We start from the raw sequence: 55,260 nt of genomic DNA on the forward strand, positions 1-55,260 counted from the left end.
CGCATCTCCGGCGAGTACTTCCTGTTCATCGAGTTCCATCCTTGCTTGAAGAACGGAACGAAAGTCAGGCCGATTCACCTCACCCGGCCCGGAGGCTAGGTGAGGGGGATCGTTCATTTGCGCAGCGCTTACGCAGCAGATAGGGCTAATCGACGCGCCGCAGCGATCGGATGGCGGCGATAAGGATGCCAAATAGGACCACCTGACAACCCGGCCATGCCGAGGCGATCGCGCCCGTAATCGTTGGGGCAATGATCGCAAGCAGTGCGCCGGCGACGATGATCAGGATGACAACCACTCGCCAAAGGGTGTCGGTCTTGGTTTGGGTTGGAATACTCATATGCTCTCTTGCTTGGTGGTCCTGCGGTCAGAATCCAGAAGTCTAACCGTTGCCGCCGGTGCACGACGTTGTGCCATCGGGGCGAATGAGGAACGTCGCGTGGATATTGGCTCCAATCGTCGCTCCATCGAGATCGGCCATCTTGAAGAGTCCCTTCCGGTACGAGCTGTGGTTCGTTCCGACGAACTTGTCAGTCGACGTCACCATGCTTTCGTACCACCAGCCCACGCCGCCGGAACCTGTCGCCGAGATGCTCCGGAGCATGATCTTCTTCGACCCGTCGGGGGAATTCAGCGCGGCCCATCCCTTTGTGATGCTGATCGACTGCAGCTTCGCACCGTAAAGATTCTTGTTCGTGTAAGTGCAGGTCTTTGTCCATGCGGCCGCGCGTGTAGAGATACCACCGCTTTCAACGCCAGCAGTCGAGGCCACCGGGATCTGCGCCATCGCGTCCTCATCCCCCCACGCGCGAATGGCGACCGAAGCGTCGATGCCATGCTCAGCGGCTGCCGCAACGAACGACTCTTGCGTATACCCGGCGATCGTTCCATCGGCCTCCGACGCAGATGCGGGCAGCGCTGCCCCCGTCATCAGCGCGATACTCGCGACAAGGCCGATGCCGGTTGCAGCGCACTTCCTGACATTGAACTTAGGAATACTCATTCCTGATAACCCTCCGACATGCAATGGCCCGCCACCGTGGCGGGCATCCACCCGGTGCGAAGCTGCACCAGTGCACCCAACGTAACCATGAAGAAAGAGCTTGTCTGTCCCCCAAATGGTCTACATATATCCACCACTCTGATGTGATACGACCTCGAACCTGCCATGGCTCGCACCGCCCGGAGGCGCGGCGGCGGCGAGATCGTGCGTGTTTGTTCCGCCATATGAATGCATCCGCTCGCGCCAGCCCGCCGCCGCGCTAGACGAGTCCGTGATCGCAATTACGTCCCCCAAAGATCGCGTCGAGGTTCTACACAGAACGCCCCCTCAGCCGACCGCGAGGTCGGCTGAGGGGGCGTTCTGTGTGGGTGCGATCAGCGGGACTCGTTTACGGTGATCGTGTTCGAGTCGAAGCGTGCCTGAGCTTTCTCGGTGATACCGGTCGGTTTCCAGAGTCCGTATTGCAGGCCTACTGCGATCAGGAATGTCGGGATCGCGAGCAGCAGACCTTGGCCGATGTCGTACGGGACGCCGTTGGCGATGTGCTGGCCGAGTTCGGTGAGCAGCGACGTGATGAGAGCGGCCAGTGCGAGCAGCAGCGCCTTGACGCCGCTGTGCGTGACTCGCTTCGTGATGAGCCCGACGAGAAGCGGCAGGACCGTGCTGACGAGCAGCTGGATGACCAGCAGAGGATCGAGAGTCAACGTGATCATGGTTTCTCCTTGGTGATGCGTTGCTCGAGCGTGTTGAAGCGCTCGCGGTTGGCGCGGCGGTCGTCGCGGATCTCTTCGCGGATGCCACGGATCACCCTGGGACGGTCGTCCGCGGTAGCCGTGACCTGTGCATCACCTGCTACTCGGAGCTCAGGCCCACCGCCGGCATGCGGTCGGGCGCGAAGCATGTCCCGGCGAGCATCACCCTTGCGATCGTTCCCGATCCGGCGCACGGACAGGCCGCCGACTGCCGGCCGTCGTACTGCCGCACCCCGTACATGTGCGCACGCCAGTACCGGTGCGCCTGCCACCAGGTACCACGATGAGCGCGCAGTGGCGGGATCCGTCACACCCAGGGAGCACGTCACCTGCGCGGACTGCCATGCGGCTCGGCGCGCCGACTCTGCCTGATCGAAGTGTGCCCAAAGTGTGCCCACGGCCCACTTATCCACAGGCCTCCGGGGCGTAAAGAAACCCCCGCGCTCCCCTACTCTCGTAAGGGAACGCGGGGGTTATCGACAGCGACAGCGGTTCGGTGGAGCTGGGGGGAATCGAACCCCCGTCCAACGCTGAGTCTCCACGCCTTCTCCGGGCGCAGTCTGTGCAGACGTTCTACTCGGCTCCGACCTTTGTCACAGACACCTAAGTCGACGAGCCCAGCCTGGGAAGAGTCCCGCGTGACGTCCAGACGCCATCACGCAGCAAGATTCCTAGATGACGCCAGGATCCGTATCGGAATCACATACGGCCTGACGGACTATCGGGCTCGCTTATGCAGCGAGGGCGAAGTCGTTGCGCTTTGTTTCGGCAACTATTGTTTTGCGGGGATCGTTAACGAGATAACCCTGCATCCTCGGCCCGCTTCTCGTGGATTCACAGGCGCTGTCGAAACCGATCAGCCCCGTGGGCCTTCTTGCGAAGGAGCCGCTGTCGCACTGTGGATTTATCAGCTCGGATACCGAGGCACCCGAGCATTACAGCTTACAACGTATCGGACCCCCGCGCCATTCCGGCACCGCTCGCGTAGAGTCGCCGTCATGAGCGATGTCATCATCACCGTCCGCGGAGAGAGCGAGGAGTCGATCGCTCCAGAGCTCGCCACCATCCGCGTCTCCGTTCGCGCCGATGGCCCCGATCGCGCAGTCGTCGTCGACCAGGCCCTCCGCCTCGCCGAGCCGGTGCGCACAGGGCTCGTCGAACGATCGGATGCTGAGACCATCGCCGACTGGACGAGCACACGTCTGTCGGTCCGCGCCGAGCGTCCGTGGAGCGGCGATGGCAAGCGCCTCGCACCGATCCACTACGCGAGCGTCGAGTTCACGGCGACGTTCACCGACGCATCCGAACTCTCCGTTTGGGTGTCCGACATCTCGGCGTGGGACGGCGTCGAGGTCGGAGACGTCGGCTGGCACCTCACACCCGAGACGCGCGGTCGCGTCGAGCGCGAGGTCGCTGCAGCCGCTGTCGGCGCCGCAGTGACACGCGCCGAGGCGTACGCGTCGGCGCTCGGGCGGGCGACGGTCGTCCCCCTCGAGATCGCGGATGTCGGTCTCATCTCCAGCGGTCCGCGCCCCCCACAGATGCCGGCATACAAGGCACGCGATGCCGCGTTCATGACTGCGCAATCCGGCCCCTCGATGGAGTACGAACCCGACCAGATCGTCGTCTCGGCGACCGTCGAGGCGCGCTTCACGGCGAGCTGACGCAGGGACGTACCCGCCCGAGAGCCGGACATCCGCCCCAGAACAGGATGCCGTGGCACACGCATCCTGTTCCAGAGCGTTCTTCCTGATCTCGGGCGTCGCTCAGGTCCCGGTCTCGAACGGCGCGAGGTCGGCGGCAAGCCGCTCAGAGACACGAGCGTGCACGGCCGTGCCGTGCTCGCCATGTTCGGAGGACAGCAGCATCCCGGTCTCGTGGATCGCCGCGACCAGATCGCCGCGATCGTACGGGATCAGCGCACGGATCTCGATCGCGGGCTTGGGCAGCGCCTCCTCGACGGCGACGCGCAACTCGGCGATGCCCTCACCGGATCGCGACGACACGAAGTGCGCCTTGGGCTCGAGGCCGCGCAGCACGAGACGTTCGTCGTCGTCGATCAGATCGGCCTTGTTGAACACGATGATCTCGGGCATGTCTCGCACGCCGACATCGCCGAGGACGTCGCGCACGGTCTGCAGCTGCCCGGCGGGGTCGGGGTGCGATCCGTCGACGACGTGCAGCACGACGTCGGCCTCGCCGACCTCTTCCAGCGTCGAGCGGAACGCTTCGACGAGCTGATGCGGAAGATTGCGGACGAAACCGACAGTGTCGGTCAGCGTGAACACGCGACCATCGGCAGTCTCGGTGCGGCGCACCGTGGCATCCAGCGTCGCGAAGAGCGCGTTCTCGACGAGTACTCCCGCGTTCGTGAGCGCGTTCAGCAGGCTCGACTTGCCCGCGTTGGTGTAGCCGGCGATAGCCACGGACGGGATCGTGTTGCGCTTGCGCTCGGCGCGCTTGGCCTCTCGCGCCGGCTTGAAGTCGCGGATCTGACGGCGCAGCAGCGCCATCTTCGTGCGGATCCGCCGACGGTCGAGTTCGATCTTCGTCTCACCCGGGCCACGAGATCCCATGCCGGCTCCACCGGCGCCGACCTGGCCACCGGCCTGACGGCTCATCGAGTCGCCCCAGCCGCGCAGGCGCGGAAGCAGGTACTCAAGCTGTGCGAGCTCGACCTGCGCCTTGCCCTCTCGGCTCTTGGCGTGCTGGCTGAAGATGTCGAGGATGACGGTCGTGCGGTCGATGACCTTGACCTTGACGACGTCCTCGAGCGCGCGTCGCTGGCTCGGCGCCAGCTCGGTGTCGGCGATCACGGTGTCGGCGCCGACAGCGGCGACGATGTCCTTGAGCTCCTGAGCCTTGCCGCGACCGAGATACGTCGCGGGGTCGGGGTGCGGGCGTCGCTGCAGCAGGCCGTCGAGGACCACAGCGCCAGCCGTCTCGGCAAGCGCAGACAGCTCGCGCAGCGAGTTCTCGGCCTCGTCCTGAGCGCCCTGCGGATACACCCCCACGAGCACGACGTTCTCGAGTCGCAGCTGGCGGTATTCGACCTCGGTGACGTCCTCGAGCTCGGTGGAGAGTCCGACGACACGACGCAGCGCGTGACGATCCTCGAGGTCCCACTGGGCGCCGTCTGCGTCCGTGTGCGTCGCGGTCGCGGCATCCTGAATCGCCTGTGCAGCGCCGAACACGTGCGCTTCGATGCGCTGTTCGGCGTTCGCCAGAACGCGATCCACTGTCTCGTCCGTGCGCTTGTCGTTGGTGGTTTCCGTCATCCGTCCCTGTTCTCTGTTTCTCACGTGGAGCGCCTTAACCTTAACCCCCGCTGTCCGGTACGCTCGCCTCTATGGGGTCCGACCATTACTTCACTGCGGCCCCGGCAAGCCCCGAGAATCTGCGCACCATCGATGTGACGTTGGCCGGTCGGCCCGTCACGGTGACGACAGCTGGGGGTGTGTTCAGCCCCGAGCGGCTGGATGCCGGTACTGCAGTTCTCTTCGCCAACATGCCTCCCGTTCCACCGGGGGGCGACTTTCTCGACCTCGGGGCCGGCTGGGGGCCGATCAGCCTGACCATGGCGATGCTCGCACCGCACGCGACCGTGTGGGCGGTCGATGTCAACGAGCGTGCTCTTGATCTTGTCCGACGCAACGCCGCCGCGCTGGGCCTCGACAATATCAACGCCGTGCGCCCGGAGGATGTTCCCGCAGACATCAGCTTCCGGACCATCCGTTCGAACCCGCCGATCCGCGTCGGCAAGGACATGCTCCACGGGATGCTCGAGCAGTGGATCCCCCGGCTGGACGAGCGCAGCGACGCCTGGCTGGTCGTCCAACGCAATCTCGGCGCCGATTCTCTGCAGCGTTGGCTCGCCGCGACGTTCCACCCGGGGTACAGCGTCTTCCGCGCCGGCACCGGCAAGGGATATCGCGTGCTCAAGGTGCGCAAGCACGGCACGCCGCCGACGGAGCCGATCGACCTCGCCTGAGCCTCGGGCCGGTGGTCCGACTGCTCTATCGCCGCGGTAGACCGAGCAGGTCCGGCAGCGAAGCCATGTCCTCGAAGACCGTCGTGTTCTCACCTTCGAGCCACTCGCGCGGCGTGATGCCGCCGGCGTAGCCGAACGCCCGCATGCCCGCCGTGCGGGCTGCGGCCACGCCGAACCTGCTGTCCTCGATCACGGCACACGCCTGCGGTGCGACGCCCATGCGCGCGGCGGCGTGCAGGAAGAGATCGGGGGCCGGCTTGCCGTTGACGACATCCACTGCACTGAAGATGCGCCCAGAGAATCTCGGGAGCAGCCCGGTCAATCCGAGGGTGCGGTCAAGCTTCTCGTAGGAGCCGCTGGACGCGACGCACATCGGCAGTGCCGCGGCGATGCGGTCCAGCGCTGCGACGATGCCGGGCACCGGCTCGAGCTCGCGTGCGAAAGCATCGTCGTACAGGTGCTGATAGACGGCATCCCAGTCGTCCGGAAGCGGGCGACCGAGGTGCGCCTCGACCTCGGCTCGGAAATGCGCGTCGGAGCGCCCGACGAAGCGATGCACGATCTCGCGCTCGCTCAGGTCCCATCCGAGATCTGCGAGGACGTGCCGGTCGACGCGGACGGCCAGTCTCTCGCTGTCGACGAGCACCCCGTCGCAGTCGAAGATGACCAGTTCGATCGGGCTCCTGCCCGACGCGTTCTCAGACGAGATCGATCTCACCGCGGAACACGAGCTGCGCCGGGCCGGACAGGGCGACGTGCTCGCCATCCTCGGCGGGGAACATCCGGACGCCGAGGGTTCCTCCTGGAACCTCGACGCGCCAGTTGTCCGGCGCTCGGTCGCCGGCCCAGTGGCGGACGGCGAGAGCAGTCGCGGCGACGCCGGTGCCGCAGCTCAGCGTCTCGCCGACGCCGCGCTCGAAGACCCGCATCGACACGTGTCCGATGCCGTCGCGGACGAGCGGCTCCCCAGGGACGACGAACTCGATGTTCGCTCCGGCCGGCAGTTGCGGATCGAGCAGCGGCGCGTACTCGAGTTCGAGGCTGGAGAGCTCCTGATCCGAGGCGAGCGCCACGACGACGTGCGGGTTGCCGACGTCGATCCCGGTGCTGGGCCGCGCGACATCCAGGCCGCGGGCTCGCACCAGCGGATCGACACCGGTGAGCCTCCAGCGTCCGAGATCCACCTGGTACCCGGTCTCGCTCCGCGTCACGTCGCGGACGCCGGCCCGAGTGCCGATCGGCAGGGTCGACCCCGGCTCGATGAATGCCAGCCCTGCCCGCACGAGGTAGTGGGCGAAGACGCGGATGCCGTTGCCGCACATCTCTGCGATCGATCCGTCCGCGTTGCGGTAGTCCATGAACCATTCGGCCGCTGGTTCCTCCGTCAGCGAGGCAGCGCCTTCGGCGATCGACCGGGAACGCACGACGCGCAGCACGCCATCCGCGCCGATTCCGAAGTGGCGATCGCAGATCGCGGCCACCTGGTCAGGGCTCAGCTCGAGCTCTCCGTCCGGGTCCGCGATGATGACGAAGTCGTTGCCCGTGCCGTGACCCTTGGTGAATGCGACCATGGGTCCAGTCTATTGACCGGTGCTCAGGAGTCCGCGGTCACGACGAGAAGCCGAACGTCGAATCCACCGGGAGCTCTCCGGTTCGCAGACCCCGCAGCACGAAGGACTCGTAGTCGGGAATCGGACCCGGGAGAGCATCCAGTGGCCACCATCGCACCTCGAGAGCCTTGTGCGGCTCCTGGATCACCGGCTCGTGCTCCCAGACCGTCGCCGTCCAGAACCACTCGACGCGCTGTTCGCGCGGATGATCGCTGCCATCCGTGCGGTGCATGATCGTCGCGAGAGTGAGATCCTCCGGACGCAGGATCACACCCAGTTCCTCGTCCGCCTCGCGGACGGCCGCCTGTCTGGCGGTCTCGGCTGGCTCGACGTGCCCAGCCGCCCCGGCCACCCAGTGTCCGTCCATATAGCCGGTGTTCTGGCGCAACTGCAGCAGAACCTCGTTCCCCCTGCGCAGGAACACGTACGAAGCCGGGATCAGCGCGAAGGTGTGTGCCACCGCTCCAGCCTATTGCGGCGCCCGAACCCGATAGCGACCGCAGAGGAAGTCGCGATTGCGCGCTGTCTCGAGGAGTTCCAGATCCAGTGCGCGCGGAAGCACCGGAGACCCGGCACCCAGCGTGACCGGCGCGTACTGCAGCCACACCTCGTCGAGCAGACCGGCATCGGCGAACTGTCCGGCGAGGTCTCCCCCGCCGACGATCCAGAGATCCTTGCCGCCCGCGGCCTCGACCATCTCGGCATGCACCTCGCGCACGTCCGTCTGGGTGAGGCGCACGTCACCGTTCTCCGGCAGCGACAGCGTCCGATGCGTGAACACCCACGTCGGCTGCTCGTAGCCCCAGACGCCCTTCTCGTGATCCATCACCCACTCGTACGTCGATGCGCCCATCGCCAGCGCACCGATCGTCGTGATGAACGCGGGGTACGCCATCGGACCGGATTCATCGAAATCCTGCTTCAAGAGCCAATCGAGCGAATGCTCAGGGGTGGCGATGAAGCCGTCCAGACTGGTCGCGGTGAAGTAGTGGGTGGTCATGCGTTCAGCATGTCACCGGCATCCGACATCGGCGGGACCCACTCGATTCCGGGGTAGCGCTTGAACCACGACACCTGCCGCCGGGCGTAGCGACGCGTAAGCGCCTGCGTCTCCGCGATCGCCTCGGCCTGCGACTTCTCACCCGACAGCTGCGCCAGGGCCTGAGCGTAGCCGATCGCTCGTCGTGCCGTCACGCCGTCCTCGAGTCCGTGCTCGCGCAGCGCGGCGACTTCGTCGAGCATCCCCTGCTCCCACATCCGATCGACACGACGGTCAAGCCGCTGCACGAGCTCGGCGCGCTCCATGTGCACGCCGAGAAGGCGCGTGTCCGGCCGCCACAGCACCGGCGCGTCCGGCAGGGCGGCCCCGTGCGTCGCCGCCCCCTGCTCAAGCACCTCGAGCGCCCGGACGATCCGCCGCCCGTTCTTCGGGTCGACGCGCTCCGCCGTCACGGGGTCGGCCGCCTGCAGTCGCGCATACAGTGCGCCCGCGCCGAGCGTCTCGAGCTCGGCCTCGAGTGCTGCGCGCACCGCGGCATTCCTCGGAGGAAAACGGAAATCGAAGATGACGCTCGAGACGTACAGACCCGATCCGCCGACGAGGATCGCGTCGCCGCCTCGGGCGTGGATCTCCTCGATCATTCCCCTGGCCAGCGGCTGGTACCAGGCGACGGCGGCCTCTTCGGTCACCTCGCGCGCATCGAACAGATGGTGCGGGATGCCACGGCGCTCGTCGAGCGACAGCTTGGCCGTGCCGATGTCCATGCCGCGGTACAGCTGCATGGCGTCCGCATTCACGATCTCCGCCGGGTTGCCACGCGCGCGGAGCGTCTCGGCGAGGCGGAGCGCGAGATCGCTCTTGCCTGTGCCGGTCGCACCGACGACCGCCCAGAGGCGCGCGCTCACGCGAACATCCCCCCGCAACACGCTGGGACCCCGTCGTCTCGGCGAGACCCGATCGTGTTCGCGCGAACAGGACGGGGTTTCGCAGACAGCACGGGGTCTCGATGGACGGGCTGCGCGGGCATCAGACCCCGACGCGCACGGTCGGCAGACCGAGTGACACCGCACCGGCACCGCCCGTCGACCCGCCGGGAGCCGGCACGGCGCAGGACTCGGCCTGCGCGCGGTCCCACGCATCCCCGCCGCGGGTGCGACGGATGCGCAGCGGCGCACCGGTCGGGTCGTCGGCGAGCAGATGGAACGGCGCACCGTGCGTGATGGTGACCGTGACGACGTCGCCCGGGCGCGGCTTCTCCGACCCTTCGGGCACCTCGAAGTGCACCAGACGGTTGTCCTCGGCTCGACCGGTCAGACGGTGCGTCTCGGCATCCTTCTTCCCCTCGCCGACGGACACCAGCACCTCGACCTCACGACCGACCTGGTTCTGATTCTCCTCGAGCGAGATGCGCTCCTGCAGAGCGAGCAGCCGGTTGTAGCGCTCCTGGACGACCTCTTTCGGCACCTGATCCGCCATGGTCGCCGCCGGCGTGCCCTCGCGGATCGAGTACTGGAACGTGAACGCGTTCGCGAAGCGCGCCTGCTCCACGACGCGCATGGTGTCCTCGAAGTCCTCATCCGTCTCGCCGGGGAACCCGACGATGATGTCGGTCGAGATCGCCGCGTTCGGGATGCGCTCGCGCACCCGGTCCAGGATGCCGAGGAACTTCTCGCTCCGGTAGGAACGGCGCATCGCCTTGAGGATGCGGTCACTGCCGGACTGCAGCGGCATGTGCAGCTGCGGCATGACGGCTGCCGTCTCCGCCATCGCGTCGATGACATCGTCGGTGAACGCGGCCGGATGCGGGCTCGTGAAGCGGATGCGCTCGAGCCCGTCGATCTCCCCCGCCGCCCGCAGCAGCTTGCCGAACGCCTGGCGGTCGCCGAACTCCACTCCGTAGGAGTTCACGTTCTGGCCGAGCAGCGTGACCTCGATCGCGCCGTCGTCCACGAGCAGTCGGATCTCGTTCAGGATGTCGCCTGGACGACGGTCCTTCTCCTTGCCGCGCAGGCTCGGCACGATGCAGAACGTGCACGTGTTGTTGCAGCCGACCGAGATCGACACCCAGCCGCTGTGCGCCGAGTCCCGCTTGGTGGGCAGCGTCGACGGGAAGATCTCGAGCGACTCCAGGATCTCCAGCTCGGCGTCGCCGTTGTGGCGTGCTCGCTCGAGGAGCCCGGGCAGCGACCCCATGTTGTGGGTGCCGAAGACGACGTCCACCCACGGAGCCTTCTGCTGCACGGCATCCTTGTCCATCTGCGCGAGGCAGCCGCCGACGGCGATCTGCATGCCGTCGTGCTTGTCCTTGATCGACTTCAGGTGCCCGAGCGTGCCGTAGAGCTTGCCCGCGGCGTTGTCGCGGACCGCGCACGTGTTGATGATCACGACGTCGGCCTCTTCACCAGACGCGGCCTTGACGTAGCCCGCGCTCTCGAGCGACCCGGACAGACGCTCGGAGTCGTGCACGTTCATCTGGCACCCGAATGTGCGCACCTCGTACGAGCGCTGCCGGCCGTCGGCATCGACGGCGGCGGATGAGGGCGCGATGATCGTCGGTTCGCTGCGCGGAGTAGTCATGATCCCTCCATTCTACGATCTGCCGCCGATCCCAGCGGATTCATCGCTGGCGCCTGCATCTCGCATCATCGTGCTCCATAACGTCTCCATCGATGCACCCGCCCCGCCCGTGAGGAGACCCCGCACAGATGAACGCCCGAACGTTCCTCCCCCGATTGTCCAGACGCACGATCGTCATCATCGCCGCCGCCACGGTCGTGCTGTCCGCCGCCGCCGTCTGGCTCTTCGTCTTCCTGCTGCCCGCGCAGAGCAGTGCCGCCGAGACGGTGACGCAGACCTCCCAGGCGACGCCGGTGACCATGGAGAAGACGGTCACGACGACCGGCACCGTCACCCCGACCGTCCAGGAGCGCGTCTCCTTCGCCGTCTCAGGCACCGTGACGTCCATCGTCGTCGCTGAGGGAGACACGGTCGCGGGCGGTGACGCGCTCGCGACCGTCGACACGCTCGAGCTGCAGGCCGACCTGTACGACGCCGAGGCCGCTCTCGCCGAGGCGAAGGCCTCCCTGGCGGATGCCGAGGACGCCGACACCGGATCGGATTCCACCGCATCGCGAGTGACCGCGGCATCCGCTGCCGTCGACGTCGCCCAGGCGGACGTCGACACCGCGACCGAGGCGCTGAACGACGCCACACTGATCGCGCCGGCCGCTGGTCCGATCCCGAACGTGGGCATCACGGTCGGCCCGCGAACGGCGCCGACGGGCCGGACGGGACCGACGAGGCGGACGGATCGTCCGGATCCGAGGGATCGTCCGGATCAGACGGCGCTGATGGCGCCGACGAATCGGACGGGGCCGACGGATCCGACGGCGCGAACGGGTCCGACGGCGGGAGCAGGGTCGTCGAGCGCCCAGACGAAGGGCGAGACGTCGACCACCATCACCGCGGAGCGCATCCTCGCCGATCGCGCCGCCATCGACGTCGCGGAAGCCGACCTCGCGATCGCCCAGCAGAACCTGACCTTCTCGACCCTGTCGAGCCCGATCGACGGAACCGTCGTCTCGGTAGGAGTAGGCGCGGCCGATTCGGTCGAGGCGGCATCCGACAGCGCCGTCATCACCGTGCAGGGCGAGGGCGGGTATGTCGTCCAATCGACGGTGTCGCTGGCGAAGATCGGCAAGGTCGACGCAGGCCAGATCGCGGAGGTCACGCTTCCCGCGTTCTCGGCAACGTAAGCAGCGACGGTGAGCGCGATCGGATTCGTCAACGTCTCCGAGACGTCGACGCCGTCGTACACCGTGACGCTGGCGTTGGGTGCCGGAGACGCAGAGCCCCGTATCGGAGCGACGGCCGATGCGAGCGTAAAACTCACGACCGCTGCAGACGTGCTCACCGTTCCGACGTCGGCGGTGACTCTCACGGGAACCGCCGCCACCGTCTCGGTGCTGCGCGATGGAACCCCCACGGCCGTCGATGTGACGACAGGCGCGGTCGGCAGCGAACGCACGGAGATCACGGACGGACTCGTGGAGGGCGACACGGTCGTTCTCGCAGATCTGAACGCGGCCATCTCCTCCGATGAGGAATCCGCGTCGACGGGACTCACCGGCCTCGGCGGGTCGACATCGGAGTTCCCCTCACGCAGCAACGTCACCGGCGGCGGTGGCGCGCCTGCCCCTCCGGGAAGCTGAGATGTCCGATGCAGGGGTCGGCCGGCGGATTCGCCGCACCGGCCCCTGCGCTCAGTCCGAATCGACGAATCGCACGCCGGACGTCGATCCGCCGAAGCTCGCCTCCGCCAACGCCGTCTTGGCGGCGGTCATCGCGACGGCGCCGTTGTATCCTCGCCGCGCCAACTGGCCGACCAGTCGTCGAAGGGCAGTGTCGGGATCGAGTCGCGCGAGAGACCTGGCCTTGGTCCGCGCGAACTCGAGAGCGCGGTCGGCGTCGTCGTCCGGCAGCTCCTCGAGTGCTCGATCGATGACGTCGCGCGGAAGCCCGCGCTGAGCGAGAGCGCGGCCGAGTGCGACGCGCCCCTGGCCTTTCCGCTCCACGCCGGAGGTCACGAGATGACCAGCCAGGATCGCGTCGTCGAGGTAGCCGAGTCGGCAGAACTCGTCGATCACATCGTCGATGTGCGCTGCCGTCACGTGCTGCCCCTGCAGCTCGTAGCCCTTCAGCACCGCACGCGCCTCGGAGATCGAGAGCGAGCGCGCGCGGAGCTTGCGCACCAGCACTTCCTCCGCCTTCTCGCGGATGGCGTCGGCATCCGGCGCTTCACCCTCGGGCTCAGCCATCTCGTGCGGGCGCAGAGCGCGGAGCTTCGGCGGCGTACGAGCAGCCGAGCCGTGCGCGGGATGACGCGCACTCGGTGTGCCGGCATCCGCGTTGTCTCGGGAGCCCCAGGTCGTGTGCCAGACGCCGGCATCGGCGTCGCGGTCGCCGACCGCAGCGATGTTGCCGGATGGCGCGTCAGTCCCAGCCCCAGCCGCACTCTCAGGGCGTTCGGTCGACGCCCCGCCATCTGCCGTCGAGTGCCGACCGAAGAGCGGGATCACGGGGGCGAGGCTCTCCTCGCCCCCGTTCTCACCGGTCATCAGGCCGGGCGACGCTGCGCGAGCTCGTCCGCTGCCTCAGGAGCGGCCGCGGCACCGCCGATGCCCAGCTTCTGCTTGATCTGCGTCTCGATCGTGCGCGCGATATCGGGGTTGTTAATGAGGAACGTACGTGCGTTCTCCTTGCCCTGGCCAAGCTGATCGCCGTCGTAGGTGTACCAGGAGCCCGACTTCTTCACGATGGAGTGCTCCACACCGAAGTCGATCAGGCTGCCCTCGCGCGAGATGCCGATGCCGTACAGGATGTCGAACTCCGCCTGCTTGAACGGCGGAGCCATCTTGTTCTTGACGACCTTGACGCGCGTGCGGTTTCCCACTGCCTCGGTGCCGTCCTTCAGCGTCTCGATGCGACGAATGTCCAGTCGCACCGATGCGTAGAATTTCAGTGCCTTGCCGCCAGCGGTCGTCTCGGGTGAGCCGAAGAAGACGCCGATCTTCTCGCGCAGCTGGTTGATGAAGATCATCGTCGTGTTGGTCTGGTTGAGACCACCCGTGAGCTTGCGGAGCGCCTGCGACATCAGACGCGCCTGCAGTCCGACGTGCGAGTCGCCCATCTCGCCCTCGATCTCGGCACGCGGTACGAGGGCTGCGACCGAGTCGATCACGACGAGGTCGATCGCGCCGGAGCGGACGAGCATGTCTGCGATCTCGAGCGCCTGCTCACCCGTGTCCGGCTGGGACACCAGCAGCGCGTCGATGTCGACGCCGAGCTTCTTGGCGTAGTCGGGGTCGAGCGCGTGCTCGGCATCGACGAACGCGGCGATGCCGCCCGCGCGCTGGACGTTCGCGATCGCGTGCAGCGTCAGTGTCGTCTTACCCGAAGACTCGGGGCCGTAGATCTCGATGATGCGGCCGCGCGGCAGCCCACCGACGCCGAGTGCGACATCCAGGGCGATGGATCCGGTGGGGATGACTTCGACCGGAGCTCGCTCGTCGCTGCCCAGTCGCATGACCGAGCCCTTCCCGAACTGACGGTCGATCTGGGCGAGGGCCGATTCGAGGGCCTTCTCGCGGTCTGCGGGTGATGGCATGGTGTGCTCCTTCTGCTCGCGCTGTTGCCGCCTGTAGGCTGTCGCGGCCTCCCCTGGCTGGGTCGACTCTCCGACAAGGCGTATGGCTTTCGCCATGTCCTCACGGTATGCGGGGCCTCCGACATCGCGTCGCAGGGTTCCGCAGACTGTGGAGAAGACGGGGTCGATCACCACTTGTGCAGAACGATACGCGCATATCGAACACATCTTCGACGACACGCCGATTCTGGAGTCGAAGATCGATACGTCAGGCGCAACCGATCCGTGTCGTCAGCGGCTGCGCGGCTCGAGTCGGCCTGCACCGTGGCGGCGTTCGATCGGCACATCCATCTCAGTACACAGAGCGAGCCAGATGTCGCGCGGCGGCACACCGTCGGCAAGAGCTTCGGATGCCGTCCGCGCACCGATCGACCCGAGCACCAGGTCGTTCATCAGCGAAGCGGAACGTGCGCCGAACTCCACCTCTACGGCGCGGAGGAACTCACTTCGTCGCATCGAGAACGCAGTCGCGCCGGCTCAGTGCAGCGAGAGCTCGGACTCCACCGAGGCGACGAGGTCGTCCGGAACGACATCCGGGAACACCTGCAGACCCTCGAGGACCGAGATGCGGTCGCCGACCTCGCGCATGATCGTGGAGATGGGGACGTCGAGCGCTTCTGCCACCGAGGCGAGGATCTCGCTCGAGGCCTCCTTCTGACCGCGCTCCACCTCGCTGAGGTAGCCGAGGGCGACCGAGGCCTTGCTGGCCACCTGACGGAGCGTGCGCCCCTTCTGAAGGCGGAAGTCCCTCAGCACATCGCCGATCTCCTGGCGTACAAGAATCATCGGAACCTCCTCTCGTTCCCCGTCGTCGAATTCGACGTCGAGCGGATCGCCAGTCTAACCCGACCGGCTGTAGAAAAATCTAGCGTTTCAATCTGTGGTTCGGTTGTGAGCACGACATCCTGAGCATTCAGCACATCAAGGACAACCGCGCCGCGGCGTGCACTATTCCTGCAGCATCCGAAGCGCTGCAGAGATCGCGGCATCCACCGACTGCCGACGGATCTCTTCGCGATCGCCGCCGAACCGGAACGAGACGCTCCGCACACCATCCGGCGTCGCCACGCCGACGTGCACCGTGCCGACGGGCTGTCCGTCGGGTGACGCCGGACCAGCGATGCCCGTCGTCGCGATGCCGACATCCGCATGCCGGCCGTCGACGGCGACGGCGGTGCGCACGCCGTCCGCCATCTGCTCGGCGACGCGCGGATGAACCGGCCCGTGGGCGTCGAGCAGCGCCTGATCCACTCCGAGCATCGTGTGCTTCACCGGCGTCGCGTAGGCGACCACGGCCCCGTCGAGCACGACCGACGCACCGGGAACCGCCACGACCGCCGAGCTCACCGCTCCCCCGGTCAGCGATTCGGCGATGCCGAGCGTCCACCCGCGTTCGGTGAGAAGCGTCACGAGTTCGGCAGCACCGCTCACGAGCGTCCTCCGGCACGGGCGCCCCGAACCTGAGCGATCACGTAGTCGACGCCGCTGAGCACGGTCAGCAGCAGCGTCGCGTACATGAGCACCGCACCGATGCCCGTCCACCAGTCCATGCCGATGAAGACGTGCAGCGGGAGGAGCCACCAGCCGAGGGCCACGCCCTGGAAGGCGGTCTTCACCTTGCCCATCCATGCGGCGGCGACGATGTGCTGCTTCGCCACGACGAAGCGATGCACCGTGATGCCCCATTCGCGGATCAGGATGACGATGACGACCCACCACGGCCACTCGCCGAGGATGGCCAATCCGACGAAGCCGGCTCCGGTGAGGAGCTTGTCCGCGATGGGGTCCCATAGCTTGCCGAAATCACTGACGATGTCGTATCGGCGGGCGAGGTATCCGTCGACCCAATCGGTCGAGATCGCGAAGACGAAGAGCACGCCAGCGACCCACCGCAGGGCGAGGTCCTCTGAACCGTATGCACCGCCGAGCAACAGCAGGACGAAGAAGATGACAGCGAGCGGGATGCGGGCGATCGTGATGGCGTTCGGCAGCTGACGAGGAATGGTCATCAGTCGCGACCCGTCAGACCCCAGGCGTCTTCATCGCCTTCGGCCTCGACGACGGGCAGATCACGGAACTGCTCCTCGACCGGATCGTGCTCGCCGACCTGTGCGGTCGCGGCCGACGGTGTCGCTGCGGGTGCAGCGGGCGGATCGTCGCCGCGGATGTGTGCGAGCACTTCGGGAAGCTGCTCGGCCGTCACCAGGACGTCGCGCGCCTTCGACCCCTCGGAGGGACCGACGATCTCGCGCGACTCCAGCAGGTCCATGAGGCGTCCCGCCTTGGCGAAGCCGACACGGAGCTTGCGCTGCAGCATCGAGGTGGAGCCGAACTGCGAAGATACGACGAGCTCGGCGGCCGCGAGCAACAGCTCGAGGTCGTCTCCGATGTCCTCGTCGATCTCCTTCTTCTTGCCCTCGACGGCCTCGGCCACGTCGGGTCGGTACTCGGGCCTCGCCTGCGCGGTCACGTGCTTGACGACCGCGTCGATCTCGCTCTCGTTCACCCACGCGCCCTGCAGACGGAACGGCTTGGACGACCCCATCGGCGAGAACAGCGCGTCGCCCTGGCCGATGAGCTTGTCGGCACCGGGCGAGTCGAGGATGACGCGGCTGTCCGTGACGCTGGTGACGGCGAACGCGAGACGCGACGGCACGTTGGCCTTGATCAGGCCGGTGACCACATCGACGCTCGGTCGCTGCGTCGCCAGGACGAGGTGGATGCCGGATGCACGGGCGAGCTGGGTGATGCGCACGATCGAGTCCTCGACGTCGCGCGGCGCCACCATCATGAGGTCGGCGAGCTCGTCGACCACCACGAGCAGGTACGGGTACGGCTTGAGGACCCTCTCGCTGCCGACCGGCACCTCGACCTCACCGGCACGGACGGCACGGTTAAAGTCGTCGATGTGGCGGAAGCCGAACGATGCGAGATCGTCGTACCGCATGTCCATCTCCTTCACGACCCACTGCAGCGCCTCGGCGGCCTTCTTGGGGTTCGTGATGATGGGCGTGATCAGGTGCGGAACACCGGCATAGCTGGTCAGCTCGACCCGCTTGGGGTCGATGAGCACCATCCGCACATCTGCGGGCTTCGCGCGCATGAGCAGACTCGTGATCATCGAGTTCACGAAGCTGGACTTGCCCGAGCCCGTGGAACCGGCGACCAGGAGGTGGGGCATCTTGGCCAGGTTGGCCACGACGATGTTGCCGCCGACGTCCTTGCCGACGCCGATCGTCATCGGGTGCGTGCTCTTCTGCGCTGCGGGCGAACGGAGCACGTCACCGAGCGCCACCATTTCCTTGTCGGCGTTGGGGATCTCGATGCCGATCGCGCTCTTGCCGGGAATCGGCGACAGGATGCGCACGTCGTTGGAGGCGACCGCGTACGCGATGTTGTTCGCGAGCTGTGTGATCTTCTCGACCTTGACGCCGTGTCCGACCTCGACCTCGTACTGGGTCACCGTCGGCCCGCGCGAGAAGCCGGTCACCTTGGCATCGACCTTGAACTGGGTCAGCACGCTCGTGATCTGCTCGATGACGCGGTCGGTGGCCTCGGAGCGGATGACGGGCGGCGGCCCTTCAGCGAGAACCGTGGGAGGCGGCAGGTGGTACGGCGCCACCGGCGCCTGACGCCCGCGGTCGCCGGAGCCCTCGGTGCCGAAGCCGTCGAGGCCCGGCAGCTCCGGCTGCTCACCGGTGTCGCCCGTGTCGTCCATGAGCGCGGTCGTCCGCTGCTCGGACAGCATCGAAGTCAGCGCCTCGACGTCCGTGAGCACCTCGGTCGCGGCATCCTGCGGATCGGCGACCACGACGGCCTGATCGTATGCGGGCGTCGCGCGGGTCGGAGCCCTCTGCGTCTGGAGCAGCTCGGTGAGGTCCTGCGATCCGGCCGAGTGGTCCGGGTCCTCTTCGCGCCCGGTCTTGTTCCGGCGCCACCACGGCAGCACATCCGGATCGTCGGTCTTGTCCGCGTCGTCGACCGTCGGCTGCCCTGCGGCCGGCTTCTCCGGTCGTTCGGCGTCGAACATCCAGGCGTAGAGGTCGCCGAGGCGCTGACCGATGCGGTTCGGCGGCGTCTTGGTGAGGATCAGGATGCTCAGCACCGCGAGCACGCTCAGCACGATGTAGGCGCCGATCGGCGTGAGGTAGGACAGCGGTTCGCCGATCATCCAACCTGCCAGGCCACCGGCCTCGCTCAGAGCGGGCATTCCCTCTCGCGGCTGAGGCCGGACGAGGTTTCCAGCGGCGTTCAGATGCCCGGCCGCCACATGGCAGAAGCCGGCGAGGGACAGCACGAAGAGCCCGAATCCGATTCCGATGCGCCCGTTGTCATGCACGGACGACGGGTGCCGGAACAGCCAACCGGCCAGGACGAGCAGCAGCACGGGCATCACGAACGCGACACGACCGACCAGCGCGCCCACGGAGTAGGCGCTGATGGTCGCGGCGACGTCGTTGCCGATGAAGAACCACTCGTTCACCGCGCCTGCGATCGCAAGCAGTACGAGGAACAGCGGGAAGCCGTCCCGGCGGTCGTCCTTCTCGAGCGTCTCCGGCCCGAAGGCGCGGAACAGACCGCCGACGCCGTGCGCGAGTCCGGTCCAGGCGCGGACCACCACCGGCGGCTTGTCGGCGTCGTCGATGTACTTCTTCGGGGCGGGAGCGGCCTTCGCTGACGACCGCGATCCCGTCTGCTGCTTCGAGCGCGCTGACGCGCTCTCGGTCGCGCGCGCGGACTTCGTGGTGCTTCTGGCCATGTGGTCTACGGTATTGCGGGCGTCCGACGTTTGCCCGCAGTGACGCGGCTTTCCGCGGGATTCCGCCCGATTCCACTCACCCCAGGCGGTGCACCATCGTCTGCCTGAGCAGCCCGTTCTCGGTCACGACGAAACCCTCGCCGCGGTAAAGGGATGCCGCGAAGTTGTCGCGTTCGACGCTGAGGCTGAGTCGGCGGTGCCCCTGCGCCGCCGCATGCGCGATGAGCGCGCGCAGGAGCGTCCGCCCGACGCCGCGTCCCCGCCAGATCGGCCGGACTCCGATGATGAGCTCGGGAACGCCAGTGCCGACGTAACCGAGTCCCGGATCGCTGCGCGGGAGCATCCGATACCACGCGGCACCGATCGGAGAACCGGAGTCCTCGAGCGCGACGAATCCGGCATCCGCAGGACGCATCCAGCCCGCGATGTACCTGCGGTGCTCGGCGGATGCGACCACCTCGTGCCGCGGCCGCGCACCGCCTGATCGCCAGTTCGCCGCCTCGACGACCATGTCGGCGAGGAAGGCGGCATCCGCTTGAACAGCGGGGCGGAGCTGATGCGGGTCCGACATGACAGGAGCGTACTGAGCTCCTGTTACACCGTGATGACGCTCAGCAGTGAATGCGGATCCCGAGAGCCGGTCAGGCCTCGATGACGAGCGGGACGATCATGGGGCGACGGCGCAGCTTCTGGTTGACCCAGCGGCCGATCGTGCGACGCACGACCTGCGACAGCGCGTGCGTGTCGCGGACCCCGTTGCCGGATGCCTCCTTCAGCGCGGCGACGATCTTGGGGACCACGTCGTCGAACACAGCGTCGTCCTCGGCGATGCCGCGCGCGTGGATCTCGGGTCCGGTGATGATGCGGCCGGTCGCGGCATCCACCACGACGATGACCGAGACGAAGCCCTCCTCGCCGAGAATCCGGCGATCCTTCAGGTCGGCATCCGTGATCTCGCCGACCGTCGAGCCGTCCACGTAGACGAAGCCGAGGTCGAGCTGGCCGGCGACGCGCGCGTGCCCGTCTTTGAGGTCGATGACCGTGCCGTTCGACGCGATGATCGTGTTGTCCTCGGGGATGCCGGTGTCCTGGGCGAGCTTGGCGTTCGCGATCAGGTGCCGGTATTCGCCGTGCACGGGCAGCACGTTCTTGGGCTTGAGGATGTTGTAGCAGTAGATGAGCTCACCCGCTGCGGCGTGGCCGGACACGTGCACCTTGGCGTTCGCCTTGTGCACGACGTTCGCACCCAGGCGGGTGAGCCCGTCGATCACGCGGTAGACGGCGTTCTCGTTGCCGGGGATGAGGCTGGAGGCGAGGATCACGGTGTCGCCTTCGCCCACCTCGATGGCGTGGTCCAGGTTGGCCATGCGGCTGAGCACGGCCATCGGCTCGCCCTGCGAACCGGTCGACATGAACACGATCTGGTCATCGGGCAGATCGCGCGCCTTCTTGTAGTCGATCAGAACGCCATCCGGCACGCTCAAGTAGCCGAGCTGCTCGGCGATGGTCATGTTGCGCACCATGCTGCGTCCGAGGAAGGCGACACGGCGTCCGTTGGCGTGAGCCGCGTCGATGACCTGCTGCACGCGGTGCACGTGACTCGAGAAGCTCGCGACGATCACGCGCCGCGGCGCCTTGGCGATGACCTGATCGAGCACCGGGCCGATCGAGCGCTCCGTCGGGGTGAAGCCGGGGACGTCGGCGTTCGTGGAGTCCACCAGGAAGAGGTCGACGCCCTCTTCACCCAGGCGCGCGAAGGCGCGCAGGTCCGTGATACGGCCGTCCAGCGGCAGCTGGTCCATCTTGAAGTCACCGGTCGCGAGCACGAGGCCTGCCGTGGTGCGGATCGCGACGGCCAAGGCGTCGGGGATGGAGTGATTGACCGCGACGAACTCGAGGTCGAACGGACCGACTTGCTCCTGCTGGCCCTCCTTCACCGTGAGGGTGAAAGCCTTGATCCTGTGTTCCTTGAGCTTCGCCTCGACGAGCGCGAGGGTCAGGCCGGAACCGATCAGCGGGATGTCGTTCTTGAGGCGCAGCAGGTAGGGCACCGCGCCGATGTGATCCTCGTGGCCGTGCGTCAGGACCACGCCGACGATATCGTCGAGTCGGTCGCGGATCGGCTCGAAGTCCGGCAGGATCAGGTCGACGCCTGGCTGATGCTCCTCGGGGAAGAGCACGCCGCAGTCGACGATGAGGATCTTGCCGTCGATCTCGAACATGGTCATGTTGCGACCGATCTCGCCGAGACCGCCGAGCGGTGTGACGCGCAGGGTCCCTTCCTCGAGAGGTGCTGCGTCGGCGATCGGGATGGACATGCTGTCTCCTCTGTCGGGCGCGTCGCGCGCCCGGTCGTGCGTCAGGCGCACTCCGCGCCCGTGATGTCTCAGCGCGTCGTGCCGTGCACCTTCGGCAGCGCACCGCCGGCGGCCGCGTTGCGGTCGGGGCGGAAGTTGGAGAAGTCGGCGCCGGGCACGCCGGCGACGAGGGCGAGCTCGTCCTCGATGAGCGCGGCCTCCCACTCCTCCGGACCCACCAGGGGCAGTCGCACGCGCGGGCTGGAGATGCGTCCCAGACCGTGCAGGATGTACTTCGCAGACACCGTGCCTGGCACGTGGGTCATGACGGCGCGCACGAGCGGCTCGAGGCGCTTGTGCTCGGCGGTAGCCGCCGCCAGGTCGCCGCGGTTCACCGCGTCGACGATCGTGCGGTAGGGCGTCGCCGTGATGTTGGCGGTCACGCCGATGAGCCCGGTCGCGCCGATCGCGAGATGCGGCAGCGCGTTGGCGTCATCGCCGGAGAAGTACATCAGGTCGGTCTGGTTGAGCACGCGGCTCACTTCGCTGAAGTCGCCCTTGGCGTCCTTCACCGCGAGGATGTTCGGGTGCTTCGCCAGACGCAGGATCGTCTCGTATTTGATCGGCACGCCGGTGCGTCCAGGGATGTCGTACAGGATGACCGGGAGATCGGTGGCGTCGGCGACGAGGCGGAAGTGCGTCAGGATGCCGGCCTGGGTCGGCTTGTTGTAGTACGGCGTGACGATCATGATGCCGTCGGCGCCGGCCTTCTCGCTCGCCTTGTACAGCTCGATCGCGTGCGCGGTCTCGTTCGAACCGCCCCCGGTGATGATGCTGGCGCGACCGGAGGACACCGACTTGCCCACCTCGACGAGCTTGAGCTTCTCGGCATCCGTCAGGGTCGAGGTCTCGCCGGTCGTGCCCGTCACGACGACGCCGTCAGCACCAGCGGTGATGACGTCATCGATGTGCTTCTCGACGGCGGGCCAGTCGACTTCACCGTCGGCCGTCATCGGAGTGACGAGCGCGACGAGAACCTGTCCGAAAGGATTGCCCGAGTGCGTCATGCTCCCAGCGTATCGGTTCGGCACCGGCTCCTGTGCGGGGATACACTCGCCCGCATGACCTGGCAGACCGAGGATTCCCGCGTCGTGTACGAGAACCCGTGGATCTCGGTCCGAGAGGATGCGGTGGTCGGCCCAGGCGGCCGCGGGATCTACGGCGTCGTGACCATGCGCCACCCCGCCGTCTTCATCGTCGCGGTCGACGACGAGGAGCGCATCTGTCTCGTCGGCCTCGACCGGTACACAGTCGGTCGATCCCTCGAGATCCCGGCTGGCGGCACCGACGGCGAGGATCCGCTGGTCGCCGCGCAGCGGGAGCTCCGCGAGGAGACCGGGATGCAGGCCGCGCAGTGGGTGCCGCTGGGCACCGTGAACGCGCTCAACGGCGTCACGGTCGCACCGGAGCACGTCTTCCTCGCGCGCGGACTCACGCCAGCGGATGGCGGCGATGCCCGCTCCGAAGAGGGCATCGACGAGGTGTCCTGGGTGCCGTTCGACGAGGTGCTGCGGATGATCGCCGACGGCAGGATCACCGACGGCGAGACGGTCGCAGCGATCGCGTACGCGGGGATCCGACTGGGCCGATTCCGCTGAGTGCCGCGTGCAGCGCTGCCCCGTCTCCTCAGACGCGACCGCGTCGAGCGACGCGCGAGGTCAGCGACGCGGGGAGCACCTTCGTCAGCGCCACGATGGCCTTGTAACGCAGCGACGGGACGGACACGGCGCGTCCTCGTGCGGCATCCCTCAGACCCTCGCGCACCACGTCGGCGGCGTCCAGCCACATCGCGCGCGGGACGCCCTCCTCCCCCGGTGCGAGCCCCATGCGCTCGTGGAACGTCGTGTGCGTGAACCCCGGGCACAGAGCGGTGACGGTGACGCCGTCTCGCGCGTACTCCGCGTTCGCCCATCGGCTGAAGCCGATCAGCCAGGACTTGCAGGCCGAGTACGTCGACCGCGAGACGAAACCGGCGACCGAGGCGACATTGATGATGCGCCCGCCGCGACCCCGCATCACGCCGAGAGCGGCGTGCATGAGGCGCATCGCGACCTCGACGTGCAGGCGCAGGTGCCGCACCTCGTCGTCGATGTCGTTGTCCGCGAAGTGCAGCGGCAAGCCGAAGCCGGCGTTGTTGACGAGCAGGTCGACCGGGTGCGCGCGGTCGCCGAGTCGAGCGACGACACGAGCGAGGTCGACATCGTCGAGCAGGTCGGCCGCGAGCACCTCGACGGCCACCCCATCGCGCGCGCGCAGTTCGTCGGCGAGAGCATCCAGTGCTCCGCCGGAGCGGGCCACGAGAATCAGGTCGGCGCCTCGGTCGGCCAGCTGTCTGGCGAACTCGGCCCCGAGGCCGGCGCTCGCGCCCGTGATGAGTGCGGTGGGCATCAGCGCTCGTAGCGCAGGAAGCGGTAGCGGATGCCCGTGCGCGAGGTCTGCCAATCGCCCTCGGAGACGAGGCGCCAGCCCGTCTTGTCCGGTGCATGCGCATCGCCGTCGACGTCGAGATCGACCTCGGTGACCTCGAGGCGGTCTGCCTCGCCGATGGCCTGGGCGTAGATCTCCCCGCCCCCGATGACCCACACGCTGTCATGGCCGCGGACGGCATCCGCGAGATTCTTGGCGCGATGCGCGCCGTCGTCCGCCCAGTCCTGCTGGCGGGTGATCACGATGTTCTCCCGCCCCTCGAGCGGCCGGAACCGTTCAGGGAGCGAGTCCCAGGTCTTGCGTCCCATGATCACGGGCGCGCCGACGGTGATGTCCTTGAAGTGCGCCATGTCCTCCGGGATGCGCCACGGCATGCCACCCTCGGCGCCGATCACTCCCCCGCGCGCTTCGGCCCAGATCAGGCCGACCCAGGTCATACCGCGACCGCCGCACGGATCGGCGGGTGGTGCTGGTAGTCCTCGATCACGAAGTCCTCGTACGCATACTCGAAGACCGACTCCGGCTTCCGTGTGAAGCGCAGCTTCGGGTACGGGAACGCCTCGCGGGTGAGCTGCTCGCGGACCTGCTCGACGTGATTGTCGTAGATGTGGCAGTCGCCACCTGTCCACACGAAGTCGCCCGGCACCAGCCCGACCTGATGCGCGATCATCTGGGTCAGCAGCGCGTAGGACGCGATGTTGAACGGGACGCCGAGGAACAGGTCCGCACTGCGCTGATAGAGCTGGCACGACAGTCGGCCGTCGGCCACGTAGAACTGGAACAGCGCGTGGCACGGCGCGAGCGCCATGTCGGGGATGTCCGCCGGGTTCCACGCAGAGACGATCAGCCGGCGCGAATCCGGCGACTGCCTGATCTGCTCGATCACGTCGGCGAGCTGATCGATGTGACCGCCGTCCGGTGTCGGCCACGAACGCCACTGCACGCCGTAGACCGGGCCGAGATCGCCCGAGGCATCCGCCCACTCGTCCCAGATGGTGACGCCGTTGTCCTGCAGCCAGCGCACGTTGGAGTCGCCACGGAGGAACCAGAGCAGCTCGTAGGCGATCGACTTGAAGTGCACGCGCTTGGTCGTGATCAGCGGGAAGCCCTCCGACAGGTCGAAGCGCAGCTGCCTGCCGAACACGCTGACCGTACCCGTGCCGGTGCGGTCATCCTTGTGCGTGCCGGTCTCCAGCACCTCACGGAGCAGATCTTCATACGGCGTCGGGACGGCTTCGCTCATGCTCCACACGATACCGCCACACCACCGACACCGGCTCGTCCGTCACGCTTCGCAACAACGGCCCCTGGCCCGGCCGTCCGGCCGTACTCTCGATCCATGTCGCCTGCACTCGCCCTCGTGATCGCGGGAGCGCTGGTCGTGCTCACCGTCGTGACCGGCGTCGCGCTGCGGCTGCTCGACGGCCGACGCCGCGGCGGCGGAGATCGGCGATTCGATCCGGCGGACACGGACGGCGGATGGGGCTCCCGCGCGACGCTCGTCCAGTTCACCACCGAGATGTGCGCGCGCTGCCCGCAGGTGCGGCGGATGCTGGGCGGTCTCGCCTCCCGCGATGACGGGATCGTGCATGTCGAGGTCGACCTGACGCATCGTCCCGACCTGTCCAGCCGCTATCGGGTCCTCCAGACACCGACGACCTTCGTCGTCGACCGTTCGGGTGCCGTCCGCGCCCGATTCAACGGCGTGCCCCACCCGCATGCCCTCGCCGAAGCCCTCGCCGCCGTCTGAGACGCGCAGATCGGAGCAGCCATGTCGCCCACTTCTCCGCCCGCCGGCATCGACCAGCGCGGACCCCGATTCGCCGCGGGCATCACCGCCGTATTGCTGCTCATCGCCGTGGTCCTCAGCCTCGTCGACACATCGCTGCTGAGTTCCGGGCTCGTCCTCGTCGTCGTGATCGCGCTGCTGTTCCTCTGGGGCGTCGCGTGGCCGCGCACCGCGCCGTGGGGAATCGTCTTCCGTCGCTTCGTCCGATCACGGCTCGCCGCGCCCGCCGAACTCGAGGATCCGCGTCCGCCGCGATTCGCACAGGGCGTCGGCCTGTTCGTGACCGGGGTCGGGATCGTGCTGCACCTGCTCGGAGTTCCGCTCGCACTGCCGATCGCGGCGGCGGCGGCGTTCATGGCCGCGTTCCTGAACGCCGCGTTCGGCTTCTGCCTCGGCTGCCAGCTCTATCTTCTGCTGCAGCGTGCGGGAATCGTCGGACGCGAGGCGCCTGCGGCCTGATCGACCGGTTCCGCGTGCACGGCAGGGTCGATAGGCTGACGACACAGCCCGTCTGACCCTTCGGAGGAACATCATGCCCGTCACCAGTGAAGCCGCAACCACCTGGACCGGTTCCCTCGCGGAGGGATCGGGCACCGTGTCGTTCTCCTCGTCGCACCTCGGGACGTTCCCGATCGACTGGAAGGCGCGCAGCGAGGGCTCGGAGACGACCACGACTCCGGAAGAGCTCATCGCCGCCGCTCACGCGTCGTGCTTCAGCATGGCGCTCTCGCACGCACTGTCCGAGAACGGCACCCCGCCGGAGCGCGTCAACACCACGGCATCGGTCACCTTCAAGCCGGGCACCGGCATCACCGGCAGCCACCTGAACGTCAACGCGTCCGTCCCTGGACTATCGGCCGAGGCGTTCCAGGAGATCGCTCAGGGCGCGAAGACCGGATGCCCGGTGTCGCAGGCGCTCGCCGGTATCGACATCACGCTCGAGGCCACACTCGCCTGAGCATCCCGAGGGAGCGGCAGGGCCTACCTGCTCTGCTTCTCCACCCGGATCGCCTCCCGGATGCCGGCGCGGGCGTCCTTGCGGCGCCCCGCCGCATCCAGCACGACACCGAGACGGTACTGCGCGCGCCAGTCGTCCGGCGCGTCATCGGCGGCCGTGCGATAGCGCGCGACGATGCCGTCGGCATCCTCCTTGGCGAGCTTCCCGCTGGGAGTGAGTTCGGTCTCCGCCGCAGGCATGCCGCCCTCGGCGTCGAGCCGGCGTCCCAGCCGATCGGCCGAGATTCCGAACTGGATCTCGCGCACCAGCGCCCAGACGCCGATGAGCGGGAGGACGATCAGCGCGAGGCCCATCGCGATCGCGATCGGCTCGCCCGTGCTGATGTAGAGGTACGCCTGCTGGCCGGCGACGATGAAGTACAGGATCAGGCAGACGCCCATCAGGGCGACGCCGATGCGAGCGGTCACGACCGGGCTCGGATGCCGATGTCGACGATGTTCTCCAGCCCGACGACCACTCCCCGCGCACTCAGCGCAAACGGCACGGCGAGACGGATGCCGGGGGCGTACGCGAGCGCCGGTTCGACCGTGTCGTGGGTGAAGGTCAGGGACTCGCCGGGGCCGGAGAGCACGACGTCCTGACGGGCGATGATGCCCGGACGCCGCAGCGAATGGATCGGGACGCCGGCGACCTGCTGGCCGCGCGCGCGCTGGTCGACGTGCGGGGCGCTCACGGGCCCCTGCTCGACGCGCGCGGCGGCGATCAGCTCTGCCGTGCGCACCGCGGTTCCGCTGGGCGAGTCGATCTTCGTGTCGCGGTGCGCCTCGACGATCTCCGCCGAGTCGAAGAACGGCGCGGCCGCCGCGGCCAGTGCTGAACCGAGCACCGAGCCGAGCGAGAAGTTCGGGATGAACACCGCACCGGTCTCGGCGGCGTCCACCAGAGGGCGCACCAGGGCGATGCGCTCGTTCGACCATCCGGACGTGCCCACGAGCACGTTCAGACCGCGATCGACCGCCGCACGCACGACGTCGACGCTCACCTGCGGAGTCGAGGCGTCGACGACGAGGTCGGCGCCGTCGAGTTCGGCCCAATCGCTCGTCGAGGTGAGAACGCGGGTGACCTGGAAGCCGTCCAGCTCATCGATCACGGTGCGGATGATCGAACCGAGCTTTCCGGTTCCGCCGACGAGTGCTACCTGCTTGGTCATGCTCCCAGTCTATTTCGCGGGGCGGGCAGCCGATCACGCGGCGCGACAGCATCCGATCGTCGCGTGCCGATTTCCAGATGGTGGACGGTGGATGCGGCGTGTCGCGCCGTCGCCATGCCGGCGGATGCCGAGTGCATCCGGAAGTCGGCACTTCGCGACGCCGGTAGCGTTGATCCATGCTCGAATTCCGTGCCGCATCCCCCGCTGATCCCGAATCGCACGCGATCCTCGTGGAGTACTTCGCGCTGCGCGCAGCGGAGTTCCCCGGCGGCGCGTACACGCCGACGTTCCCGACGCCCAGCGCCTTCGAGCCGCCCGCCGGTGTCTTCCTGCTCGCGGGTCCAGAGGGCGCGGCCGTCGGGTGCGGCGGCATCCGACGACTGGGCGATGCGGATGCCGGCATCCGCTACGAGGTCAAGCACCTGTTCCTGCGGCCGGAGACCCGCGGCAAGGGCTGGGGCCGCGTGATCCTCGAGGAGCTCGAGCGCCGGGCCAGGCAGTGGGGCGCCGGTGACCTCGTGCTCGACACGCACCACACCCTCGAGGCCGCCGGCGCGCTCTACACGCGCAGCGGGTTCGAGGAGATCGAGCCGTACAACGACAACCCGAACGCGACGCGCTGGTACCGCAAGCGGCTCGGCTGAATCCGGGTCAGACCGGAACGGCGTCCGGGAGGCCGGTGCGCAGTTCGACCGGAAGATGACCCAGGTCGTTGTGGGTCAGCAACGTCCACGGCCTCCCCTGCTTCTGCGCGATGACCGTCAGACCGCAATGCGCCTGATTCAGCGTCATCCATCGCCACTCGGGCGCGCCGAGGACTTCGCGTACGAACCACGAGATCACGAAATTGTGGGTGATGAGCACCTCGTGCACGTCGCCCTGCTTGCGCACCAGGAACTCGTTGACCGCGTCGGCCATCTGAGCCCCGCCGGCCTCGATCTCCGCATCCGTGACCGCGCCGAAGAACGGCTCGAACGCGGCAGGAGTGTCCTCCGTGAGCCCGGTGGGCACGCAGTCGAACAGCAGAGCGGACGGCTCAGGGTCGACGGCGGGCAGTCGCGCCGCGATCGCGCGCGCCGTCTCGGTCGCCCGCACCAGCGGCGAATGCCACACCGCGTCGAGCGGGAGTCCGGACAGTCGGTCGGCGATCAACTCCGCCTGCCGCTGCCCCCGAGGAGAGAGGGGTCCGTCATCGACACCGTGCTCGGCATCCTGATGTTCGCCATGTCTGACCAGATAGATGTAGTGCGTCACAACCCGCTCGCTTCTTCGCCCGCCACCTTCGGCCGGCCTGTTCAGCCTAGCCGAGCGGGCAGGATGATCAGTCGCCCGCGCGGGTGAGGTCGGAGATCTGCTGACGCGTCAGCGCGACACCGGCGCCCTGCATCAGTTCGTCGACGTGCTGCACGGCGAACGTGTTCACGATGGGTGCGATCACGGTGCGCTGCGCGAGCAGCCACGCGATCGAGACCGCCGCGACGGGAACCTGCACGTCGCTCGCCACCTGGTCGAGCGCCTTCAGGATGCGGTTGCCCCGACGGTTCAGATGCTCGCGCAGCTGCAGTCCGCGCACGCCCTGCGAGGCGAGTGCCTTGCTGCGGTGGCGGCCGGAGAGGAAGCCGTGCTCGAGGGCGTGGGACGGCGTCACCGCCAGCGTCTGCGCGCCGGCGACCAGCCGCATGTCGCCCTCGAATGGCTGGCGGCGCACGAGGTTGTACGGCGCATCCAATGCCTCGATCCGCGGGTACCCGGCGGATGCGAGGATGCGCGCTTCGACGAGGCGCTCCGGGCTGAATCCGAATGCCCCGACCGAGCCGATCTTGCCCGCCTCGCGCAGCCACTCCACGGTCGCCAGCGTGTCCTCAATGTTCGTCGTCGCGTCGAACGTGGCATCCAGGTAGAGCACGTCGATGCGATCCACGCCGAGCCGGGTGAGCGATCCCTCGACCGCGCGCACCAGGTTGACGGAACCGAGACCTGGGTTGTCGGCGTGCGATCCGATCCGCGCGCTGAGCACGATGCCGTCACGGCGCCCGCGTGAGCGCAGCCACTGACCGATGATGTGCTCGCTGCGGCCACCGGAGAATCCGTCGGCCGTGTGCACAGCGTTGCCGCCGAACTCGACGTAGCGATCGAGGATGTCGTGACTGGTCTCGAGGTCGACGTTCCAGCCGAACTCGGCAGCGCCCAGCATGAGGGGGAACGTCTCGAATCCGGTCTCTCCCAGCGGGACCCGCATCGTCTCGCCGACGCCGGGTCCGACCACGGGGATCGGCGCGGACGGGTGCTGCGCATGCGCGCTCTCGGCCACCTCGGGTGTCCCGACGGTACCGACGCCGAATATCCGCATGCTCTCACCCCCGCGAGTCGACCTGCATTGTCATGCGCTGTAGCACCCCCCGGTGCTTTCCTTACGAGAGTAAAGGACGATCCCGCCACGGCCCGCCGATCCGGCGAACGCCAGGCGAATTCGACATAACGTTTTCATCACGTCGGATACGACGAAGACCCGGATCCTCTCCTCGGCGGAGCGGATCCGGGTCTTCGATCGATCAGAGGATCAGGCCTCGGCGGCCTCCGCCTCCGGTGCTGCATCGGCAGCGGGAGCGTCGTCCAGAACGGGCTCCAGCGACAGCTTGCCGCGGTCGTCGATCTTCGTGATCTTCACGAGGATCTTCTGTCCGACCGAGAGCACGTCGTCGACGTTCTCGACGCGCTTGCCACCGGCGAGCTTGCGCACCTCGGTGACGTGCAGCAGGCCGTCCTTGCCCGGAAGCAGCGAGATGAAGGCGCCGAAGGTGGCGATCTTCACGACGGTGCCGAGGAACTGCTCACCGACCTCGGGGTTGGTCGGGTTCGCGATCGCGTTGACCTGGGCACGGGCGGCCTCGGCCGACGGACCATCGGTCGCGCCGATGTAGACGGTGCCGTCCTCCTCGATGGAGATCTGCGCGCCGGTCTCGTCCTGGATCGCGTTGATCGTCTTGCCCTTCGGGCCGATCAGCTCGCCGATCTTGTCGACCGGGATCTGCACGCTGATCACGCGCGGAGCGGTCGGCGCCATCTCGTCCGGGGTGTCGATCGCCGCGTTGAGCACGTTCAGGATCGTCAGACGTGCATCCTTCGCCTGCGTCAGAGCGCCCGCGAGGACCTCGGACGGGATGCCGTCGAGCTTCGTGTCCAGCTGGATGGCCGTGACGAACTCGCTCGTGCCCGCGACCTTGAAGTCCATGTCGCCGAGGGCGTCCTCGGCGCCGAGGATGTCGGTCAGCGCCGCGTAGCGCGTCTGGCCGTCGACCTCATCGGACACGAGGCCCATGGCGATGCCGGCGACGGGCGCGCGCAGCGGCACACCCGCGTTCAGCAGCGACAGGGTCGACGCGCAGACGGAGCCCATCGACGTCGAACCGTTGGAGCTGAGAGCCTCGGACACCTGACGGATCGCGTAGGGGAATTCCTCGCGGCTGGGCAGCACCGGTGCGAGTGCGCGCTCGGCCAGGAAGCCGTGCCCGATCTCGCGACGCTTCGGCGACCCGACGCGGCCGGTCTCACCGGTCGAGTAGGGCGGGAAGTTGTAGTGGTGCATGTAGCGCTTGCTCGTCGTCGGGGACAGCGAGTCGATCTGCTGCTCCATCTTGAGCATGTTCAGCGTGGTGACACCCATGATCTGGGTCTCGCCGCGCTGGAAGATGGCCGAGCCGTGCACGCGGGGAATGACCTGCACCTCGGCATCCAGCGGACGGATGTCGGCCAGACCGCGACCGTCGATGCGGATGCTGTCGGTGAGGATGCGTCCGCGGACGATCTTCTTCGTGACCGACTTGTACGCGGCCGAGAACTCGAGCGTCGCGACGGCCTGCAGTTCGCTCGCCTCGACGGCGGCGATCAGCTCGGCGTGGACGCGCTCCTTGATGGCGTCGTCAGCGCTCTGACGCTCCTTCTTGTCAGCGATCTGGTAGACGCCGACGAGGTCGTCGTATGCGCGCTGCGCGACGAAGTCGTAGGTCTCCTGGCTGTACGGCAGGAAGACCGGGTAGACACCCGGCTCCTTGGATGCCGTTGCTGCCAGCTCGGCCTGAGCCTTGACCAGCTGCGCGATGAAGGGCTTCGAGGCTTCGAGACCCTGCGCGACGACCTCTTCGTTGGGCTTGGTGGCGCCGCCCTTGATCAGGTTCCAGCTGTTCTCGGTGGCCTCGGCCTCGACCATCATGATCGCGACGTCTTCGGAGCCATCGGCCTTGGTGACCACGCGACCGGCGACGATCAGGTCGAACACTGCCTCCGAGACCTGCTCGGCGGTCGGGAAGGCGACCCACTGGTCGGCGTGCTGGCCGCCACCGGGGATGAACGCCAGGCGGACGCCGGCGATCGGTCCAGAGAACGGCAGACCCGAGATCTGGGTCGAAGCGGATGCCGCGTTGATCGCGAGCGCGTCGTAGAACTCGCCGGGTGCGATCGACAGGACGGTGATGACGATCTGGACCTCGTTGCGCAGGCCGTCGACGAACGACGGGCGCAGCGGACGGTCGATCAGACGGCAGACGAGGATCGCCTCGGTGGAGGGACGGCCCTCACGGCGGAAGAACGAGCCGGGGATCTTTCCTGCGGCGTACGAGCGCTCTTCGACGTCGACCGTCAGCGGGAAGAAGTCGAAGCCCTCGCGCGGGTGCTTGCCCGCCGAGGTCGCCGACAGCAGCATGGTCTCGCCGTCGAGGTAGGCCGCAACCGAGCCCTGAGCCTGCTGAGCAAGGCGTCCGGTCTCGAAGCGGACGGTGCGGGTGCCGAAGCGGCCGTTGTCGAGAACGGCCTCGGTGGCGGTGATTTCAGGACCTTCCAAGAGGTCTCTCCTTCTTTGTTTCCTCTCGCGGGTCCGTGTGATCCGCGAGCGTGCATCGGAGTGAAGACGGAGAGTCCGGGCGCGCGGGCATTCCCGCGAATCTCACCTGCGCTGGCCACCAGTAGAAGACCACCCGACGCGTCTCGCCGAGGAACCCACCACAGGGGACCAGCTTCTCACCGGTTCCACTCCCTGCCAGCCTACCAGCGAGGGCGGCGAATCCCGCGATCACAGCGGGATTCCGCGCCCGGCGTTCACCGCACACGCGCTTCGCGCAGGCTCGTCGAGCGACCGATGTACACGTAGTCGTCGTGCTTGGCGACTCGGCCGTCTCCGGCCACGCGACCGCGCATCCGGCGCCACGCCCAGGGCAGCGCGTGCTCGCGCCACCATGCCGCCCTCGTCGTCGGCTCGGCGTCGTGCAGCACGGCATCCAGAGCCCCCAGCGTCTCCGCGTGCGGAACGTCGAGGATCTCACCGGCCCGATACGCGAGGAACCGATGCCCTCTGCTGCCGAGGTGGACGAGATCCTCGCCCCAGTTCGACCGGTCAGCGAGCGAGCCGTGCAGATCGGTGTCCAGCAGCATCGCACCGGTGCGATCCGCGACGGCGGCGAGCGCGCTCGCGAAGGCGGCGAACCGCCGGGCGAACATTCCGGCAGCACGTCGGTCGGGGAGGAAGGGCGTCAGCAGCAGCACTTCGGCGCCATCGGACCGCAGGGTCCGCACGGCCTCCTCGACCCGGGCGGCGAGCGCCGCGATGTCGGCGCGCGAGCGGACGAGGTCGTTCGCGCCGACGAGGATCGAGACGAGATCCGGCCGCAGCTCCCGCGCCCGCTGCAGTTGCTCGCCGCAGACGTCGTCGACGCGTCGTGAGCGCACCGCGAGGTTCGCGTAGTGCAGCCCTCCGCGTGCGGCCAGCAGCAGGGCGAGACGGTCGGCCCATCCGCGCAGCGCGCCATCGGGTGCCGGATCGCACAGCCCCTCAGTGAGCGAGTCCCCCAGCGCCACGTAGCGCGTCCACCGCCGGGCAGGATAGGTCGTGACGGGTTCCGGCCGACGCGCCCGCGGCGAGCGCAGCGAATCGTCCACCCGATGCAGCGCTGCCGCGTCGTCGAAGTGCCCCAGCAGCTGCGCGCACACCGCAGCCCAGGTGCGCCCGGTCACCGCCTGCCGTCCGGCTTCGCCGAAAGCGCGTCGCTTGCGCGCATCGCCGGCGAGGTCGGCCACGCGCATGCGCAGGTCGTCCAGGTCGCCCGGCCGGTACAGCCAGCCGTCGATCCCCATGCGGACCAGATCCCGCGGTCCTCCGCGCCCTGTGGCCACGATCGGCACTCCGCTCGCGTGCGCCTCCTGCAGCGTCTGCCCGAACGTCTCGCTCTCCCCCGGGTGCACGAACACGTCGAACGACGCCATCGCGACCGCGAGTTCGTCGCCGTCCAACTGCCCGAGGAACAGCGCCCGCGGCAGGGCGGCCTCCAGGCGCACCCGCGCCGGCCCGTCGCCGACGATCACCAGACGCACGCCGGGGATGTCCTGCAGCACCTTGAGGTCCTCGACCTGCTTCTCCGCCGCCAGCCGCCCGACGTACCCGACCAGGACATCGTCGGCCGCGGCGCGCTGCCACCCTGCATCCCTGCGCTCTGGGTGGAACCGCTCGGCATCGACGCCCCTGCCCCACCGACGGATCCGGTCGACGCCGAGCGTGTGGAGCTGCTGCTCGGATTCCGTCGATGGCGCCAGCGTGAGCGTCGCGCGCCGGTGCAGCCGCACGATGTGATTCTGCGCGAAGGCGGTGGTGGCTGCCAGCCGGTAGCGCTCGGTGTAGGCCGCGACATCGGTCTGATAGGCGGCGACGGCCGGGACACCCAGTCGCCCTGCCGCGAGCACTCCGCGCCAGCCGAGCGCGAACGGCGACGCGAGGTGGACGACATCGGGACGGAAGCGCTCCAGCGACGCCGCGACACGATGCGCGGTGACGGCGCCGACGCGGACGTTGCGATAGCCGGGGAGTGCGAGGCTCGGGACCGGCTCGACACGCGCGCCGAAGAGGGACTCGGGGATGCCGACGGCATCAGGGGCGAGCACGTGGGCGGTGTGCCCCTCGCGCTCGAGGTGACGCAGGATCTGCATGACAGATCCCGTCACACCGTTCATGTGCGGCAGGAAGGATTCGGTCACGATCGCGACTCTCACGGTGCCAGGATGCCGCGCCGCAGCGCCTCGAACCGCCGACCGCACCCTTGGTCGCGGAGAGTTCACCCGTTGCACGGCTGCCCGTCACCCGCTATCCCCGATTCGGTTGCCGTTCACCTCGGACCGTCACAGTGTCATCGTGATCACGGATGGCGTCGCCGAACTCGTCACTGGCCCCTGGGCCCTCGCTGTGATGTCCTTGCTCGTGCTCGGCGATGCCTTCTTCGTCGTGGTGCCCGGCGAGATCGCCGTCACCGCCCTCGGGGCGCTCGCGATCTCCACCGGCGCGCCACCGCTGTGGGCTGTGATCGTGTGCGCCGCCGTCGCCGCGACGGCCGGTGATCTGATCTGCTATTCGATCGGTCGCTGGGCGGGCATCGACCGGTGGCGCTGGATGCGGGCCGAACGCGTGCAGCGTGCGCAGCGATGGGCACGGGGGCGGCTGGAATCCGGCACCGCCGTCGTGCTGTTCACCGCGCGGTTCATCCCTTTCGCGCGTCTGGCGATCAACCTGGTCGCTGGCGCGACGCGCATCCCGCTGCCGCGCTACGGCGCACTCGTGGCGCTGGCCGCGACCGGCTGGGCCGCGTACCAGGCGGCCATCGGCGCGCTCATCGCCGCGGTGCTGCCCGGTGGCCCGATCGTGGCGATCGTGGTGTCCGTGATCTGCGCCGTCGCGATCGGCGCGCTGATCGATCTCGTGCTCCGGCGTCGGGCGCGCCGCAGAATCTCCTCCCCTTCCGGGTCGGCGTCCGACTAGGCTGACGGCATGAGCACGCCAGACGACGCCGTCTCCTCCTCGGACGAGATGAAGCGCAAGTTCAAGGAAGCGCTCGCGAAGAAGAACGCGCAGAGCCGTCAGGGAGAGGCGCACCTGGATGGCGATTCCGCCATCCAGGGGACGCACTCCGCCCAGACGCACCGCGAGTTCCGACGCAAGAGCGGTTGACCGCACAGCGAAGGCCGCCCCTGAAGGGGCGGCCTTCGCGCTGTTCGCGGCGCGCGGTTCACTCCCCCGCGAGACCGCCGAGCAGGTGGCCGAACGAACGCCCTTCGCCCAGGTAGGTCGCCGGGTCGAACGGGTCGCCTGATGCGACGGCATCCTTGCGGGCGATCGCCTCGGCGAGTTCCCTCGCTCCCTTCTCCACGCGCTTGGCCAGCGGGGCGACGTCGTCGGCCGAGCTGCCCCAGTCGCTGGATGCCGCGAACACGCCGCTGGAGACCGGCTCGGCGTGCAGATAGGCGAACAGCGGACGGATCGCGTAGTCGATCGCGAGCGAGTGACGTGCCGTGCCGGCGTTCGCGCCGATCAGCACCGGCTTGCCGGTGAGGGAGTCCGGATCGAGCACGTCGATGAAGGACTTGAAGAGTCCCGAGTAGCTCGTCGAGAAGATCGGCGTGACGGCGATCAGGGCGTCCGAGGAGACCACGGTGTTGATCGCGGTCTCGAGGGCAGGCGGCGCGAACCCGGTGAGCAGATTGTTCGTGATGTCGTGCGCGAGATCACGCAGCTCGATCACGTCGATGCTGACCTCGACATCCCGCTCGGCGAGGTGCTTCGCGGTCTCCGCCGCCAGCCGATCGGCGAGCATGCGGGTCGACGACGGGTTCGAGAGTCCTGCCGAGATGACGGCGATACGGCGCGTGGTCATGTCAGGCCTCCGTCCGGCCGAGTCCGAACGCGGCACCCGCGGGCTGCGGAGAGTCCTGGTACGGGGAGCCGGCGGTGAGGTTGTCACCGCGGTTGGCACCGGGGCGCGCCTCCCTGACGGGCCCGTCGCCGTACGCCGCCGCCACGAGCGAGGCGTGAGTCGGGGCATCCGGGGTCTGCGCAGGACGGTTGGTCGCCAGTTCCCGACGCAGCGCGGGAACGACCTCGCCGCCCAGGATGTCGAGCTGCTCGAGCACCGTCTTCAGCGGAAGTCCTGCGTGGTCGATGAGGAACAGCTGACGCTGGTAGTCCCCGAACGTGTCGCGCATGGCGGCGTACCGGTCGATCACCTGCTGCGGGGAGCCGACCGTCAGCGGCGTCATCTCCGTGAAGTCCTCCATGCTGGGGCCGTGGCCGTACACCGGCGCGTTGTCGAAGTACGGGCGGAACTCATTCACGGCATCCTGCGAGTTCTGGCGCATGAAGACCTGACCGCCGAGTCCGACGATCGCCGTCTCGGGAGCGCCGTGTCCGTAGTGCGCCCAACGCTGACGGTACAGCTCGATCAGACGCTGGTAGTGCTCCTTCGGCCAGAAGATGTTGTTCGCGAAGAAGCCGTCGCCGTAGTACGCGGCTTGCTCGGCGATCTCAGGGGTGCGGATCGATCCGTGCCAGACGAACGGTGCGACGCCGTCGAGCGGACGGGGTGTCGAGGTGAAGCCCTGCAGGGGCGTGCGGAACTTGCCGTCCCAGTCCACGACGTCCTCGCGCCAGAGCCGGTGCAGCAGGTTGTAGCTCTCGATCGCCAGCGGAAGGCCCTGGCGGATGTCCTTGCCGAACCAGGGGTACACCGGCCCCGTGTTGCCGCGACCGAGCATGATGTCGGTGCGCCCATCGGAGACGTGCTGGAGCATCGCGAAGTCCTCGGCGATCTTCACCGGGTCGTTGGTGGTGATGAGCGTCGTCGAGGTCGACAGGATGATCCGCTCGGTCTGGCCGGCGATCGCGGCGAGCGTGGTCGAGGGCGACGACGACCAGAACGGCGGGTTGTGGTGCTCGCCGATCGCGTACACGTCGAGACCCACCTCTTCGACGTGCTTCGCGATCGTGATCGCGTCCTTGATCTTCTGCGCCTCGCTCGGCGTCTCGCCCGTGACCGGGTTCTGTGTGATGTCGCTGACACTGAAGATGCCGAACTGCATCCCCGCGGTGACGTCCTGCTCGCTCATGTGCTGCTCCGTGTCCTTCGGCGCGGATGCCGTGGCATCCGCTTGTATTCATTTGAATGTATATGTGTCAACGCGATGCGCACAACTTTATTCCCGTCCGGAATGTAGCCTCGGAGGATGAGCAGTGCCGCACCGTCCCCGACCGGACCCGCGACCGGAGCGACCCAGCGGCCACGCCGACGCGTCCCGTTCTGGGACAACGCGCGCTACGCCTGCATCGTCCTGGTGGTCCTCGGACACGCGATCCAGCGTCTCACGTACGACTCGGACATCGCCATGGCCCTGTACCTGTCGTTCTACGCGTTCCACATGCCCGCGTTCGCGATCATCGCCGGGTACTTCTCGAAATCGGCACCGCCCACGAAGCGGCAGATGGCCCGCGTCATCACCGACATCCTGGTCCCATACGTCATCTTCGAGATGCTCTGGACGCTGACGAAGTGGATCGTCGAGGGCCAGGCGAGCCCGAACCTCACGGATCCGTCCTGGACGTTGTGGTTCCTGCTCGCACTCGGCATCTTCCGCCTCGTGCTGCCGTACCTCGCGCTGCTGCGCTGGCCATTACTATGGGCTCTGCTGATCTCGATCGGCGCCGGCTATCTGCCCAATGTCGACAGCACGTTCTCGCTCTCGCGGACGCTCGGCTTCCTGCCGTTCTTCGTGCTCGGGTGGTGGCTGCACGAGCACGACATCGTCGACCGCTTCCGCCTGATCGATTTCCGACCGTGGTGGCTGCGCGCCATCGCGGTGGTGATCTTCGCGATCGACGGCTTCGTGGCGTGGAACTGGGTGGATATCTGGTCGAGCCTGGATCTGGACAAGTGGTTCTTCTACGTCGACGCGTACTCGGACCTCGGTCTCGACGCGTGGTGGTCCGGCGGTGTCCGGCTCGCGCTGATCGCACTCGGGCTGCTGCTAAGCGCCGCGTTCTTCGTGCTCATCCCGCGGCGCACGACCTGGTGGACGCAGTTCGGGCAGTACACGATGTACGTCTACCTGCTGCACTCGTTCGTGCTGTATCCGTTCCGCGAATCCGGCATCCTGCGCAACGCGGAACCGACGTGGCTCTGGCTGCCCAGCGTCATCCTGCTCTCCGTCGCGATCGCGGTCGTGCTCGCCACGAAACCGGTGCGCTGGTTGTTCCGGCCGCTGGTCGAGCCGCGGCCGGCGTGGCTGTTCCGCGACCGCTCGCTCGCGCCGAACCCAGCGCGCCGCAACGATCCGACCGGCTCCCGCAGACCCCGGGTCTGAGCGCGCCGCGGCTCGGGCGAACAGCTCGGCGCCGACGCGTGTGACGCGATCGAGTCGTTCGGCCGCACGAGGCGTCAGGTAATGCGCCGCAACACACCTCGCGCTGCTTCCCTGCTCGACCTAGCCTCGGGTCATGGCTGATCTGAACCTTCCGATCCTCGACCTGTCCCGCCTCGACGCAGGGCCTGGTGCCGCGGCGCAGTTCCGCGATGACCTGCGGGCGGCGACGCACGACGTCGGCTTCTTCTACCTCACTGGTACCGGAGTATCGCCGGAGCTGATCGATCGCCTGCACCAGGCGGCTCGGGACTTCTTCGCTCTTCCCGTCGAGGACAAGCTCGCGATCGAGAACATCAACAGCCCGCACTTCCGGGGGTACACCCGCATCGGCGGCGAGCGGACCCAGGGCGAGGTGGACTGGCGCGAGCAGATCGACATCGGTCCCGAACGCGAGACGGTCGCCGGCGGTCCTGCATTCAACCGCCTGATCGGTCCGAACCTGTGGCCGGCAGCACAGCCCGAGCTGCGGGACGTCGTCCTGGAGTGGCACGCGCGGCTCAGCGACGTGGCCCGCAAGCTCCTGCGGGCGTGGGCTCTGGCGCTCGGCGCAGAGGAGGACTACTTCGAGTCGAACTTTGGCGAACCGTCCACGCTGATCAAGATCGTCCGATACCCGGGCACGACCGAGCCGGAACCGCAGCAGGGCGTCGGCGCGCACAAGGACTCCGGCGTGCTGACCCTGCTCTGGGTCGAGCCGGGCAAGGGCGGCCTGCAGGTGGAGCGCGACGGCGAGTGGGTCGCCGCTCCCCCGATCGATGGCGCCTTCGTGGTGAACATCGGCGAACTCCTGGAGTACGCCACGGACGGCTATCTGAAGGCCACGAATCACCGGGTCATCTCGCCGCAGGCACCCGATGAGCGCATCTCGGTGCCGTTCTTCTTCAACCCTGCTCTCGACAGGACCCTGCCGATCATCGAGCTGCCCGCCGAGCTCACGGCGCAGGCACGTGGCGTCACGCAGGACCCCCGCAACCCCATCCACAGTCTGTACGGCGAGAACGCGCTGAAGTCGCGCCTGCGCGCGCACCCGGACGTCGCCGCGATCCATCATGCGGACCTCGTCGGCGCGAACACCAATTAAGTCAACCCTTGTGTTTATTCATCGGGCATGCCAATCTGTCGCATGTCCCGATCGATGGCGCCCCGGCGCCCACACAATTGGATCCCTCGATGAAGAGAAAGATCTCGGCCGTCGTTGCGGCTGCCGCCGTCCTGCTGAGCCTCGCCCCCGCCCCCGCCTTCGCGGCATCCGATGCCGTTCCCACGTCGAAGCCGCATGGCGACACGAGCGAGTTCCGCGGGGTGAACTGGGCCGACCCTCGTGACAACTACGCGGATGACGAGGTCGTCCCCTCGGGGCTGAGCGTTCTCGATGACTATACGACCACCTATGCGAAGTCGCTGTCGATCGTCGGAGAGTTCAAGCGCGAGGTCCGGGCGAACACGGTCCGTCTGCCCATAAATCCGTCCAGCGTCGGCACCGAATGGTGGACCTCCTACCGTGCGGCGATCGATGCCTCGGTGGACAAGGGCTTCAAGGTCATCCTCAGCTACTGGGAGGCCGACGACGCGAAGGATGGCTTCGTCGACGACGACGCCGCGTTCCAGGCGATGTGGGACACCGTGACGTCCGAGTACGGGGCGAATCCTCGGGTGTACTTCGAGATCATGAACGAGCCGTTCGGATACTCGCTCGACGAGTGGGTCTCGCTGACGTCCGGCTGGCTCGACGACCACAGCGATGTGCCGCGCAAGCGCGTGATCGTGTCCGGCACCGGATACAACGATCATGTTGGCGGTGTCGGTGCGGCGCCTGAGCTCACCGGCACTCTGCTGTCGCTGCACTTCTACGGGTTCTGGGCTTCGGACACCACGGAGGAGGCCTGGAAGGCCAACCTGCTCCCCCGGCTCGGCGACTACGCCTGGCGAACGGTGATCACCGAAGCCGGATCGCCCATGACGACCGGGCTGAACTACGGCAACCACGAGAACAACGTGTCGACCGCCTACCTCGGAGCCCTCACCGAGGTCGCCCGCGACAACGGCATGGGCACGGTGTACTGGCCGGGGCTGCGCACCGGCGATTCGTACTCCCTGACCGAACAGGATGCCGACGGCGGGCTGACCGTGACGAACACATCCGGTCTGGCGCAGCTGCAATGGGGCTGGGGGCTGCTCAAGCGCGAGCAGCTGAACGATCTGCCGCCGGCTCCCCCGGGATCTCCCATCCGCAGCGTCGCCCACGACGTCTGCATCGACGTACCCGGTGCGTCCACGACCGCGGGAACCCGGCTCGGACTGTGGAACTGCAACGGTGGCGAGAACCAGTCGTTCGACTGGACGGACACCGGCGCCCTCAGCATCTACGGCTCGAAGTGCGTGGCGGGCGTGTCCGGGATCACCGCAGGCTCAGCCGTGCAGATCCTGGACTGCTCGGGCGCCGAGGACCAGCGCTGGTCGGTGAACGACGACCAGACGATCAGCAGCGTCGCCGCCCCTGGGCTGTGCCTGTCGACACCGGCCGACTCGTGGGGGCTCTGGATCGCCGCGTGCGACCCGGCGAGCCCGACCCAGCGGTGGGTGTACGAGGGGTGAGGGCAGCGCGTCGGGAGTAGCCGATCGGATGACGCGCGCCGGCCGCTCCTCTGAAAGCCTGGTGGTCATCCCACCGACGGAAGGATCCCGATGCCCACCAGACGCACCCGAACAGGCGGCTTCCGCTCACGGGCCGCCGCGTTGACCGCCCTGCTCGCCGCTGCATCCTTGACGGTGGCGGCCTGCAGCGCGGCCGCGCTTCCTCAGGGCGCAGCGAAGTCGCCCGGGACGGCGACGTCCGCCCTGTGGCGGGCGATCGAGGATGACGACGTCCGGGCGGCGGCGGACGCGATTGACGCGGGCGCCGATCTCGAGTGGCGCGGGGAAGGAGATGCCACGGCGCTGATCTCCGCCACCAAGTCCGGTCGCACCGCGATCGCACTTGCTCTGCTGGATGCCGGTGCGGACCCGAATGCGAAGGACGGCATCCAGGATTCCGCGTTCTTGTACGCCGGCGCCGAAGGTCTGGACGAGATCCTCCTGGCCACACTGACGCACGGTGCCGACGTGGCGAGCACGAATCGCTTCGGCGGGACCGCGCTCATCCCCGCCAGCGAACATGCGCACGTATCCACCGTGCGCATCCTCATCGAGGCCGGCGTTCCCCTCGATCACATCAACAACCTGGGGTGGACCGCGATCCACGAGGCGATCGTCCTCGGAGACGGCTCCGCAGAGCACGTCGAGACGATCCGGCTGCTGCTGGACGCCGGCGCCGATCCGACGCTCGCGGACGGCGACGGGGCTCAGCCGCGCGAGCTCGCCGCGCGGGCCGGCTACGAGCAGATCGTCGCGCTCATCGACGCGGCATCCTGATCGCGAACGCGATGAAGGCCTCCCCGCACCGGCGGGGAGGCCTTCTCAAGAATGTTTTGCGCGATTGTACGCTGGGGCGCTCTGCCTTATCGGCGAAGACCCAGGCGTGCGATCAGCGAGCGGTAGCGCTCGATGTCGACGCTCTGGAGGTAGCCGAGCAGACGACGGCGCTGACCCACGAGCAGGAACAGGCCACGACGCGAGTGGTGGTCGTGCTTGTGCTCCTTGAGGTGCTCGGTGAGGTCCTTGATGCGCTGCGTCAGCATCGCGGCCTGCACCTCGGGGGATCCGGTGTCACCGGGGTGCGTCGCGTACTCTTCGATGATCGCCTTCTTGACGTCTGCTTCCAGTGCCATAGATTCGATCCCCTCTCTGCTTGTTGCGCGGCGCCCGACGCCTGATGCGTGGGCTCTCTTTATCCGCGGCCGATCAAACGGCAACCTGAAGAGTCTACCAGCCCGGAGCGGCACCGGCGACGCCCGTGGGCGACAGCTTTGAGCGCCGCCCGCGGACCAGACACAGAGAACCCCGAACCCGGATGGGCTCGGGGTCCTGATACGACGCACTCAGTCCTGTTGGAGGGATCCCTGCAGGTCGAGGTTGATCGTGATGTCCTTGCCGACCAGCACGCCGCCGGTCTCGAGCGCGGCGTTCCAGGTGAGGCCGAAGTCCTCGCGGTTGATCGTGGTGGATGCCGAGGCGCCGGCCTTGTAGTTGCCCCACGGGTCCTGGCCGAAGCCCCCGAAGTCGAACGCGAAACTGACCGGCTTCGTGATTCCGCGGATCGTCAGGTCGCCGTCGACGAAGAAGTCACCGTCCTCGACCCGCGCGCCCGTGGAGACGAACTCCATGGTCGGGTGATTCTCGACGTCGAAGAAATCGGCGGAGCGCAGGTGCGTGTCGCGACCCTCGTCCTTCGTGTCGACCGACGAGACGTCGACGCTGGCGGTGACCGAGGCCTCGAGCGGGTTCTCCGGCGCCACGAGCGTCGCGCTCTTCATTCCGAAGGTGCCGCGGACCTTCGAGATCATCATGTGGCGGACGCTGAAGGTCACCTCGCTGTGCGAAGGGTCCAGCGCCCAGGTGCCTGCACGGTAGCCGGGAACGTCGATGGTGGTCATGTGCTCTCCTCGAGAAAGTCGGGCCGCAGTCGCGGCGTTCGATACAGGGTAACTCGTATGCGTGTGAATGTATTCCCAACGGTCGATGACAAGACGAAGGCCTCCATCCTGATGGACGGAGGCCTTCGGATCGCCTGTCAGCCGACGGCGACCAGATCGATGATGAAGATCAGTGTCTTGCCGGAGAGGAAGTGGCCCGCGCCGGCGGGTCCGTATGCGAGCTGCGGCGGGATGACCAGCTCGCGACGACCGCCGACCTTCATGCCGGGGATGCCGTCCTGCCAGCCCTGAATCAGGCCGCGCAGCGGGAACTGGATGGTCTCGCCGCGTCCCCACGAGGAGTCGAACTCCTCGCCGGAGTCGAACTCCACGCCGGCGTAGTGCACGGTCACGGTGTCGCCGGGCTTGGCTTCGGCGCCGTCGCCTTCGATGATGTCTCGGACCACGAGCTCCACGGGAGCGGGACCGGCAGGTGCGTCGAACTCTGGCTTCGTGCGTTCTGTCATGCCCTCCATACAACCGGAGGGCGGACCGACGGTCAACGCGACAGGACGCGCCCAGAGCGAACACCGCCGCCCGGCCCCGGACAGACTCAGCGCCCGGTGCTGCGGCGATGCCTGCATGACTCCCGGGCGCTGAGTTGATCTGAAACCAGGGTGCACCCGGTCCGGATCGGTGTCAATACCCGATTCGAGATCAGTACGCGAGCAGCGCCGCGCGCGCAGCCCTCGTGCGCATGAGAAGCGCGCGCTCGTCGTCTGCGGCATGGACGTCCCGCCCGGCGATCGCACGCTGGCGGACCGCCGCGAGCGCCGTGGCGTCCTTGATGAAGCCGCGCATGATCGGACGACGGTCCCCGCGCAAGGTGGCCGCCCAGGTGAGACCGACCTTGCGCCCAGCGGGCGTCGCGAGCATCTCGACCTCCTGCGGGGTGAACCACCCCGCAGCCGCGTACTCGGACAGGCGCTCCCTCGTCAGTCGCGCCTCCTCGCGCTTGAGAGCGACGATCCCGAAGATGAACCCGACGAACAGCGGAACCTGCAGTGTGACGTAGAGCAGGAAGAAGTTCGCGAACGTCGCCGAGCCGTTCCAGAACCCGTGCAGCAGCATCGCACCGAGCATGCCAAGCGCACCGGCGCCGAGGACTCCCCCGACCGACGCGCCTCGTCGTGCCGCGAGCCCGATCGCGAAGCCGGTCAACGCGGTGAACATGGCGTGGGCGAACGGCGACATGAGTCCGCGCAGCACGAACGTCACGGTCAGCTGCTCGCCGCCGCCCTCGATCAGGCTGATCGCGAAGTACTGGATGTTCTCGGTGAACGCGAAGCCTGCTCCGACGAGCGCACCGTAGACGATCCCGTCGACCGGGCCGTCGAAGGCGCGCCGGGCCATCAGGTAGATGAGGAAGACGCCGAGGCCCTTGAACACCTCTTCGACGATGGGCGCCTGCAGCACTGCCACCGCGTTCTCGTCACGGAACGGGACGACCGCGGACAGGACGATGTCGACCAGCAGGGTGAGCACGATGGCGGCGATCGCACCCCATGCGATCGCGAAGAACACGATGCGCTTCGGCTCGGGCTCCCAGCGATCGATGAGGCGCACACCGAGGAAGACGATCGCCAGAGGGATCAGCGCCAGCACCAGGCCGATCATGGATGCCACGGAGCCCAGAGCCCAGACGAAGTAGCCGGCGAGTGCGATCAGGACGAAGCCGAGCACGCCGAACAGCCAGATCGACACCGTGCGGCCTTTGCGCACAGGCACAGGAAGCTGCGGGATGGCCGGGGCCGGCGACGGCGCGGCCGGGGCGGCGGGAGGTGCGTAGCGCGCCGGCTGAGCCAGCGCAGACGCGTAGACCGGACGCGCGAACTGCGCGGGCGTGTACTGCGGCTGCTGCGGTGGCACATACTGCGGCGGCTGATTCCGACCTGTGCCCTGCCCGAGCGGCGCCTGCTGCGCAGGCGCGGGAGGCTGCGGCGCTGCGGGCTGCGGCGCGACCGGCTGCGGCGCGACCGGCTGCGGGGGCGGAGGAGCGTACTGCGGCCGCGGCGGCGGCGTGTACGGCTGCTGAGGCTGGTCGGTTCCTCCTGAGGTCATAGCTAGAGCCTAGAGGCACCTCTGGCGTGACTCGGCGGTCGTGCCGGTAGCGTAGAGGCATGCGATTCGCCCACCTGGTGCGTTCCGATGAGCCCGACGCCGTGCTGGCGGTCGTCGACGGCACGGACGCGATCCTCGTCTCCGACCTCCTCGATGCGGCGCCAGCGACGCTGCAGCACCTGATCGACGCGGGTGACGAAGCGCTGGACGCCGTGCGCACCGCACTGTCGCAGGACACCGCGCCGCGGCATCCGCTCTCCGACTTCGGGTTCGCCTCGGCGGTCATCGCTCCCCCCGTCGTCCTTGCGGTCGGTCTGAACTACGCCGCGCACTCCAGCGAGCTCGGGCTCAAGACCGACACCGCGCCCACCGTCTTCACGCTGTGGCCGAACTCGCTCACCGGGCACGAGCACACCACGGGCTGGCCCCGGTCGCTGAGCGAGTCCGTCGACTACGAGGCCGAACTCGGCGTGATCATCGGGGGTCCGGCCAAGGACGTCTCCGTCGACGACGCGCTCTCCCATGTCTGGGGCTACACCGTCGTCAACGACATCACCGCACGCGACATCCAGTTCGCCGAGGCGCAGTGGTCGAGGTGCAAGTCCTTCGACGGCTTCACCCCGACGGGACCCGTGGTCGTCACGGCGGACGAGATCGCGGATCCGCAGGATCTGCACATCTGGACCGTCGTCGACGGGCGCACCGTGCAGGACGCGTCGACGGGACAGATGGTGCGCACGGTGGCGAAGCTCGTCGCCCATCTGTCCCAGTCGATCACTCTGCTCCCCGGCACACTGATCTCGACCGGCAGCCCTGGCGGCGCCGGCTACTCGCGCGACCCGCAGATCTTCCTCCGCGACCGCTCGACCGTCACGGTCGGCATCGACGGCATCGGCGAGCTGACTACGCACTGCCGCATCTACGACTGAGCGCGTCCGCCCCCGTCACGCCTTGACGATCGGGATCGCCTGCGTGACGGCTTCGAGTCCGGACAGTCGCGCCGGCGAGAGCTGCTTCATGACCTCGTCGCGCGACATGAGCTCGGCCTCGACGACGAGATCCGCCACGTTCCGGTTCGTCAGCAGGGCCGTCTTGGCCAGCGCTGCCGCCGCCGCGTAGCCGATGAACGGCGTGAGCGCCGTGATCACGCCGACCGAGGCGCCCACCATCGCGCCGAGACGGTCGGTGTTCGCCGTGATGCCGTCGACGCAGTTGACGCGCAGGGTCCACATCGCCTGACGCATCCAGGTGATGGACTGGAAGATCGAGTGCGCGATGACCGGCTCGAACGCGTTGAGCTGCAGCTGCCCGCCCTCGACCGCCATGGTCACGGTGGCATCCGCGCCGACAACCGAGAAGGCGACCTGGTTGACGACCTCGGGGATGACCGGGTTGACCTTGCCCGGCATGATGCTGGATCCGGCCTGCTTGGCCGGCAGGTTGATCTCGCCGAGTCCGGCCTGCGGTCCGGACGAGAGCAGGCGCAGATCGTTGCAGATCTTCGAGAGCTTGATGGCGTTGCGCTTGAGGGACGACGAGAAGGACATGAACGCGCCGGTGTCGCTGGTGGACTCCACCAGGTCGGTCGCGGTCTCGAGATCGAGACCGGTGATGGCCCGCAGATGCGCGATGACCGCTGGGGCGTAATCCGGGTGCGTGGTGATCCCTGTGCCGATGGCAGTCGCTCCCATGTTCACCTCGTACATGAGCGACGCGTTCTCGGTCAGCCTGCTGTGGTCCTCGCCGAGAGTGGTCGCGAAGCCGTGGAACTCCTGGCCGAGCGTCATCGGGACGGCATCCTGGAGCTGCGTGCGACCGACCTTGAGGATGTCGTGGAACTCCCCCGCCTTCGCCAGGAACGAGCGCCGGAGCAGATCGAGCTCCTCCAGGAGGGAGCGCAGGTTGAGCGACAGGCCGACCTTGATCGCTGTCGGGTAGACATCGTTCGTCGACTGGCTGCGATTGGTGTGGTCGATCGGCGAGAGGAACGCGTAGTCGCCCTTCGTCCGGCCGGCCATCTCGAGCGCGATATTGGTGATGACCTCGTTCGCGTTCATGTTCGTCGAGGTGCCGGCGCCGCCCTGGATGACGCCCACCGTGAACTGGTCGTGGAACTCGCCGTCGATCACGCGCTGCGCCGCATGATCGATGAGATCGGCGCGCTCGGCATCCAGGACCCCGATCTGCTTGTTGGCCCGCGCGCTCGCCTGCTTGACCATCGCGAGGGCGCGGATCAGGTCCGGATACACCGAGATCGGCCGCTTGCTGATCGGGAAGTTCGCATCGGCACGAGCCGTGTGGATGCCCCAGTAGGCCTCCGCGGGAATCTCCATGCTGCCGAGCGAATCGGTCTCGGTACGGGTCAGGGCAGGCGCATCAGCGGCCATGTGTCACATCCTCGTGGGTCGTGGCTGAGTGAGAAGCGGGGGATGCGTCCAGTCTAGTCCGCGGCACTGGTCCACCCCGGCTTGCGCGAGAACGCCTCGAGCCGCTCCTGCGGCGTCAGCTCCGACATCCGCTCGGCCCATTCGGCCGAGAAGATGTCGGCGGTCGGGGCATCCGTCACGGGGACGACCGTGTGCGTGATCGCGTCACCGTACACGTGCACGAGCTGGAACGACTGCGCGGCATCCATTCCGTTGACGTCGACCGCGCGGCGGGCGACGTTCATCGTGTAGCAGGTCGCCGACGCAACGCTCACGGGGATGCCGGCGAACGTCCCGGACGCCGGGTAGTGCAGGTGACCGGCCAGGATGCCGCGCACGTCTGTGCCGCGGAGGACGGCCGCGAGGTCGTCCTGGTGGCGCAGTTCGAGGATGTCGAACAGCGGCACGTGACTCGGCAGCGGCGGATGATGCATCGCGAGCAGCGTGCCGTGCGGCGCCGGGAGGCGGAGCTGTTCCTCGAGCCACGCCAGCTGCGACTCGTCGAGATCGCCGTGATGCCAGCCGGGGACGGAGGTGTCGAGAGCGATCAGACGCAGCCCGTCGAGATCCCAGACGCCGGTGATCGGATCCTCGGTGGCCGCGGCATCCAGAAGCTCGCGGCGCAGCGTCGGCCGTTCGTCGTGGTTGCCGGCGACCCAGACGATCGGTGCGCCGAGCTCGGCCGCGACGGGCTCGACCGCCGCGCGCAGGCGTCGGTAGGCGTCCGGCTCGCCCAGGTCGGTCAGATCCCCCGTGATGACGATCGCGGACGGCGAAGGGTGCACGGCGCGGATCGCGGCGAGCGTGCGATCGAACGTCTGCTCGACGTCGAACCGCTCAGCCAGATGAGCGCCGCCAGCGAGGAAGTGCGGATCGCTGACGTGGATGATCGCGTGCGACGCCGGCGGATGGATACCGAAGACGTGGGAGCCAGGCATGTCCCCAGCCTACGGCGAGGTCAGTGCCCGACGACGATGAGCAGGATGCCGGCGATGACGGCCACTGCGCACATCACGAAGCAGGCGTAGGCGCCGATCAGGGCGAGCTTCTTCTGCCCATCCGTGAGCGGGCTCTTCCTGGCGGCCTTGGCCGCCTGCTTCTCGGCGCGTCTGAGCTCCTTGTCGCTGATCACGGTGATGGCATCCGTGAACTCGGCAGGGCTGACGACGGGCGCGTGTCCACTGCGCACGAGCAGGCGCAGTCCGAGCGCGTAGAAGGTGACGATCGCCACCGCGCCGACGAGGGCCGCGGCGAACACCTGGAGGAAGGCCAGCCAGTCGATGGAGACGCTCATTCGCTCTTCTCCTTCGTCGTGGACTGCTGCGCGTCCTTCTTCTTGTCCTTGGTCTTTTTCGACTTCGCGCCGGCGCTCGCCTTGGCGGCGGCCTTCGCTTCGGCCTTGGCCGCCTGGCGCGCCTTGGCCTCGGCACGGGCCTGCTCGACGCGCTGCTGCCGGCGCGTCGGCGGAGGAGCGTCGGGAAGCTCGACCGCGTGACCGGACTCGGCGACATCGCTCATCGCGTTGGCGTGCGTGACGGCGTTGCGGCGCGAACGGAGGAAGAGCCCGACGATGATCAGCACGGCCAGCACCGCGTCGATCGCCACGCCCCACGGGCCCAGCCACACGACGAGCAGGGCGGCGAGCGCGCCCACAGCTCCGGCCGCCGGCAGCGTCAGCAGCCAGCCGATGGCGATGCGTCCAGCGGTACGCCAGCGCACCGTCGATCCGCGGCGGCCGAGGCCGGAGCCGATCACAGATCCGGACGCGACCTGCGTCGTCGAGAGCGCGAAGCCGAGGGCGCTGGAGGCGAGGATGGTCGCGGCGGTCGAGCTCTCAGCCGAGAACCCCTGCGCCGGCTTCACGTCGGTCAGGCCCTTGCCGAGTGTGCGGATGATCCGCCAGCCGCCCAAGTACGTGCCGAGCGCGATCGTGAACGCACAGGCGACGATCACCCAGAACTCGGGCTCGTGATGCTCGCCGGACTGCCAGCCGATGGTGATGAGAGCCAGCGTGATGACGCCCATCGTCTTCTGCGCATCGTTGGTGCCGTGCGCGAGGGCGACGAGGGACGAGGTGAAGATCTGACCCCAGCGGAAGCCGTCGCGGCCGTCCGGCTTGCTGTCGTAGCGGCGGGTGATCGAGTAGGCGATCTTGGTGGCCGCGAAGGCGATGATTCCGGCGGTGACCGGGGCGATCAGTGCCGGAAGCACGATCTTGGACAGCACCATGCCGAAGTCGATCCCGCCGAGCCCCGCGCCGACGAGGGTCGCGCCGATCAGACCGCCGAACAGGGCGTGGGACGAGCTGGACGGCAGCCCGAGCAACCAGGTGAGCATGTTCCAGGTGATCGCGCCGATGAGGCCGGCGAAGATCAGCGCCAGGAAGAGATCCGCACCGGCGGCGAGGATCGCGTCCTCTTTGATAATGCCGCCGGAGATGGTCTTGGAGACCTCGGTGGACAGGAACGCCCCCACGAGGTTGAGCACGGCCGCCAGAAGAACCGCGGTCTTGGGCTTGAGAGCACCGGTCGCGATGGGCGTCGCCATCGCGTTCGCGGTGTCGTGGAAGCCGTTCGTGAAGTCGAAGAAGAGTGCCAGCAGGATCACCAGCACGACGATGAGGGCTGCGGTTTCCACCGTTCGCTTTCGGTCGTTCGGGAAGAGGGAGGTGTCGACGTGATCGACGTGGTGAACGAAGAGTTCACCGTGGGTTTTACTTCCGTTTACCGGCCCCTGAGAATCCTCCCACCGTCCTCGGCGCCGGTCAACTCGGGCTCGGCTAACGTGGAATCGTGACCGACGCCCCCGCAACCGCCCGCCGCTCTCATGTCCGCACCCACCACGGCGACGTGTTCGACGATCCGTACGAGTGGCTTCGCGACAAGGACTCCCCCGAGGTGATCGCGCACCTCGAGGCCGAGAACGCGTACGCCGATGCATCCACCTCCCATCTGGAGGGTCTGCGCGAGCGCATCTTCCAGGAGATCAAGGGCCGCGTTCAGGAGACCGACCTCTCGGTGCCCACCCGCCGCGGCGACTGGTGGTACTACAGCCGCACCGAGGAGGGCGCCCAGTACGGCATCCACTGCCGAGCGGCGGCGCAGACGGACGACTGGACTCCCCCGGTCCTCGAGCCCGGTGTCCCCGTGCCCGGCGAGGAGATCCTCCTCGACGGCAACCGTGAGGCCGAGGGGCGCGAGTTCTTCGCCCTCGGCGCCTTCGACACGTCGGACGACGCGACGAAGCTGCTGTGGTCGACAGACTTCGCCGGCGACGAGCTGTACACGGTGCACGTGCGCGACCTCACCACCGGTGAGGTGCTCGCGGACGAGATCCCGAACACCTCCGGCGCGTTCTTCACGCCGGACGGGACCGGCATCCTGTACACGACGCGCGACGACGCCTGGCGACCGGACACCCTGTGGCTGCACCGGCTCGGCACCCCGGTCGGCGACGACGTGCAGCTCTTCCACGAGCCGGACGAGAAGTTCTGGCTCGGTGCGGGCATCACGCGCAGCCGCAAGTACCTCGTGATCGGCGTCGGGTCCAGCATCACGAGCGAGGAGTTCCTCGTCGATCTGTCCGGAGATCTCACCGCGGAGCCGCGTCTGATCTGGCCGCGACGCGAAGGCGTCGAGTACTCGATCGATCACGCGGTCGTCGACGACGAGGACCGCCTGCTGGTCCTGCACAACGACCAGGCGCTCGATTTCGAGCTCGTCTCCGTCGCGGCATCCGACCCACAGGGCGAGAAGCGCGTCGTCATCGCACACGAGCCGGGGCGGCGCCTCCTCGGCATGGATGCGTTCCGCGACTTCGCCACGGTCGAGTACCGCCGCGACGGCATCGAGCGCGTCGGCCTGCTCGATTACGCGACGGATGCCGTCGACGAACTGCGCTTCGACGAGCCGCTCTACTCGGCCGGCGTCAGCGGCAACCCGGAATGGCATTCGCCGTTCCTGCGCCTCGGCTACGGCTCGTTCGTCACGCCAGGCACGGTCTACGACCTCGACCTGCGCAGCCGCGAGCTCGTGCTGCGCAAGCAGCAGCCGGTGCTCGGCGGGTACGCTCCTGCCGAGTACGGGCAGGAGCGGGCGTGGGCCACAGCATCGGACGGCACGCAGGTGCCGATCTCACTGGTGTGGAAGCGATCCTTCGGCGTGCCGGGTGAGTCCCCTCGCCCGCTGCACCTGTACGGGTACGGCTCGTACGAGCACTCGATCGACCCCGGTTTCTCGGTCGCACGGCTGAGCGAGCTGGATCGCGGCGTCATCTTCGCGGTCGCGCACGTGCGCGGCGGCGGCGAGATGGGCCGCCAGTGGTACGAGGACGGCAAGCTGCAGCACAAGCGGAACACGTTCACGGACTTCGTCGCGTGCGCCGAGCATCTCGTGACGAGCGGAGTGACCGCACCCGATCGCCTGGTCGCCGAGGGCGGCAGCGCCGGCGGACTGCTGATGGGCGCGGTCGCGAACCTGGCTCCTTCGCTGTTCGGTGGAATCCTGGCCGCTGTGCCGTTCGTCGACGCGCTGACGACGATCCTCGATCCGTCGCTGCCGCTGACCGTCATCGAGTGGGACGAATGGGGCGACCCGCTGCACGACGCAGACGTGTACGCGTACATGAAGTCGTACTCGCCCTATGAGAACGTTCACGAGGGGGTGCGCTACCCGCGCATCCTCGCCATGACGTCGCTCAACGACTCGCGAGTGGCGTACGTGGAGCCCGCGAAGTGGGTCGCGCGGCTGCGGGAAGCGGGAGCTGCGGACGTGCTGATGAAGTGCGAGATGGTCGCGGGCCACGGCGGCGTCAGCGGGCGCTACAACTCGCGGCGCGAGCGCGCATTCGAGCTCGCCTGGATGCTGGACGTACTGGGCCTCGCGGAGTAGGCCCGTGCCGGCCGTCGCAGTCACCCGGTCCTCGGGCGATGTTCCTGCTCTGGGCGCGAGTGCGGACGAGCCGCCCCAGCGCCCGGCTCAGCCGAAGAGCGCTGCGGCCTCGTCGTAGCGGTAGCGCGGCACCGTGTTCAACTCGCCCAGAGCATCCGCGAACGGAACCCGCACGATGTCGGTGCCCTGCATGGCGACCATCTGGCCCCACGCGCCGTCGACGATCGCGTCGGCGGCGTGCAGCCCCAGGCGCGTCGCCAGGACGCGGTCGAACGCAGACGGCGAACCACCGCGCTGAATGTGTCCGAGGATCGTCGCACGCGTCTCGATCCCGGTGATGCGCTCGATCTCGGGGGCCAGCTGGTCGCCGATCCCACCGAGTCGCGGACGGTTGAAGGCATCGAGGCCCTTGTCGCTGAACGCCTCGTCCATGCCCTTGAGCTTGAAGCCCTCCGACACGACGACCAGCGGTGCGCGTCCGCGGTCATGCGCGCTCGTCACCAGCTCGGCGATCTCGTCGATCGACATCGGAACCTCGGGGATGCAGATGACGTGCGCCCCGGCCGCCATGCCGGCGTGCAGCGCGATCCAGCCCACGTGCCGGCCCATGACCTCGGCCACCATGCAGCGCTGGTGGGAGTCGCCGGTTGTGCGCAGGCGGTCCATGGCGTCGGTCGCGATGTTGAGTGCGGTGTCGAACCCGAACGAGTAGTCGGTCGCCTGCAGGTCGTTGTCGATGGTCTTCGGCACGCCGATGACCTTGATGCCGTCCTTCGCGAGGCGGTCGGCGGCCGCGAGCGTGCCCTCGCCGCCGATCGCGATGATGCCGTCGATCTTGTGCCCGTACAGCGTCTTGGCGATGTTCTCCGCGCCGCCGCGCTCGCCCTCGTAGGGGTTGGTGCGGCTGGTGCCGAGGATCGTTCCGCCGACCTTGGACAGGCCCTTCACCTCGTGGCGGGTGAGGGGCATGAAGTCGCCCTCGACGACGCCGCGCCATCCGTCTCGGATGCCGACGAACTCGAGATCGTAGGCGGTCGTGCCCTTGAGCACGATGCCGCGGATGACCGCGTTGAGGCCGGGGCAGTCGCCGCCTGATGTGAGGATGCCGATCTTCATGCTGCTGCCTTCACTCGTTCGGGTGGGAGGGGGACGAGGCGACGCTGCCTGCGATCGACACTAGTGCCGATCACGCCTCCGGCGCCATTCGAGGCGGCGAAAACCAGGGTTCTTGCGAGCGGTGGAGCACAATCTCGACGATCTTCGTGCATCCACGACTCAGAGCGCCGTGGATGCACGAAAGAAACGTCGATCTTGACGCTTTACTCTCCGCCCAGCGCCTGTCGCAGCAGGTGCATCAGGGCCGCGAGCTGCACGGATTCGCTCGCCGTCTCGGCGACAGCCTCGCCGTCCAGCGCACGGGCCGCAAGCCCCTGCTTCTGGTCGATGAGCTCCGCGATCTTCGTATCGATCGTGTGCGCCGCGATGATGCGCCAGGCGGTGACCGGTTCGTCCTGCCCGATGCGGTGCACCCGGTCGATCGCCTGCGTCTGCTCGGCCGCGGTCCAGCTGAGCTCGGCGAGCACCACGTTGGATGCCGCCTGCAGGTTGAGGCCGACACCGGCGGCGGTGAGCGAGCAGACGGCGATGCCGACGCCCTCGTCGCCGTTGAAGTCGTCGATGGCCTGCTGACGCGCCGGAGTGGTCTGGTCGCCGCGGATCGAGACGTAGCGGATACCGGATGCCGCGAAGTGCGCCTCCGCCTGATCCATCACGTCGATGTGCTTCGCGAAGAAGACCACCTTGCCCACCGAGCGCTGCAGCTGCGCCGCGTAGTCCGCCGCGAGCTGCGCCTTGGCCTGACCGATCCTGCGCACCATCGTGAAGACGTTGTCTCCCCCGGTGCCCGCGGCCTTGGACTCCTCGAGCTCGCCGGTCGCCACCAGCCGGACGATGTCCTCATCGATCTCGCCCTGCGCCGATCGCAGCGAACGCTGGTCGCCACGGTCGCCGCGCGATTCGATGATCCGGC

The 55,260-nt window shown here is 67.9% G+C and carries 58 protein-coding genes and 1 other RNA gene (1 of these 59 only partly in view); 17 read left to right on the top strand and 42 right to left on the bottom strand.

Features of this window, described 5'->3' with window-relative positions; genetic code table 11:
* Positions 1-145: 145 nt before the first annotated feature.
* The 4 genes from ACWAT3_RS14045 to ssrA all read right to left on the bottom strand — a co-directional run bounded on the left by ACWAT3_RS14045 (position 146) and on the right by ssrA (position 2,619).
* Positions 146-340 (bottom strand): hypothetical protein, encoded by a 195-nt coding sequence (locus ACWAT3_RS14045; RefSeq protein WP_460799398.1) that lies wholly within the window; start codon positions 338-340, stop codon positions 146-148.
* A gap of 42 nt (positions 341-382) precedes the next feature.
* Entirely contained in the window at positions 383-1,003 is a 621-nt protein-coding gene (locus tag ACWAT3_RS14050) for a hypothetical protein (RefSeq protein ID WP_460799400.1), read from the bottom strand.
* 374 nt (positions 1,004-1,377) lie between these two features.
* Positions 1,378-1,716, bottom strand: a complete 339-nt coding sequence (locus ACWAT3_RS14055) for a hypothetical protein (RefSeq protein ID WP_460799401.1) — start codon at positions 1,714-1,716, stop codon at positions 1,378-1,380.
* A 533-nt stretch (positions 1,717-2,249) separates the two neighbouring features.
* Positions 2,250-2,619: a transfer-messenger RNA gene (ssrA, locus tag ACWAT3_RS14060) on the bottom strand.
* Positions 2,620-2,753: 134 nt separating this feature from the next.
* On the opposite strand from ssrA, the gene ACWAT3_RS14065 reads away from it, so the two are divergent.
* Positions 2,754-3,419 (top strand): SIMPL domain-containing protein, encoded by a 666-nt coding sequence (locus ACWAT3_RS14065; protein WP_460799402.1) that lies wholly within the window; start codon positions 2,754-2,756, stop codon positions 3,417-3,419.
* Positions 3,420-3,521: 102 nt separating this feature from the next.
* Here the strand turns inward: ACWAT3_RS14065 and hflX are convergent, their stop codons facing one another.
* Entirely contained in the window at positions 3,522-5,033 is a 1,512-nt protein-coding gene (gene hflX / locus ACWAT3_RS14070; protein ID WP_460799403.1) for a GTPase HflX, read from the bottom strand.
* A 71-nt stretch (positions 5,034-5,104) separates the two neighbouring features.
* On the opposite strand from hflX, the gene ACWAT3_RS14075 reads away from it, so the two are divergent.
* The gene (locus ACWAT3_RS14075) at positions 5,105-5,746 is read left to right on the top strand and encodes a class I SAM-dependent methyltransferase (protein ID WP_460799405.1); all 642 of its coding nucleotides are present in this window, start codon (positions 5,105-5,107) and stop codon (positions 5,744-5,746) included.
* 25 nt (positions 5,747-5,771) lie between these two features.
* Here ACWAT3_RS14075 and ACWAT3_RS14080 read toward each other — a convergent pair whose 3' ends face one another.
* The 6 genes from ACWAT3_RS14080 to miaB all read right to left on the bottom strand — a co-directional run bounded on the left by ACWAT3_RS14080 (position 5,772) and on the right by miaB (position 10,933).
* Complete coding sequence (locus ACWAT3_RS14080; RefSeq protein ID WP_460799407.1) at positions 5,772-6,464, bottom strand: HAD family hydrolase; 693 nt, start codon at positions 6,462-6,464, stop codon at positions 5,772-5,774.
* Positions 6,445-7,317, bottom strand: a complete 873-nt coding sequence (gene dapF / locus ACWAT3_RS14085; protein WP_460799408.1) for a diaminopimelate epimerase — start codon at positions 7,315-7,317, stop codon at positions 6,445-6,447. The genes ACWAT3_RS14080 and dapF overlap by 20 nt, the downstream gene beginning before the upstream one ends.
* A 37-nt stretch (positions 7,318-7,354) precedes the next feature.
* Positions 7,355-7,816 carry an NUDIX hydrolase gene (locus ACWAT3_RS14090; protein WP_460799410.1) on the bottom strand — a complete coding sequence of 154 codons (462 nt, stop codon included), beginning with the start codon at positions 7,814-7,816 and terminating at the stop codon, positions 7,355-7,357.
* A gap of 9 nt (positions 7,817-7,825) precedes the next feature.
* Positions 7,826-8,356, bottom strand: a complete 531-nt coding sequence (locus ACWAT3_RS14095) for a dihydrofolate reductase family protein (RefSeq protein ID WP_460799412.1) — start codon at positions 8,354-8,356, stop codon at positions 7,826-7,828.
* On the bottom strand, positions 8,353-9,261 hold the full coding sequence (miaA, locus tag ACWAT3_RS14100) for a tRNA (adenosine(37)-N6)-dimethylallyltransferase MiaA (RefSeq protein WP_460799413.1): 909 nt from the start codon (positions 9,259-9,261) through the stop codon (positions 8,353-8,355). The genes ACWAT3_RS14095 and miaA overlap by 4 nt, the downstream gene beginning before the upstream one ends.
* A 121-nt stretch (positions 9,262-9,382) precedes the next feature.
* The gene (miaB, locus tag ACWAT3_RS14105) at positions 9,383-10,933 is read right to left on the bottom strand and encodes a tRNA (N6-isopentenyl adenosine(37)-C2)-methylthiotransferase MiaB (protein ID WP_460799415.1); all 1,551 of its coding nucleotides are present in this window, start codon (positions 10,931-10,933) and stop codon (positions 9,383-9,385) included.
* 128 nt (positions 10,934-11,061) lie between these two features.
* Between miaB and ACWAT3_RS14110 the strand changes: the two genes are divergently transcribed.
* Positions 11,062-12,111 carry an HlyD family secretion protein gene (locus ACWAT3_RS14110; protein WP_460799416.1) on the top strand — a complete coding sequence of 350 codons (1,050 nt, stop codon included), beginning with the start codon at positions 11,062-11,064 and terminating at the stop codon, positions 12,109-12,111.
* 9 nt (positions 12,112-12,120) lie between these two features.
* On the top strand, positions 12,121-12,567 hold the full coding sequence (locus ACWAT3_RS14115) for a hypothetical protein (protein WP_460799418.1): 447 nt from the start codon (positions 12,121-12,123) through the stop codon (positions 12,565-12,567).
* A gap of 51 nt (positions 12,568-12,618) precedes the next feature.
* On the opposite strand, the gene ACWAT3_RS14120 is transcribed toward ACWAT3_RS14115, so the two are convergent.
* The 10 genes from ACWAT3_RS14120 to dapA form a co-directional block, all read right to left on the bottom strand.
* Positions 12,619-13,473 (bottom strand): regulatory protein RecX, encoded by an 855-nt coding sequence (locus ACWAT3_RS14120; RefSeq protein WP_460799420.1) that lies wholly within the window; start codon positions 13,471-13,473, stop codon positions 12,619-12,621.
* Positions 13,473-14,522, bottom strand: a complete 1,050-nt coding sequence (recA, locus tag ACWAT3_RS14125; RefSeq protein WP_460799421.1) for a recombinase RecA — start codon at positions 14,520-14,522, stop codon at positions 13,473-13,475. The genes ACWAT3_RS14120 and recA overlap by 1 nt, the downstream gene beginning before the upstream one ends.
* Positions 14,523-14,792: 270 nt before the next feature.
* Positions 14,793-15,017 carry a DUF3046 domain-containing protein gene (locus ACWAT3_RS14130; RefSeq protein ID WP_460799422.1) on the bottom strand — a complete coding sequence of 75 codons (225 nt, stop codon included), beginning with the start codon at positions 15,015-15,017 and terminating at the stop codon, positions 14,793-14,795.
* A 21-nt stretch (positions 15,018-15,038) separates the two neighbouring features.
* Positions 15,039-15,347, bottom strand: a complete 309-nt coding sequence (locus ACWAT3_RS14135; RefSeq protein ID WP_460799424.1) for a helix-turn-helix domain-containing protein — start codon at positions 15,345-15,347, stop codon at positions 15,039-15,041.
* A 162-nt stretch (positions 15,348-15,509) separates the two neighbouring features.
* Entirely contained in the window at positions 15,510-15,992 is a 483-nt protein-coding gene (locus ACWAT3_RS14140; RefSeq protein ID WP_460799425.1) for a CinA family protein, read from the bottom strand.
* On the bottom strand, positions 15,989-16,570 hold the full coding sequence (gene pgsA / locus ACWAT3_RS14145; RefSeq protein ID WP_460799427.1) for a CDP-diacylglycerol--glycerol-3-phosphate 3-phosphatidyltransferase: 582 nt from the start codon (positions 16,568-16,570) through the stop codon (positions 15,989-15,991). Before pgsA ends, ACWAT3_RS14140 begins: the two co-directional genes overlap by 4 nt.
* Positions 16,570-19,320 (bottom strand): FtsK/SpoIIIE family DNA translocase, encoded by a 2,751-nt coding sequence (locus ACWAT3_RS14150; RefSeq protein ID WP_460799428.1) that lies wholly within the window; start codon positions 19,318-19,320, stop codon positions 16,570-16,572. Before ACWAT3_RS14150 ends, pgsA begins: the two co-directional genes overlap by 1 nt.
* Before the next feature lie 76 nt (positions 19,321-19,396).
* Positions 19,397-19,891: a GNAT family N-acetyltransferase gene (locus tag ACWAT3_RS14155; RefSeq protein ID WP_460799430.1), complete on the bottom strand. Its 495-nt coding sequence runs from the start codon at positions 19,889-19,891 to the stop codon at positions 19,397-19,399.
* Between the two features lie 70 nt (positions 19,892-19,961).
* On the bottom strand, positions 19,962-21,638 hold the full coding sequence (locus ACWAT3_RS14160; protein ID WP_460799431.1) for a ribonuclease J: 1,677 nt from the start codon (positions 21,636-21,638) through the stop codon (positions 19,962-19,964).
* A gap of 68 nt (positions 21,639-21,706) precedes the next feature.
* Positions 21,707-22,684 carry a 4-hydroxy-tetrahydrodipicolinate synthase gene (gene dapA, locus ACWAT3_RS14165; protein WP_460799433.1) on the bottom strand — a complete coding sequence of 326 codons (978 nt, stop codon included), beginning with the start codon at positions 22,682-22,684 and terminating at the stop codon, positions 21,707-21,709.
* A 54-nt stretch (positions 22,685-22,738) separates the two neighbouring features.
* On the opposite strand from dapA, the gene ACWAT3_RS14170 reads away from it, so the two are divergent.
* Positions 22,739-23,275 (top strand): NUDIX domain-containing protein, encoded by a 537-nt coding sequence (locus ACWAT3_RS14170; RefSeq protein WP_460799434.1) that lies wholly within the window; start codon positions 22,739-22,741, stop codon positions 23,273-23,275.
* Between the two features lie 28 nt (positions 23,276-23,303).
* On the opposite strand, the gene ACWAT3_RS14175 is transcribed toward ACWAT3_RS14170, so the two are convergent.
* From ACWAT3_RS14175 to ACWAT3_RS14185, 3 genes are read right to left on the bottom strand one after another with little or no spacing between them, the layout of a single operon-like run.
* Entirely contained in the window at positions 23,304-24,065 is a 762-nt protein-coding gene (locus ACWAT3_RS14175) for an SDR family NAD(P)-dependent oxidoreductase (RefSeq protein WP_460799436.1), read from the bottom strand.
* The gene (locus ACWAT3_RS14180; RefSeq protein WP_460799437.1) at positions 24,065-24,541 is read right to left on the bottom strand and encodes a dihydrofolate reductase; all 477 of its coding nucleotides are present in this window, start codon (positions 24,539-24,541) and stop codon (positions 24,065-24,067) included. Before ACWAT3_RS14180 ends, ACWAT3_RS14175 begins: the two co-directional genes overlap by 1 nt.
* On the bottom strand, positions 24,538-25,347 hold the full coding sequence (locus tag ACWAT3_RS14185; RefSeq protein ID WP_460799439.1) for a thymidylate synthase: 810 nt from the start codon (positions 25,345-25,347) through the stop codon (positions 24,538-24,540). Before ACWAT3_RS14185 ends, ACWAT3_RS14180 begins: the two co-directional genes overlap by 4 nt.
* 96 nt (positions 25,348-25,443) lie before the next feature.
* Between ACWAT3_RS14185 and ACWAT3_RS14190 the strand changes: the two genes are divergently transcribed.
* From ACWAT3_RS14190 to ACWAT3_RS14200, 3 genes are all read left to right on the top strand, one after another.
* A complete protein-coding gene (locus ACWAT3_RS14190; RefSeq protein WP_460799441.1) occupies positions 25,444-25,854 on the top strand; it encodes a thioredoxin family protein in 411 nt (136 codons plus the stop codon).
* 21 nt (positions 25,855-25,875) lie between these two features.
* Positions 25,876-26,352, top strand: a complete 477-nt coding sequence (locus ACWAT3_RS14195) for a DUF4395 domain-containing protein (RefSeq protein WP_460799443.1) — start codon at positions 25,876-25,878, stop codon at positions 26,350-26,352.
* 73 nt (positions 26,353-26,425) lie between these two features.
* Positions 26,426-26,851 (top strand): OsmC family peroxiredoxin, encoded by a 426-nt coding sequence (locus ACWAT3_RS14200; RefSeq protein ID WP_460799445.1) that lies wholly within the window; start codon positions 26,426-26,428, stop codon positions 26,849-26,851.
* 23 nt (positions 26,852-26,874) lie between these two features.
* Here the strand turns inward: ACWAT3_RS14200 and ACWAT3_RS14205 are convergent, their stop codons facing one another.
* Positions 26,875-27,318 carry a hypothetical protein gene (locus tag ACWAT3_RS14205; RefSeq protein WP_460799447.1) on the bottom strand — a complete coding sequence of 148 codons (444 nt, stop codon included), beginning with the start codon at positions 27,316-27,318 and terminating at the stop codon, positions 26,875-26,877.
* On the bottom strand, positions 27,315-28,061 hold the full coding sequence (gene dapB / locus ACWAT3_RS14210; RefSeq protein ID WP_460799449.1) for a 4-hydroxy-tetrahydrodipicolinate reductase: 747 nt from the start codon (positions 28,059-28,061) through the stop codon (positions 27,315-27,317). Before dapB ends, ACWAT3_RS14205 begins: the two co-directional genes overlap by 4 nt.
* 176 nt (positions 28,062-28,237) lie before the next feature.
* On the opposite strand from dapB, the gene ACWAT3_RS14215 reads away from it, so the two are divergent.
* Positions 28,238-28,705 carry a GNAT family N-acetyltransferase gene (locus tag ACWAT3_RS14215; RefSeq protein ID WP_460799450.1) on the top strand — a complete coding sequence of 156 codons (468 nt, stop codon included), beginning with the start codon at positions 28,238-28,240 and terminating at the stop codon, positions 28,703-28,705.
* Positions 28,706-28,712: 7 nt separating this feature from the next.
* On the opposite strand, the gene ACWAT3_RS14220 is transcribed toward ACWAT3_RS14215, so the two are convergent.
* The 4 genes from ACWAT3_RS14220 to ACWAT3_RS14235 form a co-directional block, all read right to left on the bottom strand.
* A complete protein-coding gene (locus tag ACWAT3_RS14220) occupies positions 28,713-29,315 on the bottom strand; it encodes a histidine phosphatase family protein (RefSeq protein ID WP_429456589.1) in 603 nt (200 codons plus the stop codon).
* Between the two features lie 67 nt (positions 29,316-29,382).
* The gene (locus ACWAT3_RS14225) at positions 29,383-30,411 is read right to left on the bottom strand and encodes an aldo/keto reductase (RefSeq protein ID WP_460799453.1); all 1,029 of its coding nucleotides are present in this window, start codon (positions 30,409-30,411) and stop codon (positions 29,383-29,385) included.
* 210 nt (positions 30,412-30,621) lie between these two features.
* Complete coding sequence (locus ACWAT3_RS14230; protein WP_460799454.1) at positions 30,622-32,898, bottom strand: polyribonucleotide nucleotidyltransferase; 2,277 nt, start codon at positions 32,896-32,898, stop codon at positions 30,622-30,624.
* Between the two features lie 254 nt (positions 32,899-33,152).
* Complete coding sequence (locus tag ACWAT3_RS14235) at positions 33,153-35,078, bottom strand: GDSL-type esterase/lipase family protein (RefSeq protein ID WP_460799456.1); 1,926 nt, start codon at positions 35,076-35,078, stop codon at positions 33,153-33,155.
* Between the two features lie 154 nt (positions 35,079-35,232).
* On the opposite strand from ACWAT3_RS14235, the gene ACWAT3_RS14240 reads away from it, so the two are divergent.
* Together ACWAT3_RS14240 and ACWAT3_RS14245 are read left to right on the top strand one after the other, a co-directional pair.
* Entirely contained in the window at positions 35,233-35,853 is a 621-nt protein-coding gene (locus ACWAT3_RS14240) for a DedA family protein (protein ID WP_460799458.1), read from the top strand.
* 9 nt (positions 35,854-35,862) lie between these two features.
* Positions 35,863-36,042 (top strand): DUF5302 domain-containing protein, encoded by a 180-nt coding sequence (locus ACWAT3_RS14245; protein WP_460799459.1) that lies wholly within the window; start codon positions 35,863-35,865, stop codon positions 36,040-36,042.
* Between the two features lie 58 nt (positions 36,043-36,100).
* Here ACWAT3_RS14245 and ACWAT3_RS14250 read toward each other — a convergent pair whose 3' ends face one another.
* Both ACWAT3_RS14250 and ACWAT3_RS14255 read right to left on the bottom strand, forming a co-directional pair.
* Positions 36,101-36,745, bottom strand: coding sequence for an FMN reductase (locus ACWAT3_RS14250; RefSeq protein WP_460799461.1), 645 nt, complete (start codon positions 36,743-36,745; stop codon positions 36,101-36,103).
* Position 36,746: 1 nt separating this feature from the next.
* Entirely contained in the window at positions 36,747-37,946 is a 1,200-nt protein-coding gene (locus tag ACWAT3_RS14255) for an LLM class flavin-dependent oxidoreductase (RefSeq protein ID WP_460799748.1), read from the bottom strand.
* A gap of 144 nt (positions 37,947-38,090) precedes the next feature.
* Here ACWAT3_RS14255 and ACWAT3_RS14260 point away from each other — a divergent pair, with 144 nt between their 5' ends.
* The 4 genes from ACWAT3_RS14260 (at position 38,091) to ACWAT3_RS14275 (ending at position 42,695) form a co-directional block, all read left to right on the top strand.
* Entirely contained in the window at positions 38,091-39,224 is a 1,134-nt protein-coding gene (locus tag ACWAT3_RS14260) for an acyltransferase family protein (RefSeq protein ID WP_460799462.1), read from the top strand.
* A gap of 133 nt (positions 39,225-39,357) precedes the next feature.
* Positions 39,358-40,365 carry an isopenicillin N synthase family dioxygenase gene (locus tag ACWAT3_RS14265; RefSeq protein ID WP_460799464.1) on the top strand — a complete coding sequence of 336 codons (1,008 nt, stop codon included), beginning with the start codon at positions 39,358-39,360 and terminating at the stop codon, positions 40,363-40,365.
* An 89-nt stretch (positions 40,366-40,454) separates the two neighbouring features.
* Positions 40,455-41,879: a ricin-type beta-trefoil lectin domain protein gene (locus tag ACWAT3_RS14270; RefSeq protein WP_460799465.1), complete on the top strand. Its 1,425-nt coding sequence runs from the start codon at positions 40,455-40,457 to the stop codon at positions 41,877-41,879.
* A gap of 90 nt (positions 41,880-41,969) precedes the next feature.
* A complete protein-coding gene (locus ACWAT3_RS14275; protein WP_460799467.1) occupies positions 41,970-42,695 on the top strand; it encodes an ankyrin repeat domain-containing protein in 726 nt (241 codons plus the stop codon).
* 86 nt (positions 42,696-42,781) lie between these two features.
* On the opposite strand, the gene rpsO is transcribed toward ACWAT3_RS14275, so the two are convergent.
* The 4 genes from rpsO to ACWAT3_RS14295 form a co-directional block, all read right to left on the bottom strand.
* Entirely contained in the window at positions 42,782-43,051 is a 270-nt protein-coding gene (gene rpsO, locus ACWAT3_RS14280; RefSeq protein WP_017203073.1) for a 30S ribosomal protein S15, read from the bottom strand.
* Between the two features lie 210 nt (positions 43,052-43,261).
* The gene (locus ACWAT3_RS14285) at positions 43,262-43,816 is read right to left on the bottom strand and encodes a YceI family protein (protein WP_460799470.1); all 555 of its coding nucleotides are present in this window, start codon (positions 43,814-43,816) and stop codon (positions 43,262-43,264) included.
* A 137-nt stretch (positions 43,817-43,953) separates the two neighbouring features.
* Positions 43,954-44,322: an FKBP-type peptidyl-prolyl cis-trans isomerase gene (locus ACWAT3_RS14290; RefSeq protein ID WP_460799472.1), complete on the bottom strand. Its 369-nt coding sequence runs from the start codon at positions 44,320-44,322 to the stop codon at positions 43,954-43,956.
* 190 nt (positions 44,323-44,512) lie between these two features.
* Positions 44,513-45,916, bottom strand: coding sequence for a PrsW family intramembrane metalloprotease (locus ACWAT3_RS14295; RefSeq protein ID WP_460799474.1), 1,404 nt, complete (start codon positions 45,914-45,916; stop codon positions 44,513-44,515).
* A gap of 59 nt (positions 45,917-45,975) precedes the next feature.
* Here ACWAT3_RS14295 and ACWAT3_RS14300 point away from each other — a divergent pair, with 59 nt between their 5' ends.
* Positions 45,976-46,845 (top strand): fumarylacetoacetate hydrolase family protein, encoded by an 870-nt coding sequence (locus ACWAT3_RS14300; protein WP_460799475.1) that lies wholly within the window; start codon positions 45,976-45,978, stop codon positions 46,843-46,845.
* Positions 46,846-46,860: 15 nt separating this feature from the next.
* On the opposite strand, the gene ACWAT3_RS14305 is transcribed toward ACWAT3_RS14300, so the two are convergent.
* The 4 genes from ACWAT3_RS14305 to ACWAT3_RS14320 are packed head-to-tail and all read right to left on the bottom strand — an operon-like array spanning position 46,861 to position 50,979.
* Positions 46,861-48,303, bottom strand: a complete 1,443-nt coding sequence (locus ACWAT3_RS14305) for an aspartate ammonia-lyase (RefSeq protein ID WP_460799477.1) — start codon at positions 48,301-48,303, stop codon at positions 46,861-46,863.
* 53 nt (positions 48,304-48,356) lie between these two features.
* Entirely contained in the window at positions 48,357-49,280 is a 924-nt protein-coding gene (locus ACWAT3_RS14310) for a phosphodiesterase (protein WP_460799479.1), read from the bottom strand.
* A 20-nt stretch (positions 49,281-49,300) separates the two neighbouring features.
* Positions 49,301-49,636, bottom strand: coding sequence for a peptidase (locus ACWAT3_RS14315; RefSeq protein ID WP_460799480.1), 336 nt, complete (start codon positions 49,634-49,636; stop codon positions 49,301-49,303).
* A complete protein-coding gene (locus ACWAT3_RS14320) occupies positions 49,633-50,979 on the bottom strand; it encodes an inorganic phosphate transporter (RefSeq protein ID WP_460799482.1) in 1,347 nt (448 codons plus the stop codon). Before ACWAT3_RS14320 ends, ACWAT3_RS14315 begins: the two co-directional genes overlap by 4 nt.
* Before the next feature lie 155 nt (positions 50,980-51,134).
* On the opposite strand from ACWAT3_RS14320, the gene ACWAT3_RS14325 reads away from it, so the two are divergent.
* Complete coding sequence (locus ACWAT3_RS14325; RefSeq protein WP_460799484.1) at positions 51,135-53,231, top strand: S9 family peptidase; 2,097 nt, start codon at positions 51,135-51,137, stop codon at positions 53,229-53,231.
* A gap of 87 nt (positions 53,232-53,318) precedes the next feature.
* Here the strand turns inward: ACWAT3_RS14325 and ACWAT3_RS14330 are convergent, their stop codons facing one another.
* Positions 53,319-54,347 (bottom strand): 6-phosphofructokinase, encoded by a 1,029-nt coding sequence (locus tag ACWAT3_RS14330; RefSeq protein WP_460799486.1) that lies wholly within the window; start codon positions 54,345-54,347, stop codon positions 53,319-53,321.
* 203 nt (positions 54,348-54,550) lie between these two features.
* A protein-coding gene (locus tag ACWAT3_RS14335; RefSeq protein WP_460799487.1) for a DEAD/DEAH box helicase crosses the window boundary here: on the bottom strand, positions 54,551-55,260 show its 3' end. The gene runs 1,456 nt beyond the window's last position; only the last 710 of its 2,166 coding nucleotides appear in the window; its start codon lies off the right edge, out of view; it ends in the stop codon at positions 54,551-54,553.

It is taken from the genome of Microbacterium sp. GXF0217 (assembly GCF_054798195.1).

Coding starts and splice junctions, on each gene's coding strand:
- ACWAT3_RS14295 (WP_460799474.1), bottom strand. CDS start 45,916: ATGACCTCAGGAGGAACCGACCAGCCTCAGCAGCCGTACACGCCGCCG.
- ACWAT3_RS14315 (WP_460799480.1), bottom strand. CDS start 49,636: ATGAGCGTCTCCATCGACTGGCTGGCCTTCCTCCAGGTGTTCGCCGCG.
- miaB (WP_460799415.1), bottom strand. CDS start 10,933: ATGACTACTCCGCGCAGCGAACCGACGATCATCGCGCCCTCATCCGCC.
- ACWAT3_RS14075 (WP_460799405.1), top strand. CDS start 5,105: ATGGGGTCCGACCATTACTTCACTGCGGCCCCGGCAAGCCCCGAGAAT.
- dapA (WP_460799433.1), bottom strand. CDS start 22,684: ATGACGCACTCGGGCAATCCTTTCGGACAGGTTCTCGTCGCGCTCGTC.
- recA (WP_460799421.1), bottom strand. CDS start 14,522: ATGCCATCACCCGCAGACCGCGAGAAGGCCCTCGAATCGGCCCTCGCC.
- ACWAT3_RS14275 (WP_460799467.1), top strand. CDS start 41,970: ATGCCCACCAGACGCACCCGAACAGGCGGCTTCCGCTCACGGGCCGCC.
- ACWAT3_RS14305 (WP_460799477.1), bottom strand. CDS start 48,303: ATGGCCGCTGATGCGCCTGCCCTGACCCGTACCGAGACCGATTCGCTC.
- ACWAT3_RS14055 (WP_460799401.1), bottom strand. CDS start 1,716: ATGATCACGTTGACTCTCGATCCTCTGCTGGTCATCCAGCTGCTCGTC.
- ACWAT3_RS14120 (WP_460799420.1), bottom strand. CDS start 13,473: ATGACCGGTGAGAACGGGGGCGAGGAGAGCCTCGCCCCCGTGATCCCG.
- ACWAT3_RS14190 (WP_460799441.1), top strand. CDS start 25,444: ATGTCGCCTGCACTCGCCCTCGTGATCGCGGGAGCGCTGGTCGTGCTC.
- ACWAT3_RS14330 (WP_460799486.1), bottom strand. CDS start 54,347: ATGAAGATCGGCATCCTCACATCAGGCGGCGACTGCCCCGGCCTCAAC.
- ACWAT3_RS14160 (WP_460799431.1), bottom strand. CDS start 21,638: ATGTCCATCCCGATCGCCGACGCAGCACCTCTCGAGGAAGGGACCCTG.
- dapB (WP_460799449.1), bottom strand. CDS start 28,061: ATGACCAAGCAGGTAGCACTCGTCGGCGGAACCGGAAAGCTCGGTTCG.
- ACWAT3_RS14290 (WP_460799472.1), bottom strand. CDS start 44,322: ATGACAGAACGCACGAAGCCAGAGTTCGACGCACCTGCCGGTCCCGCT.
- ACWAT3_RS14300 (WP_460799475.1), top strand. CDS start 45,976: ATGCGATTCGCCCACCTGGTGCGTTCCGATGAGCCCGACGCCGTGCTG.
- ACWAT3_RS14095 (WP_460799412.1), bottom strand. CDS start 8,356: ATGACCACCCACTACTTCACCGCGACCAGTCTGGACGGCTTCATCGCC.
- ACWAT3_RS14150 (WP_460799428.1), bottom strand. CDS start 19,320: ATGGCCAGAAGCACCACGAAGTCCGCGCGCGCGACCGAGAGCGCGTCA.
- ACWAT3_RS14155 (WP_460799430.1), bottom strand. CDS start 19,891: ATGTCGGACCCGCATCAGCTCCGCCCCGCTGTTCAAGCGGATGCCGCC.
- ACWAT3_RS14285 (WP_460799470.1), bottom strand. CDS start 43,816: ATGACCACCATCGACGTTCCCGGCTACCGTGCAGGCACCTGGGCGCTG.
- ACWAT3_RS14175 (WP_460799436.1), bottom strand. CDS start 24,065: ATGCCCACCGCACTCATCACGGGCGCGAGCGCCGGCCTCGGGGCCGAG.
- ACWAT3_RS14135 (WP_460799424.1), bottom strand. CDS start 15,347: ATGATTCTTGTACGCCAGGAGATCGGCGATGTGCTGAGGGACTTCCGC.
- ACWAT3_RS14265 (WP_460799464.1), top strand. CDS start 39,358: ATGGCTGATCTGAACCTTCCGATCCTCGACCTGTCCCGCCTCGACGCA.
- ACWAT3_RS14215 (WP_460799450.1), top strand. CDS start 28,238: ATGCTCGAATTCCGTGCCGCATCCCCCGCTGATCCCGAATCGCACGCG.
- ACWAT3_RS14045 (WP_460799398.1), bottom strand. CDS start 340: ATGAGTATTCCAACCCAAACCAAGACCGACACCCTTTGGCGAGTGGTT.
- ACWAT3_RS14225 (WP_460799453.1), bottom strand. CDS start 30,411: ATGCGGATATTCGGCGTCGGTACCGTCGGGACACCCGAGGTGGCCGAG.
- ACWAT3_RS14245 (WP_460799459.1), top strand. CDS start 35,863: ATGAGCACGCCAGACGACGCCGTCTCCTCCTCGGACGAGATGAAGCGC.
- rpsO (WP_017203073.1), bottom strand. CDS start 43,051: ATGGCACTGGAAGCAGACGTCAAGAAGGCGATCATCGAAGAGTACGCG.
- ACWAT3_RS14310 (WP_460799479.1), bottom strand. CDS start 49,280: ATGCCTGGCTCCCACGTCTTCGGTATCCATCCGCCGGCGTCGCACGCG.
- ACWAT3_RS14260 (WP_460799462.1), top strand. CDS start 38,091: ATGAGCAGTGCCGCACCGTCCCCGACCGGACCCGCGACCGGAGCGACC.
- ACWAT3_RS14180 (WP_460799437.1), bottom strand. CDS start 24,541: ATGACCTGGGTCGGCCTGATCTGGGCCGAAGCGCGCGGGGGAGTGATC.
- ACWAT3_RS14255 (WP_460799748.1), bottom strand. CDS start 37,946: ATGCAGTTCGGCATCTTCAGTGTCAGCGACATCACACAGAACCCGGTC.
- ACWAT3_RS14130 (WP_460799422.1), bottom strand. CDS start 15,017: ATGCGACGAAGTGAGTTCCTCCGCGCCGTAGAGGTGGAGTTCGGCGCA.
- ACWAT3_RS14195 (WP_460799443.1), top strand. CDS start 25,876: ATGTCGCCCACTTCTCCGCCCGCCGGCATCGACCAGCGCGGACCCCGA.
- ACWAT3_RS14200 (WP_460799445.1), top strand. CDS start 26,426: ATGCCCGTCACCAGTGAAGCCGCAACCACCTGGACCGGTTCCCTCGCG.
- ACWAT3_RS14065 (WP_460799402.1), top strand. CDS start 2,754: ATGAGCGATGTCATCATCACCGTCCGCGGAGAGAGCGAGGAGTCGATC.
- pgsA (WP_460799427.1), bottom strand. CDS start 16,570: ATGACCATTCCTCGTCAGCTGCCGAACGCCATCACGATCGCCCGCATC.
- ACWAT3_RS14270 (WP_460799465.1), top strand. CDS start 40,455: ATGAAGAGAAAGATCTCGGCCGTCGTTGCGGCTGCCGCCGTCCTGCTG.
- dapF (WP_460799408.1), bottom strand. CDS start 7,317: ATGGTCGCATTCACCAAGGGTCACGGCACGGGCAACGACTTCGTCATC.
- ACWAT3_RS14110 (WP_460799416.1), top strand. CDS start 11,062: ATGAACGCCCGAACGTTCCTCCCCCGATTGTCCAGACGCACGATCGTC.
- ACWAT3_RS14185 (WP_460799439.1), bottom strand. CDS start 25,347: ATGAGCGAAGCCGTCCCGACGCCGTATGAAGATCTGCTCCGTGAGGTG.
- hflX (WP_460799403.1), bottom strand. CDS start 5,033: ATGACGGAAACCACCAACGACAAGCGCACGGACGAGACAGTGGATCGC.
- ACWAT3_RS14170 (WP_460799434.1), top strand. CDS start 22,739: ATGACCTGGCAGACCGAGGATTCCCGCGTCGTGTACGAGAACCCGTGG.
- ACWAT3_RS14250 (WP_460799461.1), bottom strand. CDS start 36,745: ATGACCACGCGCCGTATCGCCGTCATCTCGGCAGGACTCTCGAACCCG.
- ACWAT3_RS14050 (WP_460799400.1), bottom strand. CDS start 1,003: ATGAGTATTCCTAAGTTCAATGTCAGGAAGTGCGCTGCAACCGGCATC.